The sequence below is a fragment of the Neorhizobium vignae genome, assembly GCF_000732195.1.
Classification (GTDB): Bacteria; Pseudomonadota; Alphaproteobacteria; order Rhizobiales; family Rhizobiaceae; genus Neorhizobium; species Neorhizobium vignae.
Genome location: NZ_JNNU01000017.1, coordinates 57,672 through 115,342 on the forward strand (window position 1 = coordinate 57,672; position 57,671 = coordinate 115,342).

The following is a 57,671-nucleotide window of genomic DNA, read 5'->3' on the forward strand; positions in this document are numbered from 1 at the left end:
CAGATTACGGGCCCGCAGTAGTTCTCGGCCTGCATCCAACGCCTGCGTATAGGCCTCAAACTTCGCCGCCCGCGACGGCCCGACACAGCCAAGTGCGATTGCCTTCTCCGTCAGTCGAACGTCCGCATTATCGGCCCTGAGCGACAGCCGGTATTCGGCACGAGAGGTGAACATCCGATAGGGTTCAGTCACCCCGCGAGACGTGAGATCGTCTATCATGACGCCGATATAGGATTCGGCGCGGCTGAAATGATGGGGCTCACTGCCGGACGTCTTTCGCGCAGCATTCAGGCCGGCCACCAGCCCCTGCGCCGCCGCTTCTTCGTAACCCGTTGTCCCGTTGATCTGCCCAGCCAGGAATAGACCTGGAATCTTTTTCACTTCCAAGCCCGCGGTCAGTTCGCGGGGATCCACATGATCATACTCGATCGCATAACCGGGCTGCATGATCGTTACTGCCTCGAGGCCCGGAATCGTACGAATGAACGCTTCCTGGACCTCCGCGGGGAGGGATGTCGAAATGCCATTCGGATAAACCGTCGGATCGTCCAAGCCTTCCGGCTCCAGAAAAATCTGATGCCCATCGCGCTCGCCGAAACGAACGATCTTGTCCTCGATGGACGGGCAATAACGCGGCCCTACCCCTTCGATCTGGCCGGAATACATCGCAGAGCGGTGGATATTCTCCGAAATGATCCTGTGGGTCGCATCCGTCGTGCGCGTGACACCGCAGGCAATCTGCCTTGTGGTGATCTTATCGGTCATGAAGGAAAAGGGAACCGGATGTTCGTCGGCTTCCTGAAGACCCACACGGCTCCAATCGATCGTATTTCCATCCAGCCGCGCCGGGGTGCCGGTCTTCAACCGGCCTAGCCGCAAGCCAAATAGCATCAGAGTCTCAGACAGTCCCAGGGAAGGGGCTTCACCAACACGGCCGGCAGGGACCTTCTGGTCACCGATATGAATCAGACCGCGAAGAAAAGTGCCGGTCGTCAGAACAATTGTTCCGCATCCGAATCGACGCCCGTCTTTCAGTTGAACCGAACGCACTCGTCCGTCTTCGATCCCGATATCGAAGGCGTCTCCCTCGATCACGGTGAGATTAGGGTGATCAAAGATTTCACGCTGCATGGCTAGGCGGTAAAGCTTGCGATCGGCCTGGGTCCGCGGTCCGCGCACTGCAGGTCCCTTTTTGCGATTGAGGAGCCGGAACTGGATGCCGGAGGCATCCGCGACGCGGCCCATCAACCCGTCAAAGGCGTCAACCTCACGCACGAGATGTCCCTTGCCGAGACCACCGATCGCGGGGTTACAGGACATCACACCGATGGTCTGCCGGCTATGGGTTATCAGTGCGGCATTGGCCCCCATGCGTGCGGCCGCATTCGCTGCCTCGCAGCCAGCGTGCCCACCGCCTATGACGATGACGTCGAATGTCGTTTCCATTTGCCTACCTTATGAAACAGCAGGATCGCTCTGTTTCACGTGAATCACTTACCGATGCAGAACTGCGAAAAAATCACGTCAAGGAGCTCCTCTACATCGACCCGGCCGGTGATGCGGCCCAGCGACGATGCTGCGGCCCGGAGGCTCTCGGCCCGAAGATCGAGCTCCCGGCCGTTTAACGCTTCTTCGATAAAATTGGAAGCCTCTTTCAGGTACTGGAGGTGCCGCTGTCGATTGGGAACCAGCGATCCAGACCAGGTTGCCCGGAGTTTTTCGAGGATCAGGGCACGAAGCTCGTCCAGCCCATCTCCCGTTTCGCTGGAAATATTCAGATCGTAGACGGTTGAGGCATGGTGTAAGTCTGCCTTGGTTCCAACTCGCAGGACCTCCGAGGTCACCCTGTCGAGGATCTGTTTCGAGTCCGAATCGATCTCTTCAAGCTGAAGAACGAGGTCGGCCTGTTCGATCGCTATGCGTGCCCTCCGCACACCTTCCTGTTCAACGCGATCCTCGCTCTCACGAAGCCCCGCGGTATCGAAGAACCGCACGAGATAACCATCCATGTCCACGTCGACATGCAGAATATCCCTGGTCGTGCCGGCAATCTCCGTGACGATCGCAACATCCCGTTTCGCCAGCGCGTTGAGAAGACTGGACTTACCGGCATTGGGAGGGCCCGCGATGACCACCTTGTACCCGTCGCGAATGATCTCTCCGGCTTTAGCCGAAGCTATATGCTTCCCGATCTCCAGATAAAGATCCGCCACTTCCGCCCAGACCCTGTCCGAAACCGATCCGGGAACGTCATCCTCATCCGCGAAGTCGAGTTCCGCTTCGATCAAGGCGCGGGCGTGAGTCAATCTCTCGGCCCATTCCATATAGAGGGCCGATTGCCCGCCAAAGCCCTGTTCGACCGCCAGCCGCCGCTGCATCTCGGTCTCGGCAGCGATCAGATCTGCGAGGCCCTCGACCTCCACCAGATCCAGCTTCCCATTCTCGAACGCCCTGCGGGAAAACTCACCAGCCTCGGCCAGACGAAGCCCGATCGCGTCCAGTTCCCGATAGACGGCGGAAACGACAGCGCGGCTGCCATGCACATGTATTTCAACACAGTCCTCACCCGTGAAGGAATTCGGGCCGGGAAAGGCCAGGACAAGGGCTTGATCGATTATCGAACCGTTGCGGCTCCGAATCGTCCGAAGCACAGCCTTCCTGCCGATAGGGAGATCACCCGCCAACACCCGCGCAGCCTCGAATGCCAGCGCTCCGCTTATCCGGATGACCGCAACGCCGGCGGGGAGGGCACCGCTGGAATTGGCATAGATGGTATCGTTCAGTGCCTGGATCATGGGGTCAATCTATCAGAGACGGCTCCAAACTGAAAAGCGCCCGGTAAAACCGAGCGCTCGTCGTTTTCGTGAATCCGGCTAAGGATCAGGTGTTCATCGAATCGAAGAAATCGCCGTTGGTCTTCGTCTGCTTCAGTTTGTCGATCAGGAACTCGATCGCATCCGTGGTGCCCATCGGGGCGAGGATACGGCGAAGCACGAAGATCTTCTGAAGATCCTGGCGCGGTACGAGCAGGTCTTCCTTACGCGTACCGGACTTGAGGATGTCCATCGACGGGAAGATACGCTTGTCGGCGACCTTGCGGTCGAGCACGATTTCCGAGTTGCCGGTACCCTTGAATTCTTCGAAGATGACTTCGTCCATGCGGCTGCCCGTATCGATCAGAGCGGTCGCGATAATCGTCAGCGAACCGCCTTCTTCGATGTTACGCGCCGCACCGAAGAAACGCTTCGGGCGCTGCAGGGCGTTGGCGTCCACGCCGCCCGTCAGGACCTTGCCGGAGGAGGGAACGACGGTGTTGTAGGCGCGGCCGAGGCGGGTGATCGAATCGAGCAGGATGACAACGTCACGTCCGTGCTCCACGAGGCGCTTGGCCTTTTCGATGACCATTTCGGCAACCTGCACGTGACGCACGGCCGGTTCGTCGAAGGTGGAGGAAACGACCTCGCCCTTGACCGACCGCTGCATGTCCGTGACTTCTTCCGGACGCTCGTCGATCAGCAGGACGATCAGATAACATTCCGGATGATTGGCGGTGATCGAGTGGGCGATGTTCTGCAGCAGAACGGTCTTACCGGTGCGCGGCGGCGCGACGATCAGACCACGCTGGCCTTTGCCGAGCGGCGCCACCAGATCGATGACGCGGGCCGAGAGATCCTTGGAAGTCGGAATCTCCAGTTCCATCTTGAACCGCTCGTTCGGATAGAGCGGCGTCAGGTTGTCGAAGTGGACCTTGTGGCGGATCTTTTCCGGATCGTCGAAATTGATCGTGTTGACCTTGAGAAGCGCGAAATAACGTTCGCCTTCCTTCGGACCCCGGATCGGGCCCTCGACCGTGTCGCCGGTCTTCAGCGAGAAACGGCGGATCTGGGAGGGTGAGATATAGATATCATCGGGACCGGGCAGGTAGTTTGCGTTCGCGGAACGCAGGAAACCAAACCCGTCCTGCAAGACCTCGACCACGCCTTCGCCGATGATTTCGACGTCCTGGCTCGCCAGAACCTTGAGGATCGCGAACATCAGCTCCTGCTTGCGCATCGTGCTGGCGTTCTCGACCTCCAGTGATTCGGCGAAGGTCAGCAAATCGGTAGGGGATTTGCTCTTGAGTTCTTGAAGCTTCATTTCAGCCATGAAGAGGGGACCATATTGAGAATTTCGGGGGGATAGGCGTGTCGGTGAAATTCGCTACCGCGGAAGATGATCCGGGGACGACAGGAAATTACACGCATGCCACGAGATGAGATGGGGAGGAAAATAGCGATTCACGTGGAACGCCGCAAGGGGCAAGACGGAAATCTTGCCAAAGAAAGAATATCCTCGCGTCAGAACGGTTTCACGATCACCAGAATGACGATCCCGATCATCAGAACGGTCGGGAGTTCATTCATCAAACGCCAGTAACGCGGCGTTTTTCGCGGACCATCGACCGCGAAGTTGCGCACCGCGCGGCTGAACAGCACATGCACCATTGTGAGCAGCACGACAAGCCCGATCTTCGCATGCAGCCATCCGCCGCGAAATTCGTAGATGTCCCAGGCGAGGTAAAGACCGAGAACCCAGGTGATCATCATCGCCGGGTTCATGATGATTTTCAGGAGCCGCTGCTCCATCATCTTGAAGGTTTCGGACTGCGCCGAACCCGGTTCCGCGTCGCTGTGATAGATGAACAGCCGCGGCATGTAGAGCAGGCCCGCCATCCAGGACATCACCGCGATGACGTGGAAAGCCTTGATGTAGAGGAGGAAGTCGTCGGGCCGGGCGAGATAGACCGCAACCAGGATGGCAATAAAAACGGCAAGCGCGACGAAGGCCCGCAGTGCTGACCGCCGGCCGGCCGTCTTGCCCGTCTGCCTCTCTTCTCCGCTCACGCTCCGGCTCCACGCACCCGCTCGATCAGCCTGGTCACATGATCCGGATTGGCTTCAGGCGTGATGCCGTGGCCGAGATTGAAGATCAGCGGCCCCTGCCCGAGTTTCTCGAGAATGGCGTCGATCCCGTCTTCGAGCGACTTGCCGCCGGCCACGACCCGCATCGGATCGAGGTTGCCCTGGACCGGGCCATCCTTCTGCAACTCGGCCGCAAACGAAAGCGGCACCGACCAGTCGAGGCCGATCGCATCCGCCTTGGTCTTCTGGCGATAGGATTTCAGGTTCAGACCGGCGCCTTTTGCAAACGCGATGATTTTCGCACGCGGTCGCTGGCTGCGAACGATCTCGATCATCCGAGCGACCGGCTTCACCGCATAGGCCTCGAATTCCTTTTCGCCGAGCACGCCAGCCCAGGAATCGAAGATCTGCACGGCATCGGCGCCAGCATCGATCTGGGCGATCAGATATTCGGCGGAAATTTCCGCAAGCAGCGAAAGCAGCTTTTCGAAAGCTTCGGGATGCCGGTAAGCAAACAGGCGGGCAGGGGCCTGATCGGGGGTCCCGTGGCCGGCGATCATGTAGGTGGCAACCGTCCAGGGCGCACCGCAGAAACCCAGCAGCGTGGTTTCCTCGGGCAGTTCCCGTCTCAGCCGACGAACCGTTTCCATGACCGGAGCGAGATGGGCGAGAACCCCTTCGCCTTTCAGTGCCGAAATGCCAGCAGTGTCGATCGGATCCATCTGCGGGCCTTCGCCCTGCACGAACCGCACGTTCCGATGAAGCGCATCGGGGATGACGAGAATGTCGGAAAACAGGATCGCCGCATCGAAGCCGTAGCGCCGGATCGGCTGCAAGGTAACCTCGACAGCCAGATCCGGCGTATAACAGAGATCGAGAAAGCTCCCTGCCGTCGCCCGCGTTTCCCGGTATTCCGGCAGATAACGTCCTGCCTGTCTCATGAGCCAGATAGGCGGCGGACTGAGGGTTTTGCCTTCCAGCACCTCGACGATCTTCCGGTATGCGCCGGTCAATGGGTTCTCCCTAAAAATATAAGATAATGAATCTTACTAGTTTCTATTTCTTAGAGTCGGTGAGTAGCAAGGATTAAAGTCAATTCACAGCCGACGCGACGATCCGCCGCCTCTGACCTGTTGCGCGGATAAAAAAGCAGACCCAGAACCAGGTTTCCGGGACAATATAAATTTCGCCAGTTATTTCAGGAGGATGGTCGGAAGCAGAATTCGGCGCTATCTGTGGATAAGCTGGGGACAAAAAAGAGCCGCGAGGAACCTTTCCCCAGAACGCACAAGCCCGCCTGATCCGTATCCGCGGGAGTCGCGAATGTGGAAAACTAGGCGGTTTTCCCGAGGCCGGGTCCGGGCCTAGGAGAACTCAATGGTCTCTCCCGAGTTATCAACAAAGGGTTAAGTTTAGCGTGGAGAACAGAAAAAACTTCTTTCATCTGCACCTGATATCTGACTCGACCGGCGAGACTCTCATCTCCGCCGGCCGTGCCGCCTCGGCGCAGTTCCAGTCGTCGCTGGCGGTGGAACATGTCTATCCGCTGATCCGCAACCGAAAGCAGCTGCTCGCGGTGCTCGAAGCCCTCGACCGCGAACCGGGCATTGTTCTTTACACCATTGTCGATCAGGAACTGGCCGGGCTCATCGATCAGCGCTGCCGGGACATGGGCTTGCCCTGCGTCAACGTGCTGGAGCCGGTGATGGCGACATTCCAGGCCTATCTCGGGGCTCCGTCCCGGCGTCGGGTCGGCGCCCAGCACGCGCTCAATGCGGACTATTTCAAGCGCATCGAAGCGCTCAATTTCACCATGGATCACGACGACGGTCAGATGCCGGAGGACTACGACGAGGCGGATGTCGTCCTGATCGGCATCAGCCGTACCTCGAAAACGCCGACCAGCATCTATCTCGCCAACCGCGGCATCAAGACTGCCAACATCCCGATCGTGCCGGGCGTCGATCTTCCGGACAGCCTCTACCGCGCCACCCACCCGCTGATCGTCGGCCTCGTCGCCACGACCGACCGGATCAGCCAGGTGCGTGAACACCGCGAGCTGGGGGTCACCCAGGGCTTCGACCGGCGCCATTATACGGACCGTGCGACGATCAACGAAGAGCTGAAATACGCCCGCGCGCTGTGCGCCCGCCAGAACTGGCCTGTCATCGACGTAACCCGCCGGTCGATAGAGGAGACGGCAGCCGCAATCGTTGCGCTACGCCCGAAGCTGCGTTAAGCGAATCCGCCGCAGCTCTTGGGAGATTTTCGTGACAGTGCCTCTCGTACTTGCCTCCTCCAGCCCCTTCCGCCGGATGCTGATGGAAAATGCCGGCCTGGCCTTTGAAAGCCGAGCGGCCGATATCGACGAGCGCAAGATCGAGGCAGGCCTGGAAGGCGCAAGCCCCGACCAGGTGGCACTGACGCTCGCCAAGGCAAAGGCTTTAGAGGTCAGCGGACATTTCCCGGGTGCTCTGGTGATCGGCTCGGACCAGACCATGTCGCTTGGGAGTCGGGTTTATCACAAGCCGAAGACCCTTGCTGAAGCGAAAGAAAATCTGCTTTCCCTCTCGAACAAGACCCACCGCCTGAACAGCGCAATCGCTTTTGCGCGTGATAACCAGATCGTCTGGGAGCATGTCGCGCATGCGGACTTGACCGTCCGCGAGCTGAACGAAACCTTCGTCGATCGCTATCTGTCGCGGGTCGGCGAAAAGGTCTACGGCAGCGTCGGGGCCTATCAGCTGGAAGGCGAAGGCATCCAGCTCTTTTCGAGGATCGAGGGCGACTATTTCACCATCCTCGGCCTGCCCATGCTGCCTCTTCTCGAAAAGCTCCGTGACCTGAAAGCGATCGATGACTGATTCACGTGAAACATTTTTGGTTAATGCTTTCGTAACCGGGTGGCCGGTGAAGCATTCCCGCTCGCCGTTGATCCACGGCCACTGGCTGAAGCAGTTCGAAATTGCCGGGACCTACAGGCCTGAGGCCGTGACCGAAGCGGACTTCCCCGCCTTCATCCAATCGCTGAAGGACGGCAGTTCCGGCTTTCGCGGCGGCAACGTCACTATTCCCCACAAGGAGCTTGCTTTTAAGCTCGCTGATCGGCCGGATGACCTGGCGGAAGAGCTTGGGGCGTCAAATACGCTCTGGATGGAAGACGGCCTGCTACACGCCACCAATACCGACGGCCACGGCTTTACCGCCAATCTCGACGACCGCCATCCGGGGTGGGACAACACCGATCGCGCGGTGATCTTCGGCGCCGGTGGTGCGAGCCGCGCCGTCATCCAGGCGATCCGCGATCGCGGCATCGGCGAGATCCACGTGGTCAACCGCACCGTCGCACGGGCTAGAGAACTTGCCGACCGCTTCGGCGTGAAAGTTCATGCCCATCCGGCCGAAGCGCTGAATGAAGTTATGACCGGCGCCGGCTTGTTCGTGAACACGACATCGCTCGGCATGGACGGCAGCGAAACGCCTGATATCAATTACTCGCCGCTGGCATCCGGCGCCGTTGTCACCGATATCGTCTACGTACCTTTGAAAACACCGCTGCTGGCCCAGGCCGAGGCGCAGGGTTTCCCGATCGTCGATGGTCTCGGCATGTTGCTGCACCAGGCCGTTCCCGGTTTCGAAAAATGGTTCGGCCGCCGCCCGGTGGTCGATCAGGCGCTGCGGGATCTTGTCATCGCTGATATGGAAAGACACGGATGATCGTCATCGGCCTCACCGGCTCCATCGGAATGGGAAAATCGACCACCGCGAAAATGTTTGCGGAAGAGGGCGTCCCGGTGAATGACGCCGATGCCGTCGTCCACGATCTCTATCGCACCGATGCGGTCGCACCCGTCGGCGACGCCTTTCCCGGCACCGTCAGGGACGGTGTCATCGACCGTCAGGAACTGTCCCGCCAGCTTTCGGCATCGCCTGAAAAATTCCCGGTCCTCGAAGCCATCGTCCATCCGCTGGTTCGCAAGCGTGAAGTCGATTTCCTGACCCGCCACAGAGAGGCCGGCACCGATCTCGTGCTCCTCGATATCCCGCTTCTTTTCGAAGTGAGGGGCGAGGATCGCGTCGATGTTATTGTCGTTGTCACCTGCGATCCACAGATACAGCGCGACAGGGTGCTTGCGCGTCCCGGCATGACGGAGGAAAAATTGGCAATGATTCTCTCCCGTCAGATGCCCGATGCGGAAAAACGCAAAAGAGCCGATTTCCTTGTCGATACGGGCCTTGGACTGGACGCGGCGAGAGAACGTGTTCGCGACATCATCGCATCTCTGAAGGCCGGGAAGACGAGCGAGAAAAAGCCCCATGCGTGAGATCATCTTCGATACGGAAACCACGGGCCTCGAATCGAAGATCGACCGGGTGATCGAAATCGGCGGCATCGAGCTGATCAATAATTTCCCGACCGGGAGGACGCTGCATCTCTATATCAATCCGGGCGACCGCAAGGTTCATCCGGACGCGCTTGCGGTTCATGGCATCACCGACGAGTTCCTGAAGGACAAGCCGAGCTTTGGCGACGTCGCCCAGCAGATCATCGAATTTTTCGACGGTGCCAAATGGATTGCCCATAACGCGACCTTCGACATGGGCTTCATGAACGCGGAATTCGCCCGCCTCGGCCTGCCGCCCGTGATGTCCGACCAGGTCATCGACACGCTGGCCATGGCCCGCCGCAAACATCCGATGGGCCCGAATTCGCTCGATGCGCTCTGCCGCCGCTATGGCATCGACAATGCCCACCGCACCAAGCACGGCGCGCTGCTCGACTCCGAGCTGCTCGCCGAGGTCTATATCGAGATGACCGGCGGTCGTCAGACGGCGCTCGGCCTGATGGGCAACGAGCGGTCTTCGACGGTGGTCGAGGTGGAGGAAGTCGTAATCGAGGTTGCGGGTCGCCCCCGGCCTCTTGGCCCCCGGCTGACCGAAGCCGAGCTCCAGGCGCATGCCGCCATGGTCGCGTCGCTGAAGGACAAGGCGGTCTGGCTGAAATACGGAACGGCCGAATAAAAAGCCCGGGTCGAAGCCCGGGCTCTTTCGTCAAATCTGGAAAATTTTGGCTTAGCTGTCCAGCACCTGAACCTTGGAACGGGCCTGTTCCTCGGCCATGCGCTGCGTAAACATCTGCGCAAAATCGATCGGATCGATCATCAGCGGCGGGAAGCCGCCATTGCGCGTCACGTCGGCAATGATCTGGCGCGCGAAGGGGAACAGGAGACGCGGGCACTCGATGAAGAGCAGCGGCAGCATGTGCTCCTGCGGGAAACCGGTGATGCGGAAGACGCCGCCATACACCAGTTCGGCCGCGAAGACGATCTTGTCGCCTTCCTTGGCTTCGGCGTTCAGCGTCAGGATAACGTCGAAATCGGCGTCGGAAAGCGGATTGGCGTTGACGTTAACATTGATGTTGATCGCCGGCGCCTTGTCGCGCGCCTGCAGCGAACGCGGAGCGCCCGGGTTCTCGAAGGAGAGATCCTTGGTGTACTGCGCCAGGATGTTGAGGGACGGCGTTGCGGCCTGGTTGTTATCGTCTGCCATTGGGATTTCCTCGAGGCTTTGGAGCGTTGAGGCCCTCTAACATTTCGTCTGGGGGCTTACAACCCTGGCCAACCCGCAGGACCTCTCAGGGTTCCTTGCTTTTGGGGCCAGCCCAGGGCGAAGAGGGATCGGGATCGCGATGGTAGTCCTGCTCGTCGAGATCGACCACCGGCCCGGTTTTCTTGGCCTCCGGAGAAGGCCTTGCGCTTTCGTAGCGATAGCTCTCGCTGCGCGGCGAACGGACGACGACGATGCGGCGGCCGACCACAGACCAGATCAGGCTGCGCACGAAGGGAATGAACAGCGCCAGCCCGATGATGTCGGTGAGGAAGCCGGGCAGCAGCAGCAGGATTCCGGCGACGACGATCATCGCGCCGTCGATCAGGGCGCGGCCCGGCGCGCGGCCGTCGCGGCTCTCAGTCGAAATCTTCCTTAGGATCTGGGTCCCCTGATTGCGCAGCAAAAGGGCTCCGAGCACTGCGGTACCAATCACCAGACCGAGCGTCGCCCAGAGGCCTACTGCCTTGCCGACGAGCACGAAGCCCGCGATTTCGGCGAGCGGCCAGCCGATCAGAAGGAGCGGCACGAGAAAGAAGCGCATGAGATTCCCTGTGTCGTGATATCCGGTTGCGCGCAAAGCGCTAACGTCTTCGCCATTTGAATGATAGGCGTATGCAGACTATATGAGAGACTGCACCGAATATTTAAACGCCAAATGCGGGTTAAGATGGGCTCCAACGACTTTATAACACTCTTTTTCCTTGTCGCAGCGGTTCTGATCTTCCTGCAACTGCGCAGTGTGCTCGGACGCCGGACGGGAAGCGAGAAGCCGCCGTTCGATCCTTACAGCCCCCGCGACGTCGCGAAAAATCCGGGTGGCGACGACAGCAAGGTCGTGACCCTGCCGCGCCGGGATGCCACGGAGGACGAGCAGCGCTATGCGGATGTCGACGCTCTCGCCAAGCCGGATACGCCTCTCAACGCCGCGCTGCGAGAATTGGTCAAGTCCGATCCCGCTTTTCGTCCCCGCGAGTTTCTGAATGGCGCCCGCATGGCATACGAGATGATCGTCATGGCTTTTGCCGACGGTGACCGGAAGACGCTGAAGGGCCTTCTCTCCAAGGAGGTTTTCGACGGTTTCGACGCGGCGATCACCGACCGCGAATCCCGCGGCGAGGTGGTGAAGTCCACTTTCGTCGGCATCGACAAGGCGGATATCACCCATGCCGCCGTCAAGGATGCCGAGGAACAGATCACCGTCCGCATCGTCAGCCAGCTCATTTCCGCCACCTATGACAAGGCCGGCGCACTGATCGACGGCGACCAGGAAACCGTGGCCGAAGTGACAGACATCTGGACCTTCGCCCGCGACATCCACTCACGCGATCCGAACTGGAGATTGGTCGCCACCGAATCCGAACAATGACCTTGAACTCTGCGGATTATACTCTTCGGCAGGTCACCTTCTCCGATCTTGCGGGGTGGGGCGATGACGATCCGACTGCACTGTTTGCCGGCATGCGTGCGTCGCTGGAGCATATCCGCAAGGTCAAGCCATATCGCACCGGCTCCCTTGGCCTGACGGCCGAGGAACTCGCCACCTTCATCGAAACCGCCCGGGACATCCCGGGCGGTCCCGTTTCTGCCCGGGCCTTTTTCGAGAGCCATTGCACCCCCTTCCTGATCGCCCGCAACGACGGCCGGCGCGGTTTCGTCACCGCTTTCTACGAGCCTGAGATCGAGGTCTCGGAAACGAGAGATACGGTCTGGGCGCATCCCTTCTACTATCGTCCGGACGATCTCATTGATCTCGACGACAGCAACCGTCCAGCAGGATTGGACTCCGGCTACATGTTTGGCCGGCAGACATCGGACGGGATTGTGCCCTACCCGGATCGCGGCGAGATCGATCGTGGTTTTCTCGAGGGCCGGGGCCTGGAGATCGCGTATGCGAAATCCAGGGTCGATGTCTTCTTCGTCCATGTCCAGGGTGCCGCAAGGTTGAGATATCCGGACGGCAGCATCCGGCGGATCACCTATTCCGCCAAGGCGGGTCACCCGTTCTCGCCGATCGGCAAGCTGCTGATAGACCGCGGCGAGATCGACCCCGCGAAGATTTCCATGCAGAGCATCCGCGCCTGGCTGGCCGGGAATCCGGCTAAGGTGGAGGAAGTGCTCTGGCACAATCGCTCCTACATCTTCTTCCGGGAAGCGGATGTCTCCGATCCGTCGCTCGGGCCGGTGGCTGCCGCCAAGGTGCCTCTGATCCCGGGACGCTCGCTGGCGGTCGATCGCCAGATCCACACGTTCGGTTTTCCCTTTTTCATCCGGTCCGAGACGCTGACCCATATGGATGGGGGCAAACCCTTCGCGCGGCTGATGCTGGCGCTCGACACCGGCTCGGCGATCGTCGGCCCGGCGCGCGGCGACATTTTTACCGGCTCCGGCTTCGAGGCGGGCGAGCTTGCCGGAACGGTGCGCAACGATGCGGATTTCTATCTCCTCATCCCCAAGGCAGCGGCCGTCAGGTACGGCCGATGAAGGGCGGTCGCAAACTCGATCCGGAAGAGCGGATATTGTGGGGAAGGGTGGCTAAATCCGCCCGCGCCCTGCCTGGCCGCATGAAGGAAATTCTCGAATTCGAGGAAGCGGAAGAGGCAAAGATCGCCGCGGAAGAAGCGGCCGTTGAAGCGAAAAAGCCGAAACCCGCGCCGCGGCAGGAGAGTTATGCGGTCGAACTTCCGGCGCCCGTTCCGGTCAGGCGTCCCGTGGGTTCTCATCAGCCGCTTGAAAGGCCCGTCAAGAAAAAGCTCGCCAAGGGCCGGCTGCCGATCGATGCCCGTCTCGATCTGCACGGACTATTCCAGGGCGAGGCCCACGATCTGCTTCTCGACTTTTTGCTGCGAGCCCATGAACGTGGCCTTCGCCATGTGCTGGTGATTACCGGCAAGGGCAGCTCTATGGGCAGCGAAGGTGCGCTCCGACGTGCGGTGCCGCTGTGGTTTTCGAAAGCCGAGTTCCGGTTCCTGATCTCGTCCTACGAATGGGCGGCGCGCCATCATGGCGGGGAGGGTGCCATGTATGTGCGGCTTTCGCGCGGCCGGGGAGATCGGGAATGACTCCCTTCGGTCATGCACTGAGAGAACTGCGCCGCCGCAAGGGTATCACCCAGCGCCAGCTTGCCGAGGCAATCGGCGTCACGCCTGCCTATCTTTCAGCCCTGGAGCATGGAAAACGCGGCCGGCCGACCTTCGAACTGCTGCAGCGGATCGCCGGTTATTTCAACGTCATCTGGGATGAGGCGGAAGAGCTTTTCCGGCTTGCCGAAGCGTCGCATCCGAAAGTCGTGCTTGATACTGCGGGCTTGCCGCCATCATACACCGGCTTTGCCAACCGGCTGGCGCAGCGGATTCGCTCTTTGCCGCCGGACGTGATAGAGGAAATGGACGCGCTCCTCAAAAAAGCCGAGATGCGGGGCTGAATTCGCTGCGCATCCACGGCTTTCGTGCCGTATTGGTGAGGCCCAACCTTTAGAAACCGCCCCGATTTCCTTATATTCTGAGGGTGGAATGGCCGGTGATTCGCTTAACCGGCATCTCAAACGAATTGGAAGATAATTGATGACCGATACACCCGTCAGCGATAATGGCGCGAGTGCCGAATATGGTGCCGACTCGATCAAGGTTCTGAAGGGCCTCGATGCCGTTCGCAAGCGGCCCGGCATGTATATCGGCGATACGGACGACGGCTCCGGCCTGCATCACATGGTTTACGAAGTCGTGGACAACGCGATCGACGAGGCGCTGGCCGGCCATGCCGACCTGGTGACTGTCACGCTCAACGCGGACGGCTCGGTGACCGTGACGGATAACGGCCGCGGCATCCCGACCGACATTCACACCGGCGAAGGCGTTTCCGCTGCCGAAGTGATCATGACCCAGCTCCATGCGGGCGGCAAATTCGACCAGAACTCCTACAAGGTGTCCGGCGGTCTGCACGGCGTCGGCGTCTCGGTCGTCAACGCATTGTCCGTATGGCTGAAACTGCGCATCCGCCGCAACGGCAAGCTCCATGAGATTTCCTTCACGCATGGTGTCGCCGACGGTCCGCTCAAGGTCATCGGCGAATACGAAGGCCGTTCCGGAACCGAGGTTACCTTCCTCGCCAGCTCCGATACCTTCACGATGACCGAATATGACTACGGCACGCTCGAGCATCGTCTGCGCGAACTGGCCTTCCTGAATTCGGGCGTCAGAATCCGGCTAACGGACAAGCGCAAGCCGGACATCAAGGAAGAAGAGATGCTGTATGACGGAGGTCTCGAAGCCTTCGTCCGTTATCTCGATCGCTCCAAGAAGCCGCTGGTCGACAAGCCCGTCGCCATCAAGGGCGAGAAGGATGGCATGACGGTCGAAGTGGCCATGTGGTGGAACGACAGTTACCACGAAAACATGCTCTGCTTCACCAACAACATCCCCCAGCGCGACGGCGGCACCCATATGGCCGGCTTCCGTGGGGCATTGACGCGTCAGGTGACGTCCTATGCGGACAGTTCCGGCATCACCAAGAAGGAAAAGGTCACGCTGCAGGGCGAAGACTGCCGCGAAGGCCTGACCGCAGTGCTCTCCGTCAAGGTGCCCGACCCCAAGTTTTCATCGCAGACCAAGGATAAGCTCGTTTCGTCGGAAGTTCGGCCGGTTGTCGAAAGCCTGATGAACGAAGCCTTGAGCACCTGGTTCGAAGAACATCCGACCGAAGCGAAGATCCTCGTCGGCAAGGTGGTGGAAGCAGCCGTCGCCCGCGAAGCCGCCCGCAAGGCCCGCGAACTGACCCGCCGCAAGGGCGTGCTCGACATCGCCTCGCTGCCCGGCAAGCTTGCCGACTGCTCCGAGCGCGATCCGGCCAAGTCCGAACTCTTCCTCGTCGAGGGCGATTCTGCCGGCGGCTCCGCCAAGCAGGGCCGGTCGCGCGAGAACCAGGCTATTCTTCCTCTGCGCGGAAAAATCCTCAACGTCGAACGTGCCCGTTTCGACAAGATGCTCGGAAGCCAGGAAATCGGCACGTTGATCACGGCGCTCGGTACATCGATCGGCAAGGATGAGTTCAACGCCGACAAGCTGCGGTACCACAAGATCATCATCATGACGGATGCCGACGTCGACGGCGCCCATATCCGTACCCTGCTTTTGACCTTCTTCTTCCGCCAGATGCCGGAACTGATCGAACGCGGCCATATCTATATCGCCCAGCCGCCGCTCTATAAGGTCAGCCGCGGCAAGTCGATCCAGTACCTGAAGAACGAAGTCGCCCTGGAAGAATACCTTATCACCATGGGCCTCGAAGAGGCGACGCTGACGCTCGGCTCCGGTGAAGTCCGTGCCGGACAGGACATGCGCGAGGTCATCCAGGATGCGCTGCGTCTCCGCGCCCTGGTCGAGGGCCTGCATTCCCGCTACAGCCGTTCGATCATCGAACAGGCCGCGATCGCCGGTGCCCTCAATCCGGAACTCACCGACAACCGCGAACGCGCCCAGCAGACTGCCGACGAAGTCGCCCGTCGCCTGGACATGATCGCCGAAGAAACCGAACGCGGCTGGACCGGCCATGTGACGGACGAGGGCGGCCTGCGGTTTGAGCGCATGGTGCGTGGCGTCAAGGAAGTCGCGGCCGTGGACGTCGCGCTGATCGGTTCGGCCGATGCCCGCCATATCGACCAGATGACCACGCGCCTGCAGGAAATCTACCGCACCCCGCCGGTCCTCACCCGCAAGGATGGCCAGCAGGAGATGTCCGGCCCTCGCGCGCTGCTCGAATCGATCTTCGCGACGGGCCGCAAGGGCCTCTCCATGCAGCGTTACAAGGGTCTCGGCGAGATGAATGCCGAGCAGCTCTGGGAAACGACGCTCGATCCGAACGTCCGCTCGCTGCTGCAGGTCAGGGTCAACGACGCGACCGACGCGGACGGTCTCTTCTCGCGCCTGATGGGCGACGAAGTCGAACCGCGCCGCGAGTTCATTCAGGAAAACGCGCTGAGCGTCGCCAACCTCGACATCTGACGTTCAAGCTTCGCAACAAAAAGCGGCGGTCCTCGGGCCGCCGCTTTTTGTTTGTCCAGTTCGAAAATGTTTCACGTGAATCTTTCCTGTGGATAGGGATTCACGTGAAACAATTCTTAAAACTACGCCGGCGCTCAGGGCTCCCCTGTGAATTTCCCCTCGAAGGCGATTTCGGAAACCGGCTTGCGCTTGCTGGGGAATTCCCGCTCCGCAAGATCCTCGGGAAGTGTGCTTCTGTCGGCGATCCGGCCGATCGCAGCCGCTGCCTCGACCCGGTAACCTTCCGGAATCCCGAGCACCTCGACGGCCTTTTCCTTGTCGAGCCCTTCCATGCCATGTGCATGATAACCGAGCTTCATCGCCTGGCAGATCACCGAAAACCAGGCCGCACCCGTGTCGTAGGAATGGGTATAGGCGAGCCGGTGTTCGCCGTTGCTGGCCACGCGATAGGTTTTCGAGACGACAATCAGGAGCGCCGCCGCATGCTGCGCCCAGCGCTGGTTACCCGGTACGAGAACATCCAGGAGCACCGAAAATGACGGCGTTCCGCGTAGCGCATAGATAAAACGCCAAGGCTGGTTGTTGCCGGAGGAGGGCGCCCAATGGGCGGCGTCGAGGATCGTCAGCATGGTCGCGTGATCGATCGTCTCCTCGGTAAACGCCCTCGGCGACCAGCGGTCGAGGAAGAAGGTATCGATCGGAAACTCCGAATCGCGGGTATTGCTGCTGGTCATGGGCATTCTCCGAAATTGCAGGCAGGGATTAGATTTAACATTAACAATAGGCCCGTCGACCTGCTTGGCAACAGACTTCTGGTTGGCAGAAAACGGGCGTGACAAGCCGGGACGCATGTTCCATAAACCTCCCGGTAAATGGAGGACCATGCTTTGAAACTGATGCGCATTGGCGAGCCGGGCCACGAGAAGCCGGCACTTTTTGATAACCAGGGCAAGATCCGCGATCTCTCCGGCCACGTCGCCGATATCGCCGGGGCGGCCATTTCCCCCGAAGGCCTTGCCAGGATCGCCGCTCTCGATCCGGAAAGCCTGCCCGAATTGCAGCCGACCCGCATCGGCGCTTGCGTCGCCGGCACCGGAAAGTTCATCTGCATCGGCCTCAACTATTCCGACCACGCCGCAGAAACCGGCGCGACCGTACCGCCGGAGCCGATCATCTTCATGAAGGCGACCTCTGCCATCGTCGGCCCGAACGACGACGTGGTCATCCCGCGCGGTTCTGAAAAGACCGACTGGGAAGTCGAGCTCGGGGTGGTTATCGGCAAGACCGCGAAATATGTCTCGGAAGCCGACGCGATGGATTATGTCGCCGGCTACTGCCTGACCAACGACGTTTCCGAACGCGCCTTCCAGGCCGAGCGCTCAGGCCAGTGGACCAAGGGCAAGTCCTGCGACACCTTTGGCCCGATCGGCCCCTGGCTTGTCACCAAGGATGAAATCGCCGATCCGCAGAACCTCGGCATGTGGCTCACCGTCAACGGCGAGAAGATGCAGAACGGCTCCACCAAGACGATGGTCTACGGCGTCCGTTATCTCGTCTCCTATCTCAGCCAGTTCATGTCGCTGCATCCGGGCGACATCATCTCCACCGGCACGCCTCCGGGCGTCGGCCTCGGCATGAAACCGCAGCGTTTCCTGAAACCTGGCGAAGTCGTCGAACTCGGCATCGATGGCCTCGGCACCCAACGGCAGACCTTCGTCGCCGACATCTGAATGATCGGGGGACTCATGCCCGCCGGCGGGCATGAGTCCTTAACCAGGCTTGGAAGGTGGAACTTTAAGGCTTACATGTCATTCTCAAGACAGCAGAATGATCTGCGGTTCCGCCTTCCTCTTGGCCAATTCAGCCGGTATTCCCCATAATGTTGCACCGCAATAGAAAAGTGCTAGCCTATCCCCACGCTGCTCCTGAACCGATTGGTTCGATGCCACTGTCGGAAATCACGAAAGGTAGCACCTCGATGTTCTATCAATTCTACGAGATGAACCACGCCGCGATGGCCCCCGTTCGCGCCGCCGCGGATGCCATGCACTTCTTCTATTCCAACCCGCTCAATCCGTTTTCCCATACGACGATGGGCCGGACGTTGTCCGCCGGCCTTGAAGTCTTCGAGCGGGTCACGCGCCGATACGGCAAGCCGGCCTTCGATCTCCCCTTCACGATCGTCGAAGGCGAGACCGTCGCGGTGACCGAAGAGATCGTCTGGAACAAGCCGTTCTGCAATCTCCTGCATTTCCGCCGCGATCTGCCGGCCGGCCGTGCCCCGGACCAGAAGATCCTGATCGTCGCGCCGATGTCCGGCCACTATGCGACGCTGTTGCGCGGCACCGTGGAAGCGCTGCTGCCAAGCGCCGATGTCTACATCACGGACTGGATCGACGCCCGCATGGTGCCGATCACCGACGGCCGCTTCGATCTCGACGACTATATCGACTACATCATCGAGATGCTGCATGCGATCGGCCCCGGCACCCATGTCATCGGCGTCTGCCAGCCTTCCGTCCCGGTGCTTGCCGCCGTGGCTGTGATGGAATCGCAGCGCGATTCGATGGTCCCGGCCTCGATGATCCTGATGGGCGGCCCGATCGATACCCGCATCAACCCGACCGCCGTCAACAAGCTTGCGGAAGAACATCCGATCGAGTGGTTCCGCGACAACGTCATCATGAACGTGCCCTGGCCGCATTCCGGTTTCATGCGCCGCGTCTATCCTGGCTTCCTTCAATTGTCCGGTTTCATGTCGATGAACCTCGACCGGCACGTGAGCGCCCACAAGGAATTCTTCCAGCACCTCGTCAAGAATGACGGCGAGTCCGCCGAGAAGCACCGCGAGTTCTACGACGAATATCTGGCGGTCATGGACCTTACCGAGGAATTCTACCTCCAGACCGTCGATACGGTCTTCATCAAGCATTCGCTGCCGAAGGGCGAGATGATGCACCGCAACGTTCCGGTCGATACCAGGCTCATCCGCCAGGTGGCGCTTCTGACCATCGAGGGCGAGAACGACGATATTTCCGGTCTCGGCCAGACCAATGCGGCACAGACCATCTGCCCCAATATCCCGGATGACATGCGCCTGCATTACATGCAGCCGGATGTCGGCCATTACGGCGTGTTCAACGGCTCGCGTTTCCGCCGCGAGATCGCGCCTCGCATCGTGGCCTTCACCCAGAAACATGCCAAGTCTGCGGTCAAGAAGACTCCGGTCAAACGGGTCATCAAGGGCGGCAAGGCCGGCTAGGCTCCTCGGGTTCTTTGAATTCCTGTTTATATTTCAGCATCTTCTTGAATTTAATGATCCGTCTTCTTGAAGGCGGATCATGGGCTCACCAAATCGGAATGAGACGGGATGGCATGTGGCCACCCGCTGAAACATCAGGGTGTGACCAATGAACCAGTCAGCATTGATTCGTCCGGATTGGACGCCGGCTACCATCGCTCTCATGGTGCTCGGTTTCGTCGTTTTCTGGCCTCTCGGCCTTGCCATGCTCGCCTATATTCTCTTCGGGGAACGGCTCCGCGGCTTCAAGCGCGATGCCAACGACCGGGCTGATCGCATGTTCGCCGGCTGCCGTCGGGCGAAATCCCGTTACAACACGCATTTCACCACCGGCAACGTCGCATTCGACGATTGGCGCAAGACCGAGATCGACCGGATCGAAGAAGAACGCCGCAAGCTGGACGAAATGCGCGAAGAGTTCGACAACTATGTGCGCGAGCTTCGCCGAGCCAAGGACCAGGAAGAGTTCGATCGCTTCATGCGCGAGCGGCAGAACCGCTCTTCCGGCCAGAGCCCGGTTGTCGATCTCTGATCCTCCCCAAGGATTCACGTGAAACGTGATGGAAAGCCGGCGTCTGTAAGGCGCCGGCTTTTTTATGCGAAGGAATCGGCTAGAAAGGATCCATGTTCGCGCTTCTGAAAAAGCCAGTCCGTTCCAAATCGAAACCGCTCGAAACGGTGAAGCGGACCCTTGATGTCGGCGATCGGGCGATGCCGCTGACGATCAGGGAAAACCGCCGTGCCACCCGCATCACGCTCCGGATCGAACCCGGCGGCCGCGCGCTGAATCTCACCGTGCCGGCGGGCCTGCTGAAGCGCGAGATCGATGATTTCCTCGACCGCCATCAGGGCTGGCTGTTGACCAAGCTGGCGAAATTCTCTGCGGACAATGCGATTCGCGCCGGTGGCCGCATCGCCTTTCGCGGCGTGCCTCACCGGATCGAACATACCGGCACGCTGCGCGGCCTCACCGAGGCGGTGCTGATCGATGGCGAACCGGTATTGAGGGTCAGCGGCCTCGAGGACCACATGGGTCGCCGGCTCTCCGCCTTTTTCAAGAAGGAAGCGCGCAAGGATCTCGAAGTGCTGGTCGCCCGCCACGCAGCCGCCATCCGAAAGCCGATCAAGTCGGTCTCCATGAAGGACACCCGCAGTCGCTGGGGATCCTGCTCCTGGGATGGAAATCTCAGTTTTTCTTGGCGCATCGTCATGGCCCCGCCTCTGATCATAGACTATCTCGCCGCCCATGAGGTGGCGCATCTGAAGGAGATGAACCACGGCCCGAAATTCTGGGCCCTGTGCAGAGAGCTCTGCCCGCGCATGGAAGAAGCGCGAAAATGGCTGAAACAGCACGGCTCGCAGCTGCACGCGATCGACTTCGAGTGACGCGGAGGCAGAGGGATCCTCGGGTCAGGCCCGTGGATGACGACGTTGTATGTCCTGCCTGTTCTTCCGTGATCTGTCGCTCTTGCCCCCAGTCCTCTCCTTGATCAGCCCGCCAGCCTCTCCTCCGTCATCCTCGGGCCTGACCCGAGGATCCACTCGCAGACCGATCTCAAGGCGCATATTCCGCACCGCCTCATCAGCGGCATCAACCACTTAACACCCTTCTCATCCCCGCCCCTCAAACCCATGCCTACACTCCCCGCGTCCCGTTTCGGCTACACCGGTCCGCATAACCGGCGAGATGGGACCGGTGATCTGGCGAACCGCCGTTATGCAAGCGGGTTGCCAGGGGCTGCGCAGAAAATGGTCCCCCTCTCGCCTCAAGGCGGGGCGTGCGTGTGTCGCACACAACCCGGTATGGCATCCGTGCTCATTTCCACGGAGTTAAATTCCATATCGCCGCAGAGGGACCGGAGTTGCGCGGAAAAACACACCGAACGGGACACGTCGCGTGTCACTATTAAAATCTAAATTCGAGGCACACGACGTGTCCCGGCCGATCCTCGGGTTCGACCCGACAAAATGACCGAGATCGCCAAGGGCGTATTGTGTCCTTCGTCATCTGCAGGCTGGACCCGAGAACAAGGCCGCACTCGGCCCGCTATGATTTGCCTCGACTCCGTCGGAATTTCATGTCAATCCGCACGTCATGAAACCTGATATCAAGATCTGCGGGTTGAAGACCCCCGAGGCAGTCGATCGCGCCGTGGCGCGGGGCGCCTCGCATATCGGTTTCATCTTTTTTGCCAAGAGCCCGCGCAACGTCGAACCCGACCTTGCCGGCGATCTCGCCGATCGCGTCCGCGGACGGGTGAAGATCGTCGCGGTGACCGTCAATGCCGACGACGAGGAACTCGACGACATCGTCTCGATGGTGCGGCCGGATATCCTGCAGCTGCATGGCAACGAGGGCCCGGAACGGATCCTGCACCTGAAGGCGCTTTACGGCCTGCCGGTCATGAAGGCCTTTTCGGTGAAGGAAGCCGCCGATCTTGACCGGATCGATCCCTATATCGGCGTTGCCGACCGCTTTCTTTTCGATGCCAAAGCGCCTGCCGGATCCGAATTGCCGGGCGGCAACGGCGTTTCCTTTGACTGGAGCCTGATGGCTTCCCTTGACGAGGGCGTGGATTACATGCTTTCGGGAGGATTGAACAAGGATAATGCCGTCATTGCCCTCAAATCGACGCGGGCAAGCGGTATCGACCTATCGTCTGGCGTGGAAAGCGCGCCAGGCATCAAGGACCTTGGAATGATCGATGCCTTTTTCGATGCCGTCGCAGATGCGGGTCGGAAAGGCGCGTGAGGGAGTAGAGAGTGAACGAGACGCCAAAACCCAATTCGTTCCGTGCCGGCCCCGACGAGGATGGCCGTTTCGGTATTTTCGGCGGGCGCTTCGTCGCCGAAACGCTGATGCCGCTGATCCTGGATCTCCAGGGCGAATGGGAAAAGGCGAAGAACGATCCTGCCTTCCAGGCGGAACTGGCTGATCTCGGCGCCCATTATATCGGCCGCCCGAGCCCGCTCTATTTCGCCGAGCGCCTGACCGAACATCTCGGCGGCGCCAAGATCTATTTCAAGCGCGAAGAGCTGAACCACACCGGTTCGCACAAGATCAATAACTGCATCGGCCAGATCCTGCTCGCCAAGCGCATGGGCAAGACCCGCATCATCGCCGAGACCGGTGCCGGCCAGCACGGCGTGGCGTCCGCGACCGTTGCCGCCCGTTTCGGTTTCCCCTGCGTCGTCTACATGGGCGCCACCGATGTCGAGCGCCAGGCACCGAACGTTTTCCGTATGAAGCTCCTCGGCGCCGAAGTCATTCCGGTGACCGCCGGGAACGGCACGCTGAAGGACGCCATGAACGAGGCGCTGCGCGACTGGGTCACCAATGTCGATGACACCTATTACCTGATCGGCACCGCTGCCGGTCCGCATCCCTATCCGGAAATGGTCCGCGACTTCCAGTCGGTCATCGGCACCGAAGCCCGTGCACAGCTGCTGGAAGCCGAAGGCAAGCTGCCCGACGTGGTCATCGCGGCCGTTGGCGGCGGTTCGAATGCGATCGGCATCTTCCATCCTTTCCTCGATGATCAGAGCGTCAAGATCGTCGGCGTCGAAGCGGGCGGCCGCGGCCTCCAGGGTGTCGATCATTGCGCCTCGATCACCGCGGGATCGCCGGGCGTGCTGCATGGCAACCGTACCTATCTCTTGCAGGACGGCGACGGTCAGATCCTCGAAGGCCATTCGGTCTCGGCCGGTCTCGATTATCCCGGTATCGGTCCGGAGCACAGCTGGCTGCATTCGATCGGCCGTGCCGAATACGTGCCGATCATGGACCAGGAAGCGCTCGACGCATTCCAGGTGCTGACCCGTCTCGAAGGCATCATCCCGGCGCTGGAGCCGAGCCATGCGCTCGCCGAAGTGATCAAGCGCGCCCCGAAAATGGGCAAGGACGAAATCATCCTGATGAATCTGTCGGGCCGTGGAGACAAGGATATCTTCACCGTCGCCAAGATTCTCGGAATGGAAGTGTGATATGACGATACGCATGGACAATCGTTTCGCGGCCCTCAAGGCAGAAGGCCGCCCCGCCCTGATCACCTATTTCATGGGCGGCGATCCGGACTTCGAGACCTCGCTCGGCATCATGAAGGCGCTGCCCGGCGCCGGCGCCGATATCATCGAGCTCGGCATGCCGTTCTCCGATCCGATGGCCGACGGCCCGGCGATCCAGATGGCCGGCCAGCGCGCCCTGAAAGGCGGCCAGACGCTTGCAAAGACGCTGGAGCTTGCACGCAGGTTCCGCGAAAGCGACGCCGAGACGCCGATCGTCATGATGGGCTATTACAACCCGATCTATGTCTACGGCGTCGAGCGCTTCCTCGATGACGCGATCGCCTCCGGCATCGACGGTCTGATCGTCGTCGACCTGCCGCCGGAAATGGATGACGAACTCTGCATCCCGGCGCTTGCAAAGGGCGTCAACTTCATCCGCCTCGCAACCCCGACCACCGACGACAAGCGTCTGCCGGCCGTTCTCAAGAATACCTCCGGCTTCGTCTATTACGTCTCGATGAACGGCATTACCGGCTCGGCGCTGCCCGATCCGTCGCTGGTGTCCGGCGCGGTCAACCGCATCAAGGGCCACACGGCACTGCCGGTCTGCGTCGGTTTCGGCGTCAAGACTGCGGATCACGCCAAGGCAATCGGCGCTGCGGCGGATGGCGTCGTTGTCGGTTCGGCAATCGTCAGCCAGATCGCCGGCAGCCTCACCAAGGATGGCAAGGCCGGTCCGGATACCGTTGCTGCGGTCGCAACGCTCGTTCGGGGCCTTGCAACCGGCGTGCGCGCTGCCCGCCTTGTTGCCGCCGAATAGTTTCCCACATTAGGCTTGAGTTAATCGGGAGTACGCCAAGTGAACTGGATCACCAATTACGTCCGGCCGCGCATCAACTCCATGCTCGGTCGTCCCAACCGGGACGTTCCGGAAAATCTCTGGATCAAGTGCCCGGAAACCGGGGAAATGGTCTTTCATAAGGACCTGGAAGAAAACAAGTGGGTCATTCCCGCTTCCGGGTTCCACATGAAGATGCCCGCCAAGGCCCGCCTTGTCGATCTTTTCGACGGTGGCCTCTTCGAGGCGCTGCCGCAGCCGAAGGTCGCCCAGGATCCGCTGAAATTCCGCGATTCGAAGCGTTATGCCGATCGCCTGAAAGACAGCCGTATCAAGACCGAGCAGGAAGACACGATTCTTGCCGGCCTCGGCGAAGTCCAGGGCCTGAAGCTCGTGGCCGTCGTCCATGAATTCAATTTCATCGGCGGTTCGCTCGGAATGGCAGCCGGAGAGGCGATCGTCCGGGCCTGCGAACGGGCTCTCACGGAAAAATGCCCGCTGGTGATCTTCCCGGCCTCCGGCGGCGCCCGCATGCAGGAAGGCATCCTTTCGCTGATGCAGCTTCCGCGCACCACGGTCGCGGTCGATATGCTGAAGGAAGCGGGCCTGCCTTATATCGTCGTCCTCACCAACCCGACGACTGGCGGCGTCACGGCCTCCTACGCCATGCTGGGCGACATCCATATCGCCGAACCGGGCGCCGAAATCGGCTTTGCCGGCAAGCGGGTGATCGAGCAGACGCTGCGCGAAAAGCTGCCTGAAGGTTTCCAGACCTCGGAATATCTGCTGGAGCACGGCATGGTCGATATGGTCGTGAAGCGCCACGACATTCCGTCGACGCTGGCCAAGATCCTGAAGATGCTGACAAAGCAGCCTGTCCAGGAAGCGCTTCCGGCGCCTATCGCGCTCAGCGCCTGACCGAAAGAGAGCATCGAGAGCCGGAGCGGCGGGATGACGACCATGAACGAGCCCGTTGTGAGCGAGGCGGAGCGGGAAATCGAACGACTGATGACCCTTCATCCGAAGGGTTTCGATCTTTCGCTCGACAGGATCACCCGCCTGCTCGAAATGCTCGGCAATCCCCACAGGAAACTGCCGCGTGTCATCCATGTGGCCGGTACCAACGGCAAGGGCTCCGTGACCGCCTTCTGCCGCGCCCTGCTCGAGGCGGGCGGTTATGCGACGCATGTCCATACCTCGCCGCATCTCGTCCACTGGCACGAACGTTATCGGATTGGCGTCAAGGGCGGCCGCAGCCGGATCGTCAGCGACGAGATGCTGGCGGATGCCCTGCGGCGCATCGCGGCGGCCAATAATGGCCAGATGATCACCGTCTTTGAAATCCTGACGGCCGCTACCTTCCTCCTGTTCTCCGAACAGCCGGGCGACGCGGTGATCCTCGAAGTCGGCCTCGGCGGCCGTTTCGATGCCACCAACGTCATCTCCGATCCGGCCGTTTCGGTCATCATGCCGATCTCGCTCGATCACCAGGCCTATCTCGGCGATCGGGTCGAACTGATTGCCGCCGAGAAGGCGGGGATCATGAAGCGCGGCCGGCCCGTCGTCATCGGTCATCAGGAATTCGAAGCGGCCCGCGACGTGCTGGTCTCGACCGCCGAGCGGCTCGGCTGTCCGACCGCCGTTTACGGCCAGGAATTTTCCGCCCACGAGGAATTCGGCCGGCTGATCTACCAGGACGAGTTCGGCCTTGCCGATTTAGCCCTGCCGCGTCTACCGGGCCGCCATCAATACGCCAATGCCGCTGCCGCCATCCGCGCCGTCAAGGCGGCCGGCTTTACGGTTACCGAGGCGATGATGGAAAAGGCGATGGCGACGGTCGAATGGCCGGCCCGCCTCCAGAGGCTGACCGAGGGAAAATTGCTGCAATACGCGCCGGAAGGCTCGGAAATCTGGCTGGATGGCGGGCACAATCCCGGCGCCGGCGAGGTGATCGCCGAGGCGATGGCAGCCTTCGAGGAACGCCAGGCCCGCCCGCTCTATATCATCGCCGGCATGATCAACACCAAGGACCCGATCGGTTATTTCCGCGCCTTTGCGGATATCGCCGAACATGTCTTCACGGTGCGCATCCGCGACAGCGAATCGGGGCTTGATCCGGTGGTCCTCGCCCATGCCGCCTTTGATGCCGGCCTGGTGGCCGAACCCGCCGGCTCCGCGGCCGAGGCTCTGCAGGAAATCACCCGCCGCCAGGTACCGGGCGCTCCGCCGCCGCGCATCCTGATCGGCGGTTCGCTTTATTTCGCCGGCAATGTGCTTGCCGACAACGGCACCCCGCCGACCTGAGCACAAGGTCCCGGAAGATATAGAAAAAGCCCGGCTGCAGGGAACAGCCGGGCTTTTTTATGCGGGCATGCGACTGGAAGTTAGGCGGCGCTGGAAATCCAGGCCGAAAGGGCAGTCTTCGGAGCGGCGCCAACCTTGATGTCGGCGACTTCGCCACCCTTGAACATGGCAAGCGTCGGGATCGAACGCACGCCGAACTGGGCAGCCAGCTCAGGATTTTCGTCGATGTTCAGCTTGACGACCTTCACCTTGCCGGCGAGCTCGTTCGAAATTTCTTCGAGGCTCGGACCGATCATTTTGCAAGGGCCGCACCATTCAGCCCAGAAATCCACGACGACCGGCTGAGCGGAATCGAGGACTTCGGTCTGGAAGTTGCTGTTATCGACTTTTACGGTAGCCATAGGGCACTCCTTCACGATTCTCTGTTGGCATTAAATGTGAGCTTCCCGCTCAAAGTTTTCAATGGCCGCTATCTCACTTTGTTTTGAGTTCCGCAAGCGAGCGTGACAGCAGGTCGGATGGCAGCGACATGACTTGCGCCGACTCGGTATAGACCAGCACGCATTCGAAATCCTTCGCCGGATAAAGCGGTTTCAGGATCTCGCGATAGATCGCGAGCTGGGCGCGATGCGAGAGCGGCACGTCTTCCGCGGTCTTCGGCGGCACGCGATTGGTCTTGTAGTCGAGGATGATCACCCGCTCTTCGGTTACCACCAGCCGGTCGATGCGGCCGGAAATCGCATAGTCGCGTCCTTCCAACGAGAGCGTCCCCATGATCGAGACTTCCGACTGGCTGCGCTGCGAAAAGACCGGCCGGAGTTCGGCATGCGAAAGCACCGACATGACGCTGGTGACGAGTTTTTCACGCTCCGCGGCCGGCCAGAAACGGGCGGTGCGGTCCGCATACCGCCGCGCGGCGGAGGCGCGTTCGGCCTCGGGGAAATCCGTCAGCATCTGCAGCATGCGATGGACCAGTTTGCCCTTCTGCAGCGCCAGCCCCGCGCTGTCTTTCTGCTCGGTGGCAAACAGCGGCGAGGTGACGATCAGATCGTCCGCGTCGTCATCGATCATCGTGCCGGCGCCAGAAGGGCTGAGCGGCCGCGGCAGGATTTTCTGGGCCGGCAGGGGGCGGGAGAGAGCCGTGGGAAGCGGCCGTTTGTCGGCCGCTGCCGCCTCCTTGTGCACCGCCTTCGGCGCTTGTCCGGGAGCTGCCGGAAGCCGCCACTTGAAGCCGCCCCATTGGCCCTCGGATCCATGGAACTCCGCCGGGCTGCAATGATGCTCGTCAGCGGCAAGCGCCTTGGAAATCATCGACTGCCAGGTGTCGGGATTGTCGATCTTGCCGCGATAACCGCAGACGATCAGCCGGTCCGCGGCCCGCGTCATGCCGACATAGAGCAGCCGGCGATATTCTTCTTCCGTCGAGGTCCTGATCCGGTCGTCATCGGCTGATGTCATCGTATTGGTCAGCATCTTGCCCGGCACCCAGGCCGGTACATCTTCGCCGCCGATCCGCAGCAGCCGGAATTTCGGCACATGCGAGGAGATGAACGCCTTCGACCCGCTGTCGACGAGGAACACGACCGGCGCCTCCAGCCCCTTGGAAGCGTGTACGGTCATGATCCGCACCTCATTGCGGCCGCCGTCTTGCTCGCGCTTCACCTCGGGCGATTCGATCTCCAGCGTTGAGATGAACGCCTGCAGGCCGGGCAATCCGCTGGTCTCGTGGTCGAGCGCGAAGGTCAGGAACTCGTCGAGAATATCGCCGGCCTCGGTGCCGAGCCGGCCAAGGAATTTCCGCCGCCCGCCCTGCGCCCCGAGAATCCGCGCAAACAGATCATGCGGGCTGAGCTGCCGCGAAAGGGCAAGCAGGTGCTGGAGTCGGTCGGCCGCATCGCGGAACCGGAGCGGTAGTTCTTCGCTCAGACGGTTGAGCTGCGCCCAGGCGCTGGCGTTCTCCGCCCGCAGCGCCGCGACTTCGAAGACGTCCTCTTCGGAAAGATTGAAAAGCGGGCTCTTGAGAAGGGCCGCCAGCGAAAGGTCGTCCTGCGGCAACAGCAGGAAACGGCCAAGCGCCAGAAGATCCTGCACGGCGATATGGCTCGTCAGCCGCAGCCGGTCGGCACCGGCGACGGGAATGTTGTCGCGGCGCTTCAGCGCCCGGGTCAGCGCATTGACGAAGGCGTCGCGTTTTCTCACCAGAACGAGGATATCGCCGGCCTCGATCGGCCGCTCGACGCCCTTCTCGATGATCGTTTCCTTGCCGATCATCTCCTCGATCCGGTTGGCGATCCGTCCGGCGAGAATGGCAGACGGCGCCTTGTCGGGCGTCGAATCGAACGGCGCGGTCCAGTCCTCCTCCTGTTCGGAGACTTCCGGCACCACGACATCCCAGAGATCGACCGCGCCCGGATGGCCGATCCGGTTGGATCGGTGCTGCACCGGCTCGCCCAGCGCGCTGAGGCCCCGAAAGTTTTCCTCGAGCGAAAACACCTGGTCGACGGCGGCCAGCACATCGGCCGTGGAGCGGAAGGAGAGCGGCAGCCGTACCGAGTGAAAGGCCTGGTCGCTGGCCCGCACCCGCTTCTCCGTCTCGCTGCGTTCTTCCGCAAACCGTTCCGGCCGGGCACCCTGGAAGGAATAGATCGACTGTTTTTCGTCGCCGACGGCAAAGATGGTGCGGCGGGTCTCGCGGGCGCTGGCACCGGAATAGAAATCTTCGGCCAGCGACTTGATCACGGTCCACTGGATCGGGCTGGTATCCTGCGCCTCGTCGACGAGAATGTGGTCGATGCCCTGGTCGAGCTTGTAATGCACCCAGGCACCGACGCCGTCGCGGGTCAGAAGATCGGCGGTCCGGGCGATCAGGTCCTCGAAATCGAGCAGGCTGCGCTGTTTCTTCAGGTCCTCGTAGTCGTCGTTGAGGCGCTGCGCCAGCGTCAGCGCCGCTTTGGTGGCGAGGAACATCCTGACCAGCCGCAGCCGGTCGCGACAAGTGACGACATGGGCGCGAGCGGTTGCCACCGCATCGGCCAGTTCCGGCGCGGTCGTCGTCATTGCCTTGGCGATCAGCGAACTGTCGGCCTTCGGCTTGCCCTCGCGGGTGAGGAAGATCTGGTCGAGATGCTGGGCGCGCTTCAGGACATCCGGCTCCTTGGCGACAAGACGGAGACCATAGGCCACGTCCGTGACCTTCTGCCCGCCCTTCTGGTCGGCGAGCGCCAGATAGAGATCGAGCGTCAGGCCGGAAAGCCCGGGCAGGGGCCAGTAGCCGGCGGCGATACTGTCTTCCGTATCGGCCGGGCCGAGCCCCAAGGCGTGCTTGAGTTCTACGCCGATGCCGCCGTGCCGTTCCGCATGGGCAATGAAGCGACGGATCGCGGTGCGCTTGGCGATGATATCGCCGAGCAGCGTTTCGAGCCCGAATTCGTCCCCGAGATCCAGCACATGCGCGAAGGCTTCGGCGAGCACCGGGTCTTCTTCCGCAGAGGTTGCCGTCAGGAGGGAACGCCGTGCGTCGGCAAGCAGGGCCGAGGCGGCGCGGTCGTCGAGCACGGAAAAATGGCCGGCGACATTGGCTTCGAGCGGAAACTGGTGCAGCAGCGCTTCGCAGAAGGCGTGGATGGTCTGGATCTTCAGCCCGCCCGGCGTCTCCAGCGCCTTGGCGAACAGCCTTCGCGCCTCCGCGAGCTTGAGGGAATCCGGCTCGGCACCTTCGATGCCGGCGATCCTCTTGCGCAGTTCGTCATCGGAAAGCACCGTCCATTCCGAAAGCCGCTGAAAGACGCGGTTCGACATTTCCGATGCCGCAGCCTTGGTATAGGTGAGGCAGAGGATGGATGAGGGCCGGCAGCCGGCGAGCAGCAGCCGGATCACTCGCTGGGTCAGCACATGCGTCTTGCCGGAGCCGGCATTGGCAGAAACCCAGGCGGAACTGACGGGATCGGAGGCGAGCGATTGCTGCACCGTCGTCCAGTCGATCCACTTGATCGGATCGTCGCCCTCGGGAGCCAGGTCATTCATCGGCTTCCGCCTCCTCGTCGTCGGCCGTCGACCATTCGGCCACGCGGGCGAGATGGTCGTATTCGCCGCCGAAATCATTCTGCGCCATCGGCACGAGCCGCGATGCGAAGCCGGCTTCGCCATTGCGCAGCGTGATCACGAACCGGGTCAGCTGTTCGAGCGATTCCTCGGCCAGATCGATCGCCGATTTCGGCTGCCGCTTGGCCGTCGCGCTCGAGCCTTCGTTGTTGACCTTGTCTTCCCGGAACCGGTCGCCGGGCCGAAGCCGGACATAGAGCAGATTGTCCGGCGTCAGCGGACCCGCATCCCTGAAAGCTCCAGCTCGAAGCGCCGCTGCCTCAAGGCCAAGCTGGGGATCGAGCAGCGCCCGGGCCTGGGACACAGAGGGACTGAGGCCCGTCTTGTAGTCAACGATGTCCGCAAGCCCAGATCCCTTGATGTCGATCCGGTCGGCAATGCCGGTGACGCGGATGCCGGCGGGCTCCAGCTCCCAGCCGGCCCCGACTTCCGTCATCGTTTTGCGGATATCCGGTGCCCGCTCGACTTCCCAGTCCAGGAAGGCGCGGGCGACTTCAACAAAACGCGGCCGCCAGACGCGGTCGATATGCGGCGGCAGCAGCTCCGCGTCGAACAGTTCCTCGGTAATCCGGCGCATCGCCTCTTTTGCCGCAGGCGTGCCGGGCTTGTGGCCTTCGCGGGTATAGCGATCGATGATCGCGTGATAGAGCGTGCCGCGCTCCGAGGCGCCGGGATCGCGGTTGAACGGATCGAGCGGATCGAGCTTCAGAATGCGGCGGGCATAGATCGAATAGGGGTCGCGGCGCAGGCGCCCCACCTCGCTGAAGGAATATTTCACCGGCTGCAGATCCGCCGGCGGCTTCGGAGCCGGGCGTTTGGCAACCTGCTGGTTCTCGCCGGCATCGATCACCGACGCCCATTCCCGATATTGATTGCCGCGTGCCTTGAGGTCGTCGGCGAACTGTTTTCCGCCGAGCGCCAGCAGCCTTTGGAGCCAGCGCGAGGCGACGGTCGGCGTTGATCCCTGCCGCATCGAGCGCGACAGGATCAGATGCCGCGTGCCGCAGGCCATTTCGAAGTCATGGGCTAGCTGGCCGATCCGCCGTTCCGGCGGTTCCAGCCCCATGTCGGTCTTCATCGTGCGGGACAGGAACGGGTTGTTGACCGTCTGCCCCGGCCACGAGCCTTCGTTGAGCCCGCCGAGGATCATCGTATCGACGCTCTGCAGCCGGGCTTCCAGCGTACCAAAAATGAAGATACGCGGATGGCTGAGCGAACGGGGCTTTACCGCCTCGCCTGTTGTCAGCGCCATGACGATGTCGATCCATTGCGGACCGTCCGCCTCCATTTGCCCATCGGTCTCGATGACTTCGGAAAGCAGCCCCGCCAGCCTTTCGCCGGCTTCTCCGGACCAGAGGGCCGCGAGGTCTCGCCGTTCGTCGATGCAGATCGCCTCAAGTGCGCGGCCGGTGCGGTCGGCCCATTCCGATAGCGTGAGTTTTGCCGTAAGGCCGCGTCCATCCGGTCGCCGGCGGACGAGGGCGGAGGCGAGCGGTTCGACCGCTTTCGCCAGCCGCCTGGCGAGGTCGCGGGCCTTGTCCGCCGCATCTGCCGGAAGCGACAGCCGCCAGTGAGGCGTATGCCGGTCTTCGAGTTGCGCGGCGAGTTGGATTTCCAGCAGCGGTTCCAGCGCGGAAATGTCCATCTCGCCGAGGCCGCCGCGCAGGGCCAGGATTTCGAGCGCTTCGACGGCGGATCGCAACTCTGCTGCCGGCAGGCCGAGCCGCATCAGTGGATGCTTGATCAGCGCGACGATCGCCACCGGATCGCCGGGCCGCAGCGTCGCTTCGAGCAGAAGCTGCGCCAGCGTGCCCTGCGGCGTGCCCGACAGCGGCGAACCGGCGGAGTCGTCGGCGAGAAGGCCGAAACGGGAAAGCTCGGCGGTCACCCGCCGGGCGAGCGCACGATCGGGCGTGATCAGTGCGGCCTGGCTCTCGCCGCCATTTTTGCCCGGCTGTTCGAGTGCCAGCCGGAGTGCGATGGCGATCGCCACGGCCTCCTCGCGTTCGTTCGAGGCTTCGATCAGCGAGACGTCGGCAAAGGCTTGGGCGAGGAGTCCGTGATCGGCATTATCCCGCCAAGTATTCCAGCGGTCGGTCGCCTTGGCAGGCACCAGTGCCTGGGACAGCGCTTCGGCGCGGAAGGCGAGATCGTCGGGAACCTCGCCGAGCACTTCCACGTCTTCCCGCGTCACGCCGAGTTTTTTGAGCAGCCGCGACAGGCCGAATTGGGAATGGCTGCGGCTGGCGGGTTCGGGTTTGCCGTCGAAAGCCTCTTCGCCGATCATCGCCCACTGGTCCGCCGGCATCGAGAGGTCGAGGCCGGGCAGCACGACGGTGCCCTTCGGAAGGCTGGAGATCGCCGCGATAAGGTCGGCGGCGGCCGGTACCGAGCCGGTCGAGCCCGCGACGATCACCGGGCCTTTATGGTCTCTCAGGGAAATCCGCCGGGCCTCGCCGCGCAGGATCGACGCCTGGTGTTTTGCCGGCGAAGAACGGCGCAGTTCTTCCAGCCGCAGCGGCCAGAAGGCGCTGGCGATCGACAGGAACTCGGCGGTCAGCTGCCACCAGAGCGCATGTTCGCCGGTATCGAGTTTTTTGAGATCGGCCCAGTCGCGCTCTTCGGTTTCGACCGCGTCGATGAGCTCGGCGAGCGCCCGGGCGAGCCAGATGGCATCGGCAGGGCTCGCCGGCGCGACGAGCGGCGATTCCGAATGCACGTCGAGCACGATCTTCGGGAGTTGGTTGCGCCAGGCCAGGATCAGCCGGCCGAGTTCGAGCAGCCGCGCGGTGCCGCCGATCGGCAGCGCCAGGTCCATCTCCTCGGGCGCCACGAGGTCGAAATAACCGCTGTCGTCATCGGTTTCGCCGAGCGGCCGGATGACCGGCAGGATCGCCGAGCGGCCGCCGAGCAGGTCGACGAATTCCGAGCGCAGCACGCGGGCCGAGCGCCGCGTCGGCACGTAGATGGTCACGTCGGCAAGCGAAAGCGGGTCGGATGCATCGTAACGAAAAGTCTCGTTGAGCCGGCCGTCGCAAAGTGCCGCCGCCAGGGTCTTGAGGAAGGGCGCTCCGGCTCCGATCGAGAAGACCCGCTTCTTGCCGGACAGCGTGGTCATGCCTCCACCGGATAGCGTGCGATCACCGCTTCGGCTTCCGGCAGCGCTTCCGGCGTGCCGACGGTGATCCAGTGGCCGTCGAGCATGGTGCCATAGAGCCGGCCGCGGGCGATCGCCTTGTCGAAATAGATATTAATATTGAAGGCATCGGACGGTGCGTCGTCGAGGAAGGAGGGGGTCATCGCAAAGGCGCCGGCATAAACGACCGGGTTGGCCGGATCGTCCCGGTAGCGCCTCAACCGGCCATCCGCATCCATGCCGAAGTCGTTGACGCCGTTGTGCCCGGTCGTGTTGTCGATATCGACGCAGAGCATCGCCATATCCATGCGCTCGGGGTCGAAGAATCCGGCCAGGCGCTGCAGGTTGGTCGGCTTGCCCGGTGTCTCGCCGATCCAGAAGAGGTCGGCATTCATGACGAAAATCGTGCTGCGATCGAGAAGCTTCAGCCCCTTCACGATCCCGCCGCCATTGTTCATCAGCGCGTCGCGCTCGTCGGAGATGAGGATTTCGAGGCCTTTATAGGCCGCGAGATGCGCCTCCATCTGGTCGGCGAAGTGGTGCACGTTGACGACGGCGCGTTCGACGCCGGCTTCTTTCAGGGAATCCAGCACGTAGTCGATCATCGGCTTGCCGGCGACCGGCACCAGCGGCTTCGGCATCGTGTTGGTGATCGGCCGCATACGGGTGCCGAGCCCTGCGGCAAGCACCATGGCCTGCTTGATGGCGGCTGGTTTAGTGGTCATCGGGAACCGTATTTATGATTCGGGCAGTTCTATTCCAGCCCGACGGCACCAATCGCGCAAGGGGCTGAGCACATCGTGCTGAAGCGCCGTCGCGAGATAGCGGAGCGTCCGCGGCATGTGCTTCAGATAGCCCGGCTTGCCGTCCCGCTGCAAGAGCCGCACCCAGAGACCGGCAAGTTTGCAATTGCGCTGCGCCGCCATGATCGCCCAGGCTTTCAGGAACGTGGGCTCGTCGAAGGCCCCGAGCGCACGGCGGAGTGTCACGTAATCCAGCATCAGCTGGTCGGCGAGGACCTTCGGGATGTCGACGCGCGCATCCTGGACGATCGAGGCGAGGTCATAGGCGGTCGGGCCGATCATCGCATCCTGGAAATCGATCAGGCCGACGCGGCGCACGCCCGATTCATGGGGCCGCCAGATGATGTTCGGCGAATGGAAATCGCGCAGCAGCAGGTTCTTCTCGACGCCGACGAGCTCGCAGACCAGGTTGTCCCAGATCTCCAGGTATTCCTGCCGTTCCTCGTCGGTCGCCGGCGTGCCGCGCTTCCAGGGCAGGTGCCAGTCGATCAGAAGCCGGGCTTCCATCTTCATCGCCGTCGGATCGAAATCGGGAATGTGATGGATATGCCCGTCGCCGACCGGCAGGTCCTGGCGCATCTCGTGGCTGTGCAGGAAGGCGAGGCAGACGATGCTCTCCCGGTAGCGCTCGGCGATGGGATTGCCGTCTTCGTCGACGGCACCTTCGTCGCCGAGATTTTCGATCAGCAGGATGCCCTGGTCGTAATCCACATGCAGCACTTCCGGTGCCGCCAGTCCCAGTCCGCGCAGATATTCGTCGATCGCCACGAAGGGGTAGGGGTCTTCGGCGAGATGCGCGACCTTGGGATAGGGTTTTCCGTCGAGAACCGGCGGGCCTTGCGCCGGGCGCGGCCAGTCCATCAGAATCAGCGTTTCGCCGGTTGCGATCGTCACGCTCTCATAGGCGCGTGTCGAAGCGTCGCCGGTGAGGAACCGCCGCCGGGCGCCGGGATAGCCATGGCTGTCGAGGAATTCACGGATCGCCAGCACGCGGCGGATGCGCTGCATCTGCGCGTCCGGTGCGGTGATCGTTGCGGTCCGGCCGTTGCCGTGCTGTTCGAGCCGGAGCTGGATGCGGGTCTGCGGCAGCAGGTCGTCGGCGACCTCAGGCCATTCCACCAGACAGATGCCGTTGGAAAGCGCCTCGTCGAAACCAAGCTCGTCCAGCTCGGAGGAATCGCCCAGCCGATAGAGATCGAAATGCGAGACCGGGATCCGCAACTCGTAGCTCTGGACCAGCGTGAAAGTCGGGCTCGGCACTTCGAGCTCGCCGTCATCGGCCAGCGCGCGCAAAAAAGCCCGGGCGAAGGTCGATTTGCCGGCTCCGAGATCGCCGGAAAGGGCAATCCAGTCGCCCTTGTTCAGCGCCAATGCAAAATCCTCGCCGAGGCGGATCGTTTCGGCCTCGTCGGCAAGTGTCAGGGTAAGAGTTGCCTCACCACTCATTCGGCGGCGACGGACCGCGCCGTCGTGCCGCTCGGAATGCGGCACGTAACCGTGGTTCCCTGGCCGGGCTTGCTGTCGATCGCCACATCGCCATGATGCAGGGTCACGAAGCTCTCGACGATCGAAAGGCCGAGGCCTGCGCCGGAGCGCTTGCCGCCCTTGGCATTGGCCGAGAAGCGGTCGAACACAGTCTTCAGGATATCTTCCGGAATGCCCGGACCCTTGTCTGTTACCGAGAAGAACACGTCGCTATGGGTGCGCCAGCAATTGAGCGTGATGGCGGAGCCGTCCGGCGCGAAGTTGGTGGCATTGGTGAGCAGCTTGATGAGGATCTGCTTCAGCCGCTGCTGGTCGGCGACGATGGTGCCGAGACCGGCCGGGGCGGTGATCGCCAGCGTTACGCCGTTTTCGTGCAGCCGGTCGGCGATCTGCATCGCGACGTCGTCGAGCAGGTCGTCGATCGCCATTTCGGAATAGTTGAGCTGCATGATCCCGGCATCGACGGTCGCCAGATCGAGGATGTCGTTGACGATCGTCAGGAGAACCGACGATGACGTCGAGATATGATCGATATATTCCGACTGCCGCTCGTTCAGCGGCCCGATGCCCGGCGTCTTCAGGAGATCGGTGAAGCCGATGATGTTTGTCAGCGGCGAGCGCAGTTCGTAGGAGACGTGCTGGACGAAATCGTTCTTGAGCTCGTCGGCCTTCTGCAGCGCCTCGTTCTTTTCCTTGAGCGCCCGTTCCGCCCTGGCGCTCGCCGTCATGTCGACGAAGGTGAGCATCGTCTGGGCGTTCGGCAGCGGCGTCACGGCATAATCGAGGATCAGGCCGGAATAGAGTTCGAACGTGCCCTGCAGCGAGGGGCGCTCGTCGTCGAAATTGGTCAGCATCTGGCCGAAGCGGCGCCAGCCGTCCGGCTTGTCGTAGGACGGTGCGCAGGCCGTCTCGATCGCCTTGATATGCGTGCCCGGCTTGGATTCTTCGGCGGTGATGCCCCAGAGCGCACGGAAGGCGGGGTTGGACAGGCGGATGCGTCCGTCCGGCCCGAAAACGGCGACGCCTTCGGACAGGTGATCGATGGTTTCGCCCTGGACTTGGACCAGCGTGTTGTAACGGGTCTCGAGATCCACCTGTTCGGTAAGGTTCTCGAACACCCAGGTGGCGCCGCCCTGCGGATGGGCGGTGGCGATCACGCGCAGTGTCTGGCCGTTCGGCAGATGCCAGAGATCGGTCTGGGTGTTGGGAGATTGATAGACGGACAAGGCCGCGTCCTTCCAGCTCCGCCAGCTGAGCTGCTCCGGCAGCTTGCCTTCGCTGCGCAATTTGTCGAGCAGCTCGCTATTGTCCGGCCTGGAATCAAGGAAGGGCAGGGTGAACCCCCAGAGCTGCACGAAAGCCTGATTATAGAACTGCAGCCGCCGCTCGCCGTCGAAGATGGCGACGGGCGTTGCCAGGTGGTCGAGTGTTTCGGCGTGGCTCTTCAGCGTCCGCTTCAGTTCCTCGCGCACGGCTTCCGCCTCCGAAACGTCGACCGCCAGGCCGGCCGAACCGCCTGGAGCGACGACGTCGACGACGTCGAACATTGTCCGGTTTCCGTGCACGACCGTGGATATCCGGTCATGGAAAGGTGAGGTGGAGGTTACCGCCGACCTGATCTTTTCGCGTGCGATAGAGCCCAGAAATTCGCGGCCCTCCTCGAGCGCCTGCGCGGGCGTCGGAGCCTCCACGGCATCGCCATAGGCATGGTTCACCCAGGTGAGCCTGCCCTGCGAATCGCGGCGCCAGACCGGATGCTCGATGGCGTCGAGCAGCGAATGGAACATCATGATCGAACTCGTCAGCCGCTCACGCTCGATCTTGAGCTCGGCAAGTTCGGCGCGCAGGTTGTTGAGTGCGATGAAGCGGACAAAGGCCTTGCCGCCTGAAACACGGCCCTGCACTTCCAGGATCTCGTCCCGGTTGGTCTCGACGACCATGTCGAAGGAGCGGGCTTCGACCCGCAGCAGTTCGACCGACTTTTCCAGTTCGCTGGCCGAGCTGCCGCGCATCCAACGGCCAAAGGCGAGAAATTCGCGGTCCTGCTGCGGTGCGCCGGTTTCCGCCGGCAGCTGGCCGAGGAATTCAGGCTTCGAGGAACCGCTTTCCCACACGACGATCCGGCGGTTCTTGTCGGCGATCAGGGCTTCAAACTTGGAAATCCGCTGCTGCGCATCGGAAAGGGCGCTGCGCATTTCCTGCGTTTCGGCTTCCATGTTGCCGCGCTGACGCACCAGCCAGATGGCGGAAAACAGGGCGGCACCGAGCGCGCCCATCACCAGCGATGAAACGATGACTTCCGTCGAAGAAAACAGGCGGACGGCTGCATTGCCCGACTGCTGCGCAAGCGCTGCGGTCGCGAGCCCGGAAAGGGCGGTGCCTGAAAGGAAAGCGCCGCCGAACAGCGCCAGGCGGCGAAGTCTTCCGACGGTCGCATTGCCGTCCGCAGGCCTCGAAACGAAACGTAAAGCCGGAGCGTCCGCTCCGCCGCAAAGGGGATCGGCCCGTTCTGACGAGCTCATTTTTTTTACCGACATATCCGGTCTGTCTCCGTCCAATTGCCGCTCATCGACAAGACATACCACTCCGCGCCTTGCCCGTAGCCGGACGGCTCCCAATCACATGGTGGGAGCGTGACGATGGTCGAAAACCGCTTTCGGCTTTCGGCATCACGCTCCAGGGAAGGCGCGAATCAAGTTCTAAAACAATACTTGCTTAGGGAATCGCCGGGAAGGGATGCGCCCAAAAAAGAAACCGCGACCTTTGTCAAGGCCGCGGCTACCATATCTTGTGGATTGACCGGCTATTGATTAGTACCGGTAGTGTTCAGCCTTGAACGGCCCCGTCTGCGAGACGCCGATATAGGCTGCCTGTTCGTCGGAGAGTTCCGTCAGCTTCACGCCAAGCTTGGCAAGATGCAGGCGGGCGACCTTCTCGTCGAGGTGCTTCGGCAGGATGTAGACGTCGTTCTTGTACTCGCCCTGCTTGGTGAAGAGTTCGATCTGGGCCAGCGTCTGGTTGGTGAACGAAGCCGACATCACGAAGGACGGATGGCCGGTGGCGTTGCCGAGGTTGAGCAGGCGGCCTTCCGACAGAAGGATGATGCGGTTGCCCTTGGGGAACTCGATCATGTCGACCTGCGGCTTGACGTTGGTCCACTTGAGGTTCTTCAGCGCCGCGACCTGGATCTCGTTGTCGAAGTGGCCGATATTGCCGACGATCGCCATGTCCTTCATCGCGCGCATGTGGTCGATGCGGATGACGTCCTTGTTGCCGGTCGTGGTGATGAAGATGTCGGCGCTGTCGACGACGTCTTCGAGGACGACGACTTCAAAGCCGTCCATGGCGGCCTGCAGGGCGCAGATCGGGTCGACTTCGGTGACCTTGACGCGAGCGCCGGCGCCGGCGAGCGAAGCGGCCGAACCCTTGCCCACGTCGCCGTAACCGCAGACGACGGCAACCTTGCCCGCCATCATCACGTCGGTGCCGCGGCGGATGCCGTCGACCAGCGATTCCTTGCAGCCGTACTTGTTGTCGAACTTCGACTTGGTGACCGAATCGTTGACGTTGATCGCCGGGAAGGGCAGCAGGCCCTTCTTGGACAGTTCATAGAGGCGGTGAACGCCCGTCGTGGTTTCTTCGGTAACGCCCTTGATCGCGTCGCGCTGCTTGGTGAACCAGCCCGGCGATGCCTTGAGGCGCTTCTTGATCTGCGCGATGAGAATTTCTTCTTCTTCCGAGGTCGGGTTCGAAAGAACGTCTTCGCCGGCTTCGGCGCGGGCGCCGAGCAGGATGTACATGGTGGCGTCGCCGCCGTCATCGAGGATCATGTTGGTGAGACCGCCATCGGCCCACTGGAAGATCTTGTCGGTATAGTCCCAGTACTCGGTCAGCGATTCGCCCTTGACGGCGAAGACCGGGATGCCGGCGGCAGCAATTGCCGCAGCAGCATGGTCCTGGGTCGAGAAGATGTTGCAGGACGCCCAGCGGATTTCCGCGCCGAGTTCCCGAAGGGTCTCGATCAGAACGGCCGTCTGGATGGTCATGTGGAGCGAGCCGGAGATACGGGCGCCCTTCAGCGGCTTGGTGGTGCCGAATTCTTCGCGGCACGACATCAGGCCCGGCATTTCGGTCTCTGCGATGTCGAGCTCCTTGCGGCCGTAGGCGGCAAGATTGATATCCGCGACGACGTAATCCTTTTCAGTGCTCATAAAGCTCTCCATGTTCGGTGGTGCCCTTTCCGGCGAGGTACCGACGGACGTGGCAAGACCCGCTTTGGCCAAGCGGAAACTGGCCAGCGGTTTAGCAGGCTTCCGGCAAGCTGGCAACGGGATATAAAGAAGTCTTTATATGTTTATGTCAGTGAAAGGCTAAGCTGCGGCCACGTCAGGCTTCTTCGCCGAACTTGTTGGCGACGAGCTGTTCCAAGGCGTTCAACGCCTCCTCGGCCTGATCGCCTTCGGCTGAGACCTCGATCGAGCAGCCGGTGCTGGCGGCGAGCATCATCAGGCCCATGATCGAGGTACCGCCGACGGTCGTACCATCTTTGGAAACGGTAATACGCGCATCGAAGCTTTCCACCATCTGCACGAATTTGGCAGAGGCGCGCGCATGCAGTCCGCGCTTGTTGACGATCAGGAATTCACGGGGAGAGGGGGATGACATCCGGTCTGGGTTCTCATTTGCCGCTGAGGACGCGGCTTGCGACATTGATGTATTTGCGGCCGGCTTCGGAAGCTTCGGCAAGCGCCTTGTCCATGTTGTTGTCGCTGCGCACGCCGGCAAGCTTGATCAGCATCGGGAGATTCATGCCGGCAATGACTTCGATTCGGCCGCTTTCCATGACGGAAATGGAAAGATTGGAGGGCGTGCCGCCGAACATGTCCGTCAGAATGATGACGCCATGGCCTTCATCGGCATTGGTGACGGCATCGACGATATCCTGCCGCCGCTGATCCATGTCGTCCTCGGGACCGATCGATACGGTCTCTATGAATTTCTGAGGTCCCACGACATGCTCGACCGCATGACGAAATTCCTCAGCCAGCTTGCCATGGGTGACAAGCACTAGTCCGATCATGAAAACTGCCCCCTGCTATGGAAACTCGGCGCCAATATCGCATTGCAATAAGGCGGTCCAGCGGTGGGATGCCATCTTCTCCAAGTAGATTTGAAGTTCAAGTCAAAAAATCAGGCTTCAGGGTGATCAAAACGGCATTTCGCCGTGAAAATCGGACGCCAGCGCCGCCAGAACCGCGAGAGGGTCCGGTGCGCCGCGCCATATCCGGACAAGCGGGAGGCCGCCGAGACCAGGAATCCGGAAGCGTTCGTTTTCCGGCGGAAGCCTTTCATCCTCGGGCAGGGAGATGATCTCGATCGCAAGGTCCAGCGCCGCGGCCGAGAGGCTTTCAACACGCGCGATGCCGCTGCCGCGCAGTTCGATGAGGCCGGCGATCGGTTCGGGCCGGGTAGCGAGCAGATGATTGCCGTGGCGCGAGACGAGCACCTGATCGTCGGCCACCAGGGCCGCGAAAGCGCCATGGCGCCGGGCAGCAGTGATGCAGGTGAAGGCGAGCATGGACTTGCCGCTGCCAGATGGGCCGGTGAAGAGGAGGCCTTTGGTGCCGATGACGATCGCAGTCGCATGGATATTGACCGGAGTCGGGCTCATTGGTCTTCGCCGCCCGGCAGCGACAGCGTGAAGCGCGCCCCGGTTACGGCACCTGTCTTGGCATCGTGCACGTTTTCCGCTTTTAGCGACCCGCCATGTGCCTCGGCGATCTGCCGGCTGATAGACAGGCCAAGGCCGGAATTCTGGCCGAAACTCTCGCCGTCGGGCCGGTCCGTGTAGAAGCGTTCGAAGATGCGGTCGATATCCTCGGCCTGGATGCCGGGGCCGTTGTCTTCCACCGTCGCCGTCACGCGATCCTTTATCCGCGACAGCCGGATGGTGATGCGGCCGCCCTTTTCGGGCACGAAGGATCGCGCGTTCTCGATGAGGTTGGTGATGATCTGCCCGAGGCGAAGATCATGGCCGTTGACGAGGTAAGCGAACTTGTTGCCCGCCTTGTTGTCCACGGTGAGGCTGATCTCCACCGGCTTGCGGCCGGTGCGGATCTGCCGGGAAATATCGACCAGATTGCCGAGCAGGTTTTCCATGTCGACCGGCGCCGAATCAGAGCGGGCAAGCTCGGCATCCAGCCGGGAAGCGTCGGAAATGTCGCTGATCAGCCGGTCGAGGCGGCGCACATCATGGAAGATGATTTCCGTCAGGCGTTGCTTCGACTCCTCGGACTTCGCCAGCGGCAGGGTCTCGACGGCGCTGCGAAGCGAGGTCAGCGGGTTCTTGAGCTCGTGGCTGACGTCGGCCGCAAAACTCTCGATCGCGTCGATGCGGTCGTAGAGCGCGTTGGTCATCTCGCGAAGCGCGATCGAAAGATTGCCGATTTCGTCCTGGCGATAGGAGAAGTCCGGGATTTCCTCGCGCTGCTTGGCGCCGCGCCGCACGCGGATTGCGGCTGCCGCCAGCCGCCGCAGCGGATTGGCTATGGTCGACGACAGCAGCAGAGACAGGAGGATGTTGACCAGCGTCGCCACGCCGAAAACGCGCATGATCGCCAGCCGTTCCGCATGCACGATCTTGTCGATGTCGCCGGCCTGGGTCGAAAGAAGAAGAACGCCGAGCACGGCACGGAAACGCTGGACCGGCACGGCGACGGAAACGATCAGCTCGCCGCGGTCGGTGACCCGCACGAGCGCACCCCGGACGCCGGTCAGCGCATTCATCACCTCCGGATAAATAGAACCGTCACCGCCGGGGGCTTCCTTGTAGACCGGCAGGTTGCCCGGCTGCAGCAGGCGGTTGATGAGGCCGGCGAACCAGTCGCTCCAGGTCTGCTGTTCGTTTTCCACCGGCGGCAGGTCGAAGCGCAGCACCTGGCCGCGCGAATAGAGATGGCGGGAATCGAGCAGCAGGTTCGCATCGGCATCGAAAATCCGGGCGCGGGTGCGGGTCGGCGAAATCAGCCGCCTCAGAACCGGCGCGACGCGCTCGGGATCGATCGGGAAATCCAGGTCCTCGTCGTTCGGCACCGGCGTGATGCTCTGGCCGGCCTGCAGTTCGAGCAATTTCTGGGGATCGATGGTGATCGAGTTGGTGTCGACGGAGGCGGAGGCGGAGATCGCCCCGGCAATGATCTCGCCCTGGGTCAGAAGGCTTTCGACCCGGGCATCGATCAGGCCTTCGCGGAACTGGTTGAGGTAGAGAATGCCGGCGACCAGCACCACCGTCGCGGCGATATTGAAGAACAGGATACGGCGGGTAAGGCTCGAAAAGACCGCGTGGCCGAACACCCGCCGAATGAGCGTGAAGGGACGTGACCAGAACCTCCGCGGCGCGCGGCGTGTCCCAGCCTTCTCCATTCGGGCAATATCGCTGTCGAACGTTTGATCTGCCACTGCAGTCCTTCCACCGGGCCAGCTTAGCGCTGGTCCGGCCGTGGCCTCAAGTTAACCTTTCGCAAGGGTCAAGCCGCCTCGCGGAATCGATAACCCACGCCATAAAGCGTTTCGATCATATCGAAGTCGTTGTCGACCATCTTGAACTTCTTGCGCAGCCGCTTGATATGGCTGTCGATGGTGCGGTCGTCCACATAGACCTGCTCGTCATAGGCTGCGTCCATCAGCGCATCGCGGCTTTTGACGACGCCGGGCCGCTGGGCCAGGGAATGCAGGATCAGGAACTCGGTCACCGTGAGCGTCACCGGCTCGCCTTTCCAGGTGCAGGTATGGCGTTCCTGGTCCATGGCAAGCTGGCCGCGTTCGAGCGTGCGGGCCGCCTGTGCGTCCGCTGCGGCCTTGGTGCCGGTGCCGCCGGTAGCCTGCGCCTCGCGGGCACCGGCACGGCGCAGGATCGCCTTGACCCGTTCCACCAGCAGACGCTGCGAGAACGGCTTGGTGATGAAGTCGTCGGCGCCCATCTTCAGCCCGAACAGTTCGTCGATCTCTTCATCCTTGGAGGTGAGGAAGATCACCGGTAGGTCGGACTTCTGCCGCAGGCGGCGCAGAAGCTCCATGCCGTCCATGCGCGGCATCTTGATATCGAAGATCGCCAACTGCGGAGGGCGGGCGATCAGCCCGTCGAGCGCGGAAGCGCCATCCGTATAGGTTTCGACCTTGTATCCTTCTGCCTCGAGTGCAATCGACACCGACGTCAGGATATTGCGGTCGTCGTCTACGAGCGCGATTGTCTGCATGCTCTCCATCTCCGTCATCATCTATGCGCATCTCCTGGAATTCACCCCCAGCCAGGCGGCATCAGCCAACGCGCTTCTTGAGTATAAAGGTGGAACAAATTGTGGCAAAGATAAAGGGGCCGCTGAGGATCGTGGGTTTTGGCAATGGGGTTTAAGATAGGGCGGATGCGGATTGAAACAGTTATTAAACCGATTTAAAGAGGAATAAAATTTTTTAAATCGATTAAATAATTGATATTATTAAAGAATTTTCGGGCCGCCTCTTGCCCTTTTGGAAATCTGTCATTAATTTCGCGTCAGTCCCCACGGCAAGCTGAAGGAGTGCGCGCATGGAGGAGTTTGGACTTCACAACCCGTCCAAGGGTTTAGCGGCGATCGGTCTCGGCGGTGTATCGCGTGTTTATTACAATTCGTCCGAGGTTGAACTCTACGAAGAAGCAATCCGCCGCGGTGAAGCCGATCTGACGATCGACGGTGCGCTGCGCGCCGTCACCGGCCAGCACACCGGTCGTTCCCCCAAGGACAAGTTCATCGTCCGCGACGCCGGCACAGAGAACCGTGTCTGGTGGGGCGCCGACAACAAGCCCATGAAGCCCGAACACTTCGAAGTCCTGAAAAAGGACATGCTCGTCCATGCGGCCGGCAAGACGCTGTTCGTCCAGGATCTGGTCGGCGGTGCCGATGCCGAATACGCCCTTCCGACCCGCGTCGTCAGCGAATTCGCCTGGCACGCCCTCTTCATTCGCAATCTGCTGATCCGTCCGGATCGCGCCACGCTCGAAAGTTTCGAAGAGAAGCTGACGATCATCAACCTGCCGAGCTTCAAGGCGGATCCCGCCCGCCACGGCTGCCGCACGGAGACCGTGATCGCCTGCGATTTCACCAATGGCCTCATCTTGGTCGGCGGCACCTCCTATGCCGGCGAAAACAAGAAGTCGGTCTTCTCCGTGCTGAACTACTTCCTGCCGGAAAAAGGTGTCATGCCGATGCACTGCTCGGCCAATGTCGGCCCGAGCGGCGACACGGCCCTGTTCTTCGGCCTGTCCGGCACCGGCAAGACAACGCTGTCGGCCGACCCGAACCGCACGCTCATCGGCGACGACGAGCATGGCTGGGGCGAAAACGGCGTCTTCAATTTCGAAGGCGGCTGCTATGCCAAGGCGATCAACCTTTCGGCCGAAGCCGAGCCGGAAATCTATGCTGCGACCCGCCGTTTCGGCACCGTGATCGAAAACGTCGTGCTCGACCAGAATCGCGTTCCGGATTTCAACGACGGTTCGCTGACCGAGAACACCCGCAGCGCCTATCCGCTGCATTTCATCCCGAATGCATCGAAGACCGGCACGGCACCGCAGCCGAAGTCGATCATCATGCTGACGGCCGATGCTTTCGGCGTCATGCCGCCGATCGCCAAGCTCACGCCTGAACAGGCGATGTACCACTTCCTCTCCGGCTACACCGCCAAGGTCGCCGGCACGGAAAAGGGCGTCACCGAGCCGGAAGCGACATTCTCGACCTGCTTCGGCGGGCCGTTCATGCCGCGTCACCCGGCCGAATACGGCAACCTGCTCAAGGAACAGATCGCCCGCCACGGCGTCGATTGCTGGCTCGTCAACACCGGCTGGACCGGCGGCGCCTATGGCGTCGGCCGCCGTATGCCGATCAAGGCGACCCGCGCCCTCCTCAGCGCCGCGCTCGATGGCAGCCTCAAGAACGCCGAGTTCCGGACCGACCCGAATTTCGGTTTCGCGGTGCCGGTCGCGGTTGAAGGCGTCGACAATGCGATCCTCGATCCGCGCTCGACCTGGGCGGACGGCGCCGCGTTCGACGCCTATGCCAAGAAGCTCGTCTCGATGTTCATCCAGAACTTCGGACAATACGAAGACCACGTCGACAGCAAGGTCAGAAGCGCCGCTCCGGTCATGCTCGCCGCCGCCGAGTAATCTTTGAAGGATTCACGTGAAACCGCCGGCCCGGGATAACACCCTGGGCCGGCGGTTTTCTTTTTGCCGGCTTTGTGGGAAAGATGCGGGCCTGCCGCATGTCGCCCGAACGTGGGTGCCGGTTCCGGATCACGGCATGCGCCCAAGAACAAAGACCAGAGACTCATGGCCAGCAATCCCCTTGTCATCAACAACCGCATCACCATCGCCGGTGGGAGCTGACGGAACAGTTCGTGCTGGCGGGCGGGCCGGGTGGCCAGAACGTCAACAAGGTTTCGACGGCCGTCCAGCTTTTCTACGACATCGTCAACACGCCGTCCCTGCCGGAGCGCGTGAAGGAAAACGCCATCAAGCTCGCCGGAAAACGGGTGTCGAAGGATGGCGTGCTGATGATAGAGGCAAACCGGTTCCGCAGCCAGGAGCGCAACCGGGAAGACGCCCGCGAACGGCTGAAGGAACTGATTCTCAAGGCCGCCGAACCGCCGCCGCCGCCGCGCAAGAAGACCAAACCCACCAAGGGTTCGGTGGAACGCCGGCTGAAGGAAAAATCCGGCCGGTCGGACGTCAAGAAGATGCGCGGCAGGCCAAGCGGCGACTGACAGCGGAGATAGATTTGGCGACGCTTGCGAACGGCATCAGGCACCTTCCTGACTATCTGGATCGACCGGCGCAGGAGCATCTGGTCGAAGTGATCCGCAATGTGGTGGCCGAGGCCCCGCTCTACACGCCGGAAATGCCCGGTACCGGCAAACCCATGTCGGTGCGCATGACCAATTGCGGCCCGCTCGGCTGGGTGACGGACAAGGACCAGGGGTATCGCTACCAGTCCTTTCACCCGGTCACGAAAAAGCCCTGGCCTGCGATGCCACGGGAACTGCTCGATCTCTGGGAAAAGCTTGGCGATTATCCCAGGCCGCCGGAAGCCTGCCTCATCAACTTCTATTCCGACGACGCCAAGATGGGCCTGCATCAGGACAAGGACGAGAACAACCTGGCCGCCCCGGTTCTCTCCGTCTCGCTCGGCAATAGCTGTCTGTTCCGGGTCGGCGGCCTGAACCGCAAGGATCCGACCGGCTCTTTCCGGCTGGCGAGCGGCGATGTGGTCGTGTTGGGCGGGGAGGGCCGCCTCGCGTTCCACGGCGTCGATCGCATTTATCCGGGCACGTCGACGCTGCTGAAGAACGGCGGACGCATCAACCTGACGCTTCGCCGCGTGAATAGCTGACGATTTAATTCAATAGCCGGCGATCGATCGTCTACAATTTGCGCAGTTCGACCGTTTCCACCAGGTGGTTGCGGCCCTTGCGCAGGATCAGGTCCGCCCGCGGCCGGGTCGGCACGATGTTCTGCCGCAGGTTCTTGAGATTGATATTTTCCCACAGCCCCTCGGCGACGGCACGGGCCGCATCCGCATCGATCGCGGCATACTTCTTGAAGAACGAGGTCGGATCGCGGAAGGCGGTCTGGCGCAGCTTCATGAAGCGCTGGACGTACCAGTTGTGGATCTGCTCTTCGTCGGCATCGATATAGATCGAGAAGTCGAAGAAGTCCGAGACAATCGGCACGATCTTGCCGTCCGCCGGCAAAGCCCGGGACTGGAGGACGTTGATGCCCTCGAAGATCAGGATGTCCGGCCGGTCGACCAGCGTGTATTCGTCGGGCAGGACGTCATAGGTGAGATGCGAGTAACGCGGCGCCTTGACGTTCGGTTCGCCGGCCTTGATCGCCGACAGGAACCTCAGGATGGTGCCGATGTCGTAGCTTTCCGGAAAACCCTTTCGCTCCATCAGGTTCTCGCGGCTCAGCACCGCATTGGGGTAGAGAAAGCCGTCGGTGGTGATCAGATCCACCTTCGGGCTCGACGGCCAGCGGGCAAGCAGTTCCTTCAGGATACGTGCGGTAGTCGATTTGCCGACCGCGACAGATCCGGCAATGCCGATGATGAAGGGCGTCTTGGTGATGTCGGAAAGGCTCAGGAAGCGGTTGCGCTGCTGGAAGAGGCGTTGCGTCGCCTCCACATGCGTCGACAGAAGGCGCGACAGCGACAGATAGATGCGCCGGACTTCGTCGAGATCGATCGGGTCGTCCAGCGAGCGCAGCCTCTGCACCTCGTCGGCGGTGAGCGTCAGCGGTGTGTCCGCCCGGAATTTCGCCCATTCCTCCGCGGTGAAGCGGTGATAGGGCGAGTAATATTCCGTGTTCGGGCCGGTTTCAGGGTCAGGCGTCTCGGCGGGCTGGGAAGCAATGCTCATGATGTCGGCCGGCTTGCCTTTTCTTGAAGGCCGGACTGGCCGGTCCTTCTCTGGAGTTCGTCGAGCACATCCTGCAACGGTACCGCTGCAATATTCAAGACGACTAAAAGATGATAGAGGAGGTCCGCACTCTCAGCGGTCAGATTCTTGCGGTCCTGCTGAATGGCAGCGATGACCGTTTCGACCGCTTCCTCGCCGAGCTTCTTTGCGGCCTTCTCCTGGCCGGCGGCGAAAAGCTTTGCCGTCCAGGATTCCTCCGGTGAAGCCTTGGCCCGCTCGGCGACGATCCGCTCAAGGTCGATCAGGGAAAATTCACTCATAACATTCTTCCCGATGGCTCAATCGAGCCGCATGGCAATCCCGTGATCTGCCATATAATGCTTCGCCTGGCCGACCGTATAGGTCCCGAAGTGGAAAATCGACGCGGCGAGAACCGCGGTCGCATGGCCCTGTTTGATGCCGGCGACCATGTCGTCCAGATTTCCGACCCCGCCCGACGCGATGACCGGGGCGCGGACGCTGTCGGCAATCATGCGCGTCAGATCCAGATCGTAGCCGCTCTTTGTGCCGTCCCGGTCCATGGAGGTGACGAGCAGTTCGCCGGCGCCCCGCTCGACCATGCCGATTGCAAATTCCAACGCGTTGATGCCGGTCGGGTTGCGGCCGCCATGGGTGAATATCTCCCAGCGGTCCGCCTCGCCGACGCCTGACACCTTCTTGGCGTCGATCGATACGACGATGCACTGGTTGCCGAACTTGTCGGCGGCCTCCGCCACGAAATCCGGGTTGGCGACCGCCGCCGAGTTGATCGCGACCTTGTCGGCACCGGCCAGCAGCAGCTTGCGGATGTCCGCCACGGCACGCACGCCGCCGCCAACGGTGAGCGGCATGAAGCAATGCTCGGCCGTACGGGCGACGACGTCGAAGATCGTATCGCGATTGTCGGAGGAGGCGGTGATGTCGAGGAAGCAGAGCTCGTCGGCACCGGCGGCGTCATAGGCCTTGGCGGCCTCGACCGGATCGCCGGCATCGATGAGGTCGAGAAAGTTGACGCCCTTGACGACGCGGCCGTCCTTCACGTCCAGGCAGGGGATGACACGGGCTTTGAGGGTCATGCGGCACGTCCTTCTCTGGAGCGGATCAGGTCCAGCGCTTGCCTGGGATCGATGCGGCCGTCATAAAGCGCGCGGCCGGAAATCGCGCCTTCGAGTCGGGCCGCATCCGGCTCCAGCATGCGGCTGATATCGTCGAGCGAGGCAAGCCCGCCGGACGCTATGACCGGGATGGAGACGGCATTGGCGAGTTCCAGCGTCGACGCCCAGTTGATGCCGGCGAGAATACCGTCGCGGTCGATGTCGGTATAGATGATCGCCGAAACGCCGGCGCCCTCGAATTTCTTCGCCAGCTCGATGACGCCGAGCTCCGACGCTTCCGCCCAGCCTTCGACGGCGACCTTGCCGCCCTTGGCGTCGATGCCGACCGCGACCTTGCCGGGAAACAGTTTGCAGGCCTCGATGACCAGCGCCGGATCGCGCACCGCGACCGTCCCGAGAATGACGCGGGTCAGCCCCCGCGCTAGCCAGTTTTCGATATGGTCGAGCGTGCGGATGCCGCCGCCGAGCTGAACCGGGTTTTTTGTGGCCTTCAGGATCGCATCGACGGCCGCACCGTTGACGCTTTCACCCGCGAAGGCGCCGTTCAGGTCGACCACGTGCAGCCACTCGAAACCCTGGTCCTCGAAGGCCTTGGCCTGGGCTGCCGGGTCGGGATTGTAGACGGTGGCCTGGTCCATGTCGCCGAGCTTGAGGCGCACGCACTGACCGTCCTTCAGGTCGATTGCAGGAAAGAGGATCATGTCTTTGGTCCTTGGTGGTTCGCGCGAGCTCAGGGCTTCCAGCGCAGGAAATTGGAGATGAGGGCAAGACCCAATGCTTGGCTTTTCTCAGGATGAAACTGGGAGCCCGCCACGTTGTCGCGGCCGACGAACGCCGTCATCGACCCGCCGTATTCGGTGGTCGCGATCACGTCGCTGCGGTGCTTTGCCGCCAGATGGTAGGAATGCACGAAATAGGCGTGCAAGCCGTCCGACCCAGTCGGAATTCCGTCCAACAGCGGATGCGGGTGATGAATATCGAGCGTGTTCCAGCCGATCTGCGGGATCTTGAGATGGGGATCGCTTGGGCTCATCTCGACGACATCGCCCTCGATCCAGCCGAATCCCGGCGTGATGGTCTTTTCGAGCCCGCGCGACGACATCAGCTGCATGCCGACGCAGATGCCGAGGAAGGGACGGCCCTTGTGCTCGACCACGTCGAGGATCGCCTCGCGCATGCCCGGCACGGCATCGAGGCCGGCGCGGCAATCCGCATAGGCGCCGACGCCCGGCAGCACGATACGGTCGGCGGTGGCGACCGCTTCCGCCTTGTCGGTCAAGTCGATCACGGCGTTGATGCCGGCTTCTCGGGCGGCCCGTTCAAAGGCCTTGGTCGCGGAACGCAGATTGCCGGACCCGTAGTCGATGATTGCGACGCGCATCAGCGTCCTCCATGTTCGAAAAGGCCCATGTGAGGGGCCTGCCATCCGGCGGCGGGCGCCTTTGCCTGTTTTGCCCACTCGGCCGAGACCGGCATTGGTTGGTGTTCCGGCTGCGGCAGGCCGGAGAAATAGATCTCCTCGGCCGTGTGCAGATCGGGAGCGGAGATCACCGTTTCCAGTGTCCAGCCGCGGCGGATCAGCGCTTCGGAGCGATAATGTCGGCCCTCGAGCGCGATGAGGAGGCTGATGGCGACGCCAAACAGCAGCCCGGCGGTCCAGAAGCCCGGAACCTGCATCAGGATGCCGCTGCCGATCTGGGCGAGCAGAATGACGATGCCGGCGATCCACAGCCCATGCCAGAACAGCCAGATCCACGGAAACAACAGCGCAAGCCAGGAAAACCCATCCCGCAGGACGAGGGTCGACTGGTGATCCCTGTCGGATCCGCTTCGCGGATCGGTGGGCGGTGTCAGAACGAGGTAGCTTCTCAAGGATCGTCTCCTAAAGCGGTCAGACCAGCATTCCCTTCGTGGAGGGAACGCGATTGGCCTGCCGCGGGTCGATTTCAATGGCAGCGCGAAGTGTTCGCGCCACGGCTTTGAAGCAGGTCTCGGCGATATGATGGTTGTTGGCGCCGTAATGGTTCAGCACATGCAGCGTGATGCCGGCGTTCTGGGCCAGCGCCTGGAAAAATTCCCGCACCAGTTCCGTATCGAACGTGCCGATCTTCGGCGCGCTGAACGCGACATTCCAGACCAGGAACGGCCGGCCGGACACGTCGATAGCCGCCTTGGTCATCGTTTCGTCCATGGCAAGATCGAGCGAGGCATAGCGGGTGATGCCGCGGCGGTCGCCGAGCGCCCTGGAGATCGCCTGGCCGATCGCGATGCCGGTATCTTCCACCGTGTGGTGGTCGTCGATATGCAGGTCGCCCTGAACCTCGATATCCATGTCGATCAGCGAATGTCGCGAGAGCTGGTCCAGCATATGGTCGAAGAAGCCGACGCCCGTCGAAATCTTGGCCGCGCCCGTGCCGTCGAGTTTGACGGAAACGGAAACGGAGGTTTCGTTGGTTTTGCGGACGATGTTGCCCACGCGTGCGGTTGTGGTCTCACCCATCTGGGTCTGCTCCATGCGGTCGATCTGCGCTCCTTATCAGGCACGACATCAAATATCCAGCAAAAGCAGGGGTGTCGCCGCGGCATCGCGTCATGAGATTGCATTCGCCCTCGACCGTCTTACATAAATGCTCAACGGGGCCGAAATGCCCATAAACGAAAGCCCGGAAGACGGGCCAGCAGGTGCTTTATGACAACGATTATTACTGTGAGGAAGGGTGGCAAGGTCATCATGGCAGGCGACGGCCAGGTGAGCCTCGGCCAGACCGTGATGAAGGGCAATGCCCGCAAGGTGCGCCGCATCGGCAAGGGCGAAGTGATCGCCGGTTTCGCCGGCGCGACAGCCGATGCGTTCACGCTGCTCGACCGGCTTGAAAAGAAGCTCGAACAATATCCGGGCCAGCTGATGCGCGCCGCCGTCGAGCTCGCCAAGGACTGGCGCACGGACAAGTACCTGCGCAATCTCGAAGCGATGATGCTGGTCGCCGACAAGTCGACGACGCTGGCGATCACCGGCAATGGCGACGTGCTCGAACCGGAGCACGGAACGATCGCCATCGGCTCCGGCGGCAACTATGCCTATGCCGCCGCCCGCGCCATGATGGATACGGACAAGTCGGCCGAGGAGATCGCCCGCAAGGCGCTCGATATCGCCGCCGATATCTGCGTCTACACCAACCACAACCTGGTCATCGAAACGCTGGACGCCGATGGCTGAAGGCGCCCCCCGCTACTCCTTTCGTGATGTCACCCGCGAGGATTTTCCTCTCTTGGCGACATGGCTCGCCGAGCCGCATATCGCGAAATGGTGGGGTAGGGTCGACGAGGAACTGGCGAGCATCGAATATTCGATGACGAGCGTCGAGACCCGGCCGATGATCGCGGAACTGGAAGGCAGGCCGATCGCCTATCTCCAATATTACGATCCGCATCTTGAAGAGGATCATCCCTATCAGGATCAGCCGAAGGGCACGCTTGGCATCGATATATCGATCGGCAATCCTGAGCTTGTCGGTATCGGCCATGGCAGCGCGATCATCCGGCAGTTTGTGGCAGAGCTTTTCGCAGGCGGCGCCCGGCGGATCGTCATCGATCCCGATCCGGAAAATGCCCAGGCGATCCGCGCCTATGAGAAGGCCGGTTTTCGCTACGTCGATACCAGGACATCCATTTACGGTCCGGCCCATTTCATGGCGCTGGACGCACCAGAAGAAACGGATTTGACATGAGTAACTTTTCACCCCGGGAAATCGTCTCCGAGCTGGATCGGCACATCATCGGCCAGCACGACGCCAAGCGCGCGGTGGCAATTGCGCTTCGCAACCGCTGGCGCCGCCACCAGCTCGACGAGACGCTGCGCGACGAAGTGATGCCGAAGAACATCCTGATGATCGGCCCGACCGGCGTCGGCAAGACGGAAATATCCCGGCGCCTCGCCAGGCTCGCCGGCGCGCCCTTCATCAAGGTCGAAGCGACCAAGTTCACCGAAGTCGGTTATGTCGGCCGCGACGTCGAGCAGATCATCCGCGATCTCGTCGAGATCGGCATCGGCCTCGTGCGCGACAAGATGCGCGCCGACGTGCAGGCGAAAGCTCACATGAGCGCCGAGGAACGCGTGCTCGATGCCCTGGTGGGATCCACTGCTTCCCCGGCCACCCGAGACAGCTTCCGCAAGAAGCTGCGCAACGGCGAGATGGATGACAAGGAAATCGACATCGAGGTCACTGACACTGGTTCCGGCATGCCCGGTTTCGAGATCCCCGGCATGCCGGGCGCCAATATCGGCGTGCTGAACCTGTCGGAAATGTTCGGCAAGGCGATGGGCGGCCGCACCAAGAAGGTCCGTACCACCGTCAAGAAATCCTACGGCGAACTGATCCGTGACGAGTCCGACAAACTGATCGACAACGAGGTCATTCAGCGCGAGGCTGTCCGCTCGGTCGAAAACGACGGCATCGTCTTCCTCGACGAGATCGACAAGATCGCCGCCCGTGACGGCGGCATGGGCGCCGGTGTGTCCCGCGAAGGCGTGCAGCGCGACCTGCTGCCGCTCGTTGAAGGCACGACGGTCTCGACCAAATACGGGCCGGTGAAGACCGACCACATCCTGTTCATCGCCTCGGGCGCCTTCCACGTCTCCAAGCCCTCCGACCTGCTGCCGGAACTTCAGGGCCGCCTGCCGATCCGGGTCGAGCTGAGGCCGCTGACCAAGGAAGACTTCCGCCGCATTCTGACAGAAACCGAGGCGAGCCTCATCCGCCAGTACAAGGCGCTGATGGAGACGGAAGAGCTGACGCTCGATTTCACCGAGGATGCGATCGACGCGCTGGCCGATGTCGCCGTGCACCTCAACTCCTCGGTCGAGAATATCGGTGCCCGCCGGCTGCAGACCGTGATGGAACGGGTGCTCGACGAGATCTCGTTCAACGCCCCGGATCAAGGCGGCACGACGGTGATGATCGACGCGGAATACGTCAAGAAGCATGTCGGCGATCTTGCCGCCGACACGGATCTGTCGCGCTACATTCTCTGAGTGCGCAATCGTGGCAGCCGGGCAACGTCCGGCTGCTCATTTGCGGGCACTGACGGGATTTTGAACGCCCGCGTCTCGACACGGTCCTCAGGCCTCGCGTAAGGGAAGCGCGTTTTCATGGAAATATCCGGCGCTTGAGTGAGTCGGTCTGGAATGGCTTTAAGCATTCGGTGCCGGAGACCGGCATAGTCGAAGTCCTGGGACACGCAAATCTTGAAACGCATCCTTCTGGCCCTGATCCTTGTCGTCGCGACATCCGCGGCCTCTTCCGCGTTCGCGGGCGGCCTCACCATGGTTCCCGAGGGAAATCGTCACGCGGAACAGCCGAAGGTTCCGGGCGCATCCGTGCGCCGGACCCGCGCCGGGCGCACCACATTCGACGACAAATACGAGAAGATCCGCGATCTCCTGGCATCCGACAAGAAGCTGATCGGCAAGATCAAGTCGACGGCCGCCGATTACGGCATCGATCCGATCCACATGATCGGCGCGATCGTCGGCGAGCACACCTACAATGTCGATGCCTATGACCGGCTGCAGACCTATTACGTCAAGGCGGCCGCCTATGCGGGCAACAGTTTCCGTTTCGGTTACGGCGACGAGAGCATCCAGCAGTTCCTCGATCGTCCGGAATTCGGGAAATGCGACGATTTCGCCGATTCCTACAAGCTCTGGTCCTGCCGCGAAGGCGTCTGGGACAAGAGCTTTCGCGGCCGTTCGGTCGGGGGCACCTCGTTTCCCGACAATCGGTTTAGCGCGGTCTTCTTCCAGCCCTTCTATGCCGGTCAGACTTTCGGCCTCGGCCAGGTCAACCCGCTGACGGCGCTGATGCTGTCTGACATGGTGGCCAGGAATTCCGGTTACCCGAAGCTCGACGAAAACAAGGCCGCCGCGGTCTATGACGCGATCATGGACCCGGACAAGTCGCTCGCCTATATGGCAGCCAGCATCCGCCGCTCCATCGACGACTACAAGACGATCGCCGGCATGGATATTTCCCGCAACCCCGGCATCACCGCGACACTCTACAATACCGGCGGTTCGGCGCAGCGCGCCGCCGCCTTGGCTGCCCGCGGCGGCCTGCCGGAGGAGAATTATTACGGCTGGCTGGTCAACGAGAAGCTCGCCGAGTTGAAATCCCTCCTCTGACGGCTGATATACCCTCCATAGGAAACCCCTGAGGAGGGCTGTCCATGGACATCCGCCCCGAACCTTTCGTTCCGCCGGCACCTGCGCATCGAGATCGGTTGCTGAACCCGATCGAGGTGATCTGGACTGCGCTGCGCAATCCGCTGGAACTTTGGGGCAAGATTTCCTACACGCTGCCCTGGTTCGAGACGAAGTTCTTCAAGGAACGGACGCTGATCGTCAATCATCCCGGGCTTATCCGGCATATCCTGGTGGATAACGTCAGCAATTACGAGATGTCGGAAATCCGCCAGCTGGTCCTTCGCCCGATCCTCCGGGACGGCCTGCTGACGGCGGAAGGCGAGGTCTGGAAACGCTGCCGCAAGGCAATGGCGCCGGTGTTCACCCCAAGGCATTCCCGTGGTTTTGCCGGCCAGATGCTGAGCCAGACCGAGGAGTTCTCAAGGAAATATGCCGAGGCCGGCGCCGAGGGCTCGGTCCGGGATATTTCGGTAGACATGACCGAACTGACCTATGCCATCCTCGCCGAAACCCTGTTTTCCGGAGAGATCGCCGGGAACAAGGAGACCGTTGCCGACGATGTCGACCAGCTTCTGCACCGCATGGGTCGGATCGACCCGATGGACATGCTGCGCGCCCCGCCCTGGGTGCCGCGCGTAACGCGTATCGGCGGCAGGAAGATACTCGACAAGTTCCGCGGAGTTGTCGCCGAAACCATGCTCATGCGGCAGGAGCGGATGCGCAAAAATCCGAGCGATGTGCCGCAGGATTTCCTGACGCTGCTGCTGCAGCTTGCCGGTCCCGACGGACTGACGATGGGCGAGATCGAGGACAATATCCTCACCTTCATCGGCGCGGGGCACGAAACCACGGCCCGGGCGCTTGCCTGGACGCTCTATTGCGTCGCTGAATCGCCTTCGGTACGGCAGAACATGGAGGAAGAGATCGACCGCGTTCTCGCGACCGGCGCCGATCCGGTCGAATGGCTGGAACTGATGCCCTGGGTGCGGGCGGCGTTCGAGGAGGCATTGCGGCTCTATCCGCCGGCACCCTCGATCAACCGCGAAGCGATCAGCGACGACAGCTGGACGAGCCCGGAGGGCAAGAGGGTCAGGATCGACGCCGGCGTGACCGTGCTGGTCATGCCCTGGACGCTGCACCGCCACGAACTTTATTGGGAAAAGCCGCGGGCCTTCATGCCCGAACGTTTTCTGCCCGAGAATCGCGGCAAGCTGAACCGCTTCCAGTATCTGCCTTTCGGCGCCGGCCCGCGCACCTGCATCGGCGCCACCTTCGCCTTGCAGGAAGCGGTGATCGCGCTTGCGGTGCTGATGCGCGACTATCGGTTCGACGTCACCCCGGAAACCAAGGTCTGGCCGGTCCAGAAGCTGACCACCCAGCCGCGC

General features: G+C 61.7%; 53 protein-coding genes and 1 pseudogene (2 of these 54 cut by a window edge). 27 read left to right on the forward strand and 27 right to left on the reverse strand.

The features are described from left to right. The 5 genes from mnmG to hemE all read right to left on the reverse strand — a co-directional run. Positions 1-1,446: the 5' portion of a tRNA uridine-5-carboxymethylaminomethyl(34) synthesis enzyme MnmG gene (gene mnmG, locus GQ59_RS24480; protein ID WP_037086275.1), read on the reverse strand. Its footprint begins 435 nt before the window's first position; the window shows 1,446 of its 1,881 coding nt (coding positions 1-1,446); it begins with the start codon at positions 1,444-1,446; its stop codon lies off the left edge, out of view. 44 nt (positions 1,447-1,490) lie between these two features. Next, entirely contained in the window at positions 1,491-2,792 is a 1,302-nt protein-coding gene (gene mnmE, locus GQ59_RS24485) for a tRNA uridine-5-carboxymethylaminomethyl(34) synthesis GTPase MnmE (protein ID WP_174459634.1), read from the reverse strand. Positions 2,793-2,880: 88 nt separating this feature from the next. Continuing rightward, positions 2,881-4,146 carry a transcription termination factor Rho gene (gene rho, locus GQ59_RS24490; RefSeq protein WP_110118995.1) on the reverse strand — a complete coding sequence of 422 codons (1,266 nt, stop codon included), beginning with the start codon at positions 4,144-4,146 and terminating at the stop codon, positions 2,881-2,883. Between the two features lie 191 nt (positions 4,147-4,337). Next, positions 4,338-4,883: a protoporphyrinogen oxidase HemJ gene (gene hemJ, locus GQ59_RS24495; protein ID WP_037086279.1), complete on the reverse strand. Its 546-nt coding sequence runs from the start codon at positions 4,881-4,883 to the stop codon at positions 4,338-4,340. Next, positions 4,880-5,914: a uroporphyrinogen decarboxylase gene (gene hemE / locus GQ59_RS24500; protein ID WP_037086281.1), complete on the reverse strand. Its 1,035-nt coding sequence runs from the start codon at positions 5,912-5,914 to the stop codon at positions 4,880-4,882. Before hemE ends, hemJ begins: the two co-directional genes overlap by 4 nt. A gap of 404 nt (positions 5,915-6,318) precedes the next feature. Here hemE and GQ59_RS24505 point away from each other — a divergent pair, with 404 nt between their 5' ends. From GQ59_RS24505 to dnaQ, 5 genes are read left to right on the forward strand one after another with little or no spacing between them, the layout of a single operon-like run. After that, on the forward strand, positions 6,319-7,140 hold the full coding sequence (locus GQ59_RS24505; RefSeq protein ID WP_037086282.1) for a pyruvate, water dikinase regulatory protein: 822 nt from the start codon (positions 6,319-6,321) through the stop codon (positions 7,138-7,140). Between the two features lie 31 nt (positions 7,141-7,171). Further along, positions 7,172-7,765, forward strand: a complete 594-nt coding sequence (locus tag GQ59_RS24510; RefSeq protein WP_037086285.1) for a Maf-like protein — start codon at positions 7,172-7,174, stop codon at positions 7,763-7,765. Beyond that, positions 7,758-8,618 carry a shikimate dehydrogenase gene (locus GQ59_RS24515; RefSeq protein ID WP_037086286.1) on the forward strand — a complete coding sequence of 287 codons (861 nt, stop codon included), beginning with the start codon at positions 7,758-7,760 and terminating at the stop codon, positions 8,616-8,618. Before GQ59_RS24510 ends, GQ59_RS24515 begins: the two co-directional genes overlap by 8 nt. Then, positions 8,615-9,226 (forward strand): dephospho-CoA kinase, encoded by a 612-nt coding sequence (gene coaE, locus GQ59_RS24520; RefSeq protein WP_037086287.1) that lies wholly within the window; start codon positions 8,615-8,617, stop codon positions 9,224-9,226. Before GQ59_RS24515 ends, coaE begins: the two co-directional genes overlap by 4 nt. Beyond that, the gene (dnaQ, locus tag GQ59_RS24525) at positions 9,219-9,923 is read left to right on the forward strand and encodes a DNA polymerase III subunit epsilon (protein WP_037086288.1); all 705 of its coding nucleotides are present in this window, start codon (positions 9,219-9,221) and stop codon (positions 9,921-9,923) included. Before coaE ends, dnaQ begins: the two co-directional genes overlap by 8 nt. 51 nt (positions 9,924-9,974) lie before the next feature. Here the strand turns inward: dnaQ and secB are convergent, their stop codons facing one another. Beyond that, positions 9,975-10,451 (reverse strand): protein-export chaperone SecB, encoded by a 477-nt coding sequence (secB, locus tag GQ59_RS24530; RefSeq protein WP_037086290.1) that lies wholly within the window; start codon positions 10,449-10,451, stop codon positions 9,975-9,977. Positions 10,452-10,536: 85 nt separating this feature from the next. Then, complete coding sequence (locus tag GQ59_RS24535; protein WP_037086292.1) at positions 10,537-11,052, reverse strand: FxsA family protein; 516 nt, start codon at positions 11,050-11,052, stop codon at positions 10,537-10,539. Between the two features lie 126 nt (positions 11,053-11,178). Here GQ59_RS24535 and GQ59_RS24540 point away from each other — a divergent pair, with 126 nt between their 5' ends. The 5 genes from GQ59_RS24540 to gyrB all read left to right on the forward strand — a co-directional run bounded on the left by GQ59_RS24540 (position 11,179) and on the right by gyrB (position 16,507). Beyond that, positions 11,179-11,877 carry a Tim44/TimA family putative adaptor protein gene (locus tag GQ59_RS24540; RefSeq protein WP_037086367.1) on the forward strand — a complete coding sequence of 233 codons (699 nt, stop codon included), beginning with the start codon at positions 11,179-11,181 and terminating at the stop codon, positions 11,875-11,877. After that, entirely contained in the window at positions 11,874-12,992 is a 1,119-nt protein-coding gene (gene mltA, locus GQ59_RS24545) for a murein transglycosylase A (RefSeq protein ID WP_037086294.1), read from the forward strand. The genes GQ59_RS24540 and mltA overlap by 4 nt, the downstream gene beginning before the upstream one ends. Next, positions 12,989-13,570, forward strand: coding sequence for a Smr/MutS family protein (locus tag GQ59_RS24550; protein ID WP_037086295.1), 582 nt, complete (start codon positions 12,989-12,991; stop codon positions 13,568-13,570). Before mltA ends, GQ59_RS24550 begins: the two co-directional genes overlap by 4 nt. Continuing rightward, entirely contained in the window at positions 13,567-13,932 is a 366-nt protein-coding gene (locus tag GQ59_RS24555; RefSeq protein WP_037086297.1) for a helix-turn-helix domain-containing protein, read from the forward strand. Before GQ59_RS24550 ends, GQ59_RS24555 begins: the two co-directional genes overlap by 4 nt. 139 nt (positions 13,933-14,071) lie before the next feature. Next, complete coding sequence (gyrB, locus tag GQ59_RS24560; RefSeq protein ID WP_037086298.1) at positions 14,072-16,507, forward strand: DNA topoisomerase (ATP-hydrolyzing) subunit B; 2,436 nt, start codon at positions 14,072-14,074, stop codon at positions 16,505-16,507. A 134-nt stretch (positions 16,508-16,641) separates the two neighbouring features. Here the strand turns inward: gyrB and GQ59_RS24565 are convergent, their stop codons facing one another. Continuing rightward, a complete protein-coding gene (locus GQ59_RS24565; protein WP_037086300.1) occupies positions 16,642-17,241 on the reverse strand; it encodes a nitroreductase family protein in 600 nt (199 codons plus the stop codon). A gap of 153 nt (positions 17,242-17,394) precedes the next feature. Here GQ59_RS24565 and GQ59_RS24570 point away from each other — a divergent pair, with 153 nt between their 5' ends. The 9 genes from GQ59_RS24570 (at position 17,395) to GQ59_RS24610 (ending at position 26,955) form a co-directional block, all read left to right on the forward strand. Continuing rightward, entirely contained in the window at positions 17,395-18,237 is an 843-nt protein-coding gene (locus GQ59_RS24570) for a fumarylacetoacetate hydrolase family protein (RefSeq protein ID WP_037086302.1), read from the forward strand. 248 nt (positions 18,238-18,485) lie between these two features. Continuing rightward, positions 18,486-19,769: a polyhydroxyalkanoate depolymerase gene (locus tag GQ59_RS24575; protein ID WP_037086304.1), complete on the forward strand. Its 1,284-nt coding sequence runs from the start codon at positions 18,486-18,488 to the stop codon at positions 19,767-19,769. 148 nt (positions 19,770-19,917) lie between these two features. Beyond that, positions 19,918-20,340: a DUF2852 domain-containing protein gene (locus GQ59_RS24580; protein ID WP_037086305.1), complete on the forward strand. Its 423-nt coding sequence runs from the start codon at positions 19,918-19,920 to the stop codon at positions 20,338-20,340. A 92-nt stretch (positions 20,341-20,432) separates the two neighbouring features. Beyond that, complete coding sequence (locus tag GQ59_RS24585; RefSeq protein ID WP_037086307.1) at positions 20,433-21,194, forward strand: M48 family metallopeptidase; 762 nt, start codon at positions 20,433-20,435, stop codon at positions 21,192-21,194. Between the two features lie 709 nt (positions 21,195-21,903). Next, entirely contained in the window at positions 21,904-22,560 is a 657-nt protein-coding gene (locus tag GQ59_RS24590) for a phosphoribosylanthranilate isomerase (protein ID WP_037086309.1), read from the forward strand. 11 nt (positions 22,561-22,571) lie between these two features. Then, a complete protein-coding gene (gene trpB, locus GQ59_RS24595) occupies positions 22,572-23,792 on the forward strand; it encodes a tryptophan synthase subunit beta (protein WP_037086311.1) in 1,221 nt (406 codons plus the stop codon). Between the two features lies 1 nt (position 23,793). Continuing rightward, positions 23,794-24,633, forward strand: a complete 840-nt coding sequence (gene trpA, locus GQ59_RS24600) for a tryptophan synthase subunit alpha (RefSeq protein WP_037086312.1) — start codon at positions 23,794-23,796, stop codon at positions 24,631-24,633. Between the two features lie 39 nt (positions 24,634-24,672). Continuing rightward, positions 24,673-25,569: an acetyl-CoA carboxylase, carboxyltransferase subunit beta gene (gene accD, locus GQ59_RS24605; protein WP_037086314.1), complete on the forward strand. Its 897-nt coding sequence runs from the start codon at positions 24,673-24,675 to the stop codon at positions 25,567-25,569. 33 nt (positions 25,570-25,602) lie between these two features. Continuing rightward, on the forward strand, positions 25,603-26,955 hold the full coding sequence (locus tag GQ59_RS24610; protein WP_037086316.1) for a bifunctional folylpolyglutamate synthase/dihydrofolate synthase: 1,353 nt from the start codon (positions 25,603-25,605) through the stop codon (positions 26,953-26,955). An 80-nt stretch (positions 26,956-27,035) separates the two neighbouring features. Here GQ59_RS24610 and trxA read toward each other — a convergent pair whose 3' ends face one another. From trxA to GQ59_RS24670, 12 genes are all read right to left on the reverse strand, one after another. After that, on the reverse strand, positions 27,036-27,356 hold the full coding sequence (gene trxA, locus GQ59_RS24615) for a thioredoxin (RefSeq protein ID WP_007770439.1): 321 nt from the start codon (positions 27,354-27,356) through the stop codon (positions 27,036-27,038). A 73-nt stretch (positions 27,357-27,429) separates the two neighbouring features. Beyond that, positions 27,430-30,978 (reverse strand): double-strand break repair helicase AddA, encoded by a 3,549-nt coding sequence (addA, locus tag GQ59_RS24620; RefSeq protein ID WP_037086317.1) that lies wholly within the window; start codon positions 30,976-30,978, stop codon positions 27,430-27,432. Next, positions 30,971-34,174: a double-strand break repair protein AddB gene (gene addB / locus GQ59_RS24625; RefSeq protein WP_037086319.1), complete on the reverse strand. Its 3,204-nt coding sequence runs from the start codon at positions 34,172-34,174 to the stop codon at positions 30,971-30,973. Before addB ends, addA begins: the two co-directional genes overlap by 8 nt. Continuing rightward, positions 34,171-34,917 carry a nucleotidyltransferase family protein gene (locus GQ59_RS24630; protein WP_037086320.1) on the reverse strand — a complete coding sequence of 249 codons (747 nt, stop codon included), beginning with the start codon at positions 34,915-34,917 and terminating at the stop codon, positions 34,171-34,173. Before GQ59_RS24630 ends, addB begins: the two co-directional genes overlap by 4 nt. Positions 34,918-34,929: 12 nt before the next feature. Then, complete coding sequence (tsaE, locus tag GQ59_RS24635) at positions 34,930-36,441, reverse strand: tRNA (adenosine(37)-N6)-threonylcarbamoyltransferase complex ATPase subunit type 1 TsaE (protein ID WP_037086369.1); 1,512 nt, start codon at positions 36,439-36,441, stop codon at positions 34,930-34,932. Further along, positions 36,438-39,017 (reverse strand): PAS domain-containing sensor histidine kinase, encoded by a 2,580-nt coding sequence (locus GQ59_RS24640; protein WP_432762607.1) that lies wholly within the window; start codon positions 39,015-39,017, stop codon positions 36,438-36,440. Before GQ59_RS24640 ends, tsaE begins: the two co-directional genes overlap by 4 nt. A gap of 273 nt (positions 39,018-39,290) precedes the next feature. Next, positions 39,291-40,691: an adenosylhomocysteinase gene (gene ahcY, locus GQ59_RS24645; protein ID WP_037086322.1), complete on the reverse strand. Its 1,401-nt coding sequence runs from the start codon at positions 40,689-40,691 to the stop codon at positions 39,291-39,293. Between the two features lie 175 nt (positions 40,692-40,866). Next, positions 40,867-41,145, reverse strand: coding sequence for an HPr family phosphocarrier protein (locus GQ59_RS24650; protein ID WP_037086323.1), 279 nt, complete (start codon positions 41,143-41,145; stop codon positions 40,867-40,869). Positions 41,146-41,158: 13 nt separating this feature from the next. Then, positions 41,159-41,560 (reverse strand): PTS sugar transporter subunit IIA, encoded by a 402-nt coding sequence (locus GQ59_RS24655; RefSeq protein ID WP_037086324.1) that lies wholly within the window; start codon positions 41,558-41,560, stop codon positions 41,159-41,161. Between the two features lie 126 nt (positions 41,561-41,686). Continuing rightward, a complete protein-coding gene (locus GQ59_RS24660; protein ID WP_037086326.1) occupies positions 41,687-42,151 on the reverse strand; it encodes an HPr kinase/phosphorylase in 465 nt (154 codons plus the stop codon). Then, positions 42,148-43,902, reverse strand: coding sequence for a sensor histidine kinase (locus GQ59_RS24665; RefSeq protein ID WP_051904190.1), 1,755 nt, complete (start codon positions 43,900-43,902; stop codon positions 42,148-42,150). Before GQ59_RS24665 ends, GQ59_RS24660 begins: the two co-directional genes overlap by 4 nt. 104 nt (positions 43,903-44,006) lie before the next feature. Next, positions 44,007-44,735 (reverse strand): response regulator transcription factor, encoded by a 729-nt coding sequence (locus tag GQ59_RS24670; protein ID WP_152564453.1) that lies wholly within the window; start codon positions 44,733-44,735, stop codon positions 44,007-44,009. 329 nt (positions 44,736-45,064) lie between these two features. On the opposite strand from GQ59_RS24670, the gene GQ59_RS24675 reads away from it, so the two are divergent. The 3 genes and pseudogenes from GQ59_RS24675 (at position 45,065) to GQ59_RS24685 (ending at position 47,903) form a co-directional block, all read left to right on the forward strand. Further along, complete coding sequence (locus tag GQ59_RS24675; RefSeq protein WP_037086328.1) at positions 45,065-46,678, forward strand: phosphoenolpyruvate carboxykinase; 1,614 nt, start codon at positions 45,065-45,067, stop codon at positions 46,676-46,678. A 165-nt stretch (positions 46,679-46,843) separates the two neighbouring features. Then, a pseudogene (gene arfB / locus GQ59_RS24680) lies at positions 46,844-47,277 on the forward strand (alternative ribosome rescue aminoacyl-tRNA hydrolase ArfB). Between the two features lie 14 nt (positions 47,278-47,291). After that, a complete protein-coding gene (locus GQ59_RS24685; RefSeq protein ID WP_037086330.1) occupies positions 47,292-47,903 on the forward strand; it encodes an alpha-ketoglutarate-dependent dioxygenase AlkB family protein in 612 nt (203 codons plus the stop codon). 31 nt (positions 47,904-47,934) lie between these two features. Here the strand turns inward: GQ59_RS24685 and coaA are convergent, their stop codons facing one another. Genes coaA through hisB form a run of 7 tightly spaced genes read right to left on the reverse strand, consistent with a single transcriptional unit; the run spans position 47,935 to position 52,584 of the window. Beyond that, the gene (gene coaA / locus GQ59_RS24690; RefSeq protein WP_007751641.1) at positions 47,935-48,930 is read right to left on the reverse strand and encodes a type I pantothenate kinase; all 996 of its coding nucleotides are present in this window, start codon (positions 48,928-48,930) and stop codon (positions 47,935-47,937) included. After that, on the reverse strand, positions 48,927-49,250 hold the full coding sequence (locus GQ59_RS24695; protein ID WP_007751647.1) for a phosphoribosyl-ATP diphosphatase: 324 nt from the start codon (positions 49,248-49,250) through the stop codon (positions 48,927-48,929). The genes coaA and GQ59_RS24695 overlap by 4 nt, the downstream gene beginning before the upstream one ends. A gap of 18 nt (positions 49,251-49,268) precedes the next feature. Continuing rightward, positions 49,269-50,045, reverse strand: a complete 777-nt coding sequence (gene hisF / locus GQ59_RS24700) for an imidazole glycerol phosphate synthase subunit HisF (RefSeq protein ID WP_037086332.1) — start codon at positions 50,043-50,045, stop codon at positions 49,269-49,271. Then, entirely contained in the window at positions 50,042-50,785 is a 744-nt protein-coding gene (gene hisA / locus GQ59_RS24705) for a 1-(5-phosphoribosyl)-5-[(5-phosphoribosylamino)methylideneamino]imidazole-4-carboxamide isomerase (RefSeq protein ID WP_037086334.1), read from the reverse strand. The genes hisF and hisA overlap by 4 nt, the downstream gene beginning before the upstream one ends. Positions 50,786-50,814: 29 nt before the next feature. Beyond that, complete coding sequence (hisH, locus tag GQ59_RS24710; RefSeq protein ID WP_037086335.1) at positions 50,815-51,465, reverse strand: imidazole glycerol phosphate synthase subunit HisH; 651 nt, start codon at positions 51,463-51,465, stop codon at positions 50,815-50,817. Further along, positions 51,465-51,956, reverse strand: a complete 492-nt coding sequence (locus GQ59_RS24715; RefSeq protein WP_051904187.1) for a DUF2628 domain-containing protein — start codon at positions 51,954-51,956, stop codon at positions 51,465-51,467. The genes hisH and GQ59_RS24715 overlap by 1 nt, the downstream gene beginning before the upstream one ends. A gap of 19 nt (positions 51,957-51,975) precedes the next feature. Next, positions 51,976-52,584, reverse strand: a complete 609-nt coding sequence (hisB, locus tag GQ59_RS24720; protein ID WP_037086376.1) for an imidazoleglycerol-phosphate dehydratase HisB — start codon at positions 52,582-52,584, stop codon at positions 51,976-51,978. A 189-nt stretch (positions 52,585-52,773) separates the two neighbouring features. On the opposite strand from hisB, the gene hslV reads away from it, so the two are divergent. The 5 genes from hslV to GQ59_RS24745 all read left to right on the forward strand — a co-directional run. Further along, positions 52,774-53,301: an ATP-dependent protease subunit HslV gene (gene hslV / locus GQ59_RS24725; protein ID WP_007751667.1), complete on the forward strand. Its 528-nt coding sequence runs from the start codon at positions 52,774-52,776 to the stop codon at positions 53,299-53,301. Continuing rightward, positions 53,294-53,812 (forward strand): GNAT family N-acetyltransferase, encoded by a 519-nt coding sequence (locus GQ59_RS24730; protein ID WP_037086337.1) that lies wholly within the window; start codon positions 53,294-53,296, stop codon positions 53,810-53,812. The genes hslV and GQ59_RS24730 overlap by 8 nt, the downstream gene beginning before the upstream one ends. Further along, positions 53,809-55,116 (forward strand): ATP-dependent protease ATPase subunit HslU, encoded by a 1,308-nt coding sequence (hslU, locus tag GQ59_RS24735; protein ID WP_037086339.1) that lies wholly within the window; start codon positions 53,809-53,811, stop codon positions 55,114-55,116. Before GQ59_RS24730 ends, hslU begins: the two co-directional genes overlap by 4 nt. Before the next feature lie 213 nt (positions 55,117-55,329). Further along, a complete protein-coding gene (locus GQ59_RS24740; protein WP_037086341.1) occupies positions 55,330-56,265 on the forward strand; it encodes a DUF1402 family protein in 936 nt (311 codons plus the stop codon). 44 nt (positions 56,266-56,309) lie between these two features. After that, a protein-coding gene (locus GQ59_RS24745) for a cytochrome P450 (protein ID WP_037086343.1) crosses the window boundary here: on the forward strand, positions 56,310-57,671 show its 5' portion. 57 nt of this gene lie beyond the right edge of the window; only the first 1,362 of its 1,419 coding nucleotides appear in the window; the start codon lies at positions 56,310-56,312; its stop codon lies off the right edge, out of view.

Bases quoted from the DNA above. Each gene is read 5' to 3' on its own strand.
- GQ59_RS24590 (WP_037086309.1), top strand. From the start codon at position 21,904: ATGAAACCTGATATCAAGATCTGCGGGTTGAAGACCCCCGAGGCAGTC.
- rho (WP_110118995.1), bottom strand. From the start codon at position 4,146: ATGGCTGAAATGAAGCTTCAAGAACTCAAGAGCAAATCCCCTACCGAT.
- GQ59_RS24660 (WP_037086326.1), bottom strand. From the start codon at position 42,151: ATGAGCCCGACTCCGGTCAATATCCATGCGACTGCGATCGTCATCGGC.
- trxA (WP_007770439.1), bottom strand. From the start codon at position 27,356: ATGGCTACCGTAAAAGTCGATAACAGCAACTTCCAGACCGAAGTCCTC.
- gyrB (WP_037086298.1), top strand. From the start codon at position 14,072: ATGACCGATACACCCGTCAGCGATAATGGCGCGAGTGCCGAATATGGT.
- GQ59_RS24650 (WP_037086323.1), bottom strand. From the start codon at position 41,145: ATGTCATCCCCCTCTCCCCGTGAATTCCTGATCGTCAACAAGCGCGGA.
- GQ59_RS24580 (WP_037086305.1), top strand. From the start codon at position 19,918: ATGAACCAGTCAGCATTGATTCGTCCGGATTGGACGCCGGCTACCATC.
- GQ59_RS24675 (WP_037086328.1), top strand. From the start codon at position 45,065: ATGGAGGAGTTTGGACTTCACAACCCGTCCAAGGGTTTAGCGGCGATC.
- hisF (WP_037086332.1), bottom strand. From the start codon at position 50,045: ATGACCCTCAAAGCCCGTGTCATCCCCTGCCTGGACGTGAAGGACGGC.
- GQ59_RS24555 (WP_037086297.1), top strand. From the start codon at position 13,567: ATGACTCCCTTCGGTCATGCACTGAGAGAACTGCGCCGCCGCAAGGGT.
- GQ59_RS24515 (WP_037086286.1), top strand. From the start codon at position 7,758: ATGACTGATTCACGTGAAACATTTTTGGTTAATGCTTTCGTAACCGGG.
- GQ59_RS24585 (WP_037086307.1), top strand. From the start codon at position 20,433: ATGTTCGCGCTTCTGAAAAAGCCAGTCCGTTCCAAATCGAAACCGCTC.
- hisB (WP_037086376.1), bottom strand. From the start codon at position 52,584: ATGGGTGAGACCACAACCGCACGCGTGGGCAACATCGTCCGCAAAACC.
- mltA (WP_037086294.1), top strand. From the start codon at position 11,874: ATGACCTTGAACTCTGCGGATTATACTCTTCGGCAGGTCACCTTCTCC.
- secB (WP_037086290.1), bottom strand. From the start codon at position 10,451: ATGGCAGACGATAACAACCAGGCCGCAACGCCGTCCCTCAACATCCTG.
- hslU (WP_037086339.1), top strand. From the start codon at position 53,809: ATGAGTAACTTTTCACCCCGGGAAATCGTCTCCGAGCTGGATCGGCAC.
- hisH (WP_037086335.1), bottom strand. From the start codon at position 51,465: ATGCGCGTCGCAATCATCGACTACGGGTCCGGCAATCTGCGTTCCGCG.
- GQ59_RS24665 (WP_051904190.1), bottom strand. From the start codon at position 43,902: ATGGAGAAGGCTGGGACACGCCGCGCGCCGCGGAGGTTCTGGTCACGT.
- ahcY (WP_037086322.1), bottom strand. From the start codon at position 40,691: ATGAGCACTGAAAAGGATTACGTCGTCGCGGATATCAATCTTGCCGCC.
- GQ59_RS24565 (WP_037086300.1), bottom strand. From the start codon at position 17,241: ATGACCAGCAGCAATACCCGCGATTCGGAGTTTCCGATCGATACCTTC.
- GQ59_RS24670 (WP_152564453.1), bottom strand. From the start codon at position 44,735: ATGCAGACAATCGCGCTCGTAGACGACGACCGCAATATCCTGACGTCG.
- GQ59_RS24730 (WP_037086337.1), top strand. From the start codon at position 53,294: ATGGCTGAAGGCGCCCCCCGCTACTCCTTTCGTGATGTCACCCGCGAG.
- GQ59_RS24640 (WP_432762607.1), bottom strand. From the start codon at position 39,017: ATGTCGGTAAAAAAAATGAGCTCGTCAGAACGGGCCGATCCCCTTTGC.
- GQ59_RS24535 (WP_037086292.1), bottom strand. From the start codon at position 11,052: ATGCGCTTCTTTCTCGTGCCGCTCCTTCTGATCGGCTGGCCGCTCGCC.
- GQ59_RS24610 (WP_037086316.1), top strand. From the start codon at position 25,603: ATGACGACCATGAACGAGCCCGTTGTGAGCGAGGCGGAGCGGGAAATC.
- addA (WP_037086317.1), bottom strand. From the start codon at position 30,978: ATGAATGACCTGGCTCCCGAGGGCGACGATCCGATCAAGTGGATCGAC.
- trpA (WP_037086312.1), top strand. From the start codon at position 23,794: ATGACGATACGCATGGACAATCGTTTCGCGGCCCTCAAGGCAGAAGGC.
- coaE (WP_037086287.1), top strand. From the start codon at position 8,615: ATGATCGTCATCGGCCTCACCGGCTCCATCGGAATGGGAAAATCGACC.
- addB (WP_037086319.1), bottom strand. From the start codon at position 34,174: ATGACCACGCTGTCCGGCAAGAAGCGGGTCTTCTCGATCGGAGCCGGA.
- tsaE (WP_037086369.1), bottom strand. From the start codon at position 36,441: ATGAGTGGTGAGGCAACTCTTACCCTGACACTTGCCGACGAGGCCGAA.
- dnaQ (WP_037086288.1), top strand. From the start codon at position 9,219: ATGCGTGAGATCATCTTCGATACGGAAACCACGGGCCTCGAATCGAAG.
- GQ59_RS24575 (WP_037086304.1), top strand. From the start codon at position 18,486: ATGTTCTATCAATTCTACGAGATGAACCACGCCGCGATGGCCCCCGTT.
- GQ59_RS24540 (WP_037086367.1), top strand. From the start codon at position 11,179: ATGGGCTCCAACGACTTTATAACACTCTTTTTCCTTGTCGCAGCGGTT.
- hisA (WP_037086334.1), bottom strand. From the start codon at position 50,785: ATGATCCTCTTTCCTGCAATCGACCTGAAGGACGGTCAGTGCGTGCGC.
- GQ59_RS24655 (WP_037086324.1), bottom strand. From the start codon at position 41,560: ATGATCGGACTAGTGCTTGTCACCCATGGCAAGCTGGCTGAGGAATTT.
- GQ59_RS24630 (WP_037086320.1), bottom strand. From the start codon at position 34,917: ATGACCACTAAACCAGCCGCCATCAAGCAGGCCATGGTGCTTGCCGCA.
- GQ59_RS24550 (WP_037086295.1), top strand. From the start codon at position 12,989: ATGAAGGGCGGTCGCAAACTCGATCCGGAAGAGCGGATATTGTGGGGA.
- GQ59_RS24695 (WP_007751647.1), bottom strand. From the start codon at position 49,250: ATGAGTGAATTTTCCCTGATCGACCTTGAGCGGATCGTCGCCGAGCGG.
- coaA (WP_007751641.1), bottom strand. From the start codon at position 48,930: ATGAGCATTGCTTCCCAGCCCGCCGAGACGCCTGACCCTGAAACCGGC.
- hslV (WP_007751667.1), top strand. From the start codon at position 52,774: ATGACAACGATTATTACTGTGAGGAAGGGTGGCAAGGTCATCATGGCA.